Here is a 57671-nt window from a genome sequence, read left to right on the forward strand (position 1 = left end):
TTCGGTATTGGTGGGGCTCATCGTGTATCTCCGTAATGTGGGATGGGGCGATGGGGCAACCGCGGGCCAAGCCAACGGTATCGAACACAAGGTAATAGCATCGGGGGGGTGTAAGCGACGTTACGGCTCCCTGACCCGTTCAGCGCATCACCAGCTCGCCGCGCGCGTTGCCGCGCACGATGCGCAGCACCAGCTGGGGCGGGCGTTGCTGGAAGTTGGCGCGCCAGCTGGCGAGATCGGTGAATTCGCCGGCGCTGGTTTCCGTGACCACATCGCCCTGGACCAGGCGCGACGCCGCCGCGCGGCTGCCGGGCTTGACCTCGCTGACCAGCACGCCGCTGACGCCGGCCTGGCGCAGCGATTCGGGCAGGTCCACGAAGGTGGCGCCGCTGAGGCGCGGGTCCAGCGTGTCACCGGCCACCGCTCGCGGTTGTTCCTTCAAGGTCGCCTTGAGCTGCAGTGGCTTGCCATCGCGACGGATGTCCAGGTTCAGCGCACTGCCCACCGGCTGCAGCCCTTCCACGTTGTGCAGCGCCTGGGCGCTGTCCACGCGCTGGCCGTTGGCCGACACCACCACGTCACCGGGCTTGAGCCCGGCCGCTGCCGCACCGGAACCGGCCAGCACGCGCGTCACCAACGCGCCACGCGCTTCGCTCAGGCCCAGCCCCTGCGCGATCTGCTGGGTCAGGTTCTGGGCTTCGATGCCCAGCGTGCCGCGCACCACCACGCCGTGCTTGACCAGCTGGTCGACCACATCGCGCGCCAGATTGGACGGAATCGCCAGGCCCAGCCCGATGTTGCCGGCCATGCTGCCCTGCGGGTTGAAGCTGGCAGTGTTGATGCCCACCAGCTGGCCCTGCAGGTTGACCAGCGCACCGCCGGAGTTGCCCGGGTTGATCGAGGCATCGGTCTGGATGAAGTTCTGGTAGCCCAGCCCGCGGATGCCGCTGCGGCCCACCGCCGAGACGATGCCGGAGGTGACGGTCTGGCTGAAACCGAACGGATTGCCGATCGCCACCACGAAGTCACCCACGCGCAGCTGCTCGCTGTTGCCCAGCGGCAGCGCGGTGAGCTTGTCGGCGGGAATGCGGATCAGCGCGATGTCGGTATCGCGGTCCGAACCGAGGAACTCGGCCTTGACCGTGCGCCCATCGGCCAGCGTCACCTGCACATCGTCGGCGTTGTCGATGACGTGGTGGTTGGTCAGCACCAGGCCCTCGCCGGCATCGATGATCACGCCCGAGCCGAGCGATTCGTTGATCCGCTCCTGCGGCACTTCCGGGAACAGGCGACGGAAGAACGGGTCGTTGAAGAACGGGTTGCGCACCCGCACCACCTGCTTGGTGTTGACGCTGACCACCGCCGGCATCACCCGCTCCAGCATCGGCGCCAGCGAGGGCACCACCTGTCCGGCCACCGAGGCGGGCAGCGCGGCGGTCGCCGGAATGCTCAGCGCGGCCGGCGCGGCTTCGGCGCGATTGTCCAGGTGGGCATTGATCGCCGAGGCGACGAACCCACCGAAAGCGGCGGCAAGCGCGAGGGTGAGCAGGGTGGGGAGCGGTCGCATGGGTCCGGCGGTTCCGTAACGAAGACAGGCATACGGTAGTTCAAGCTGAATGAGTCTGTTGGCCCGCAGCTAAACCGAGGATGAAATCTGCACCGCCCCGGTGGCGATGGATGACGTTGACAGTGCCCGCGGTCGGGGTAAGCTGGCCGGGCGTCGGCCACAAGATGTTGCGTTGCCGATCGGGATTGCCCCAAGCGGTTGGGTTTTGGTCCGGGGCAACGCTTCCTCCGCACGGGCGCCGCGAGGTGCCTGATGGAGCCTGCCGCGACATGCCTGCGCTGCATCCGGAAGTGATCGGCAAACACCCCCTGGCTCCCTGGTCGGCGGGCATGCGCGCGCGCGGCGCGCAACGCGATACGGATGCGCAAGGCCGGTGCGCGATCCACATGGGCGACCGTGCCGGGTGTCGTTGTGTATCACCTCGGCCTGGGCACCGGCACGTCACTGCATTCGCATTTACACCACGCACCGCGCGCGGAAATTCCACCCCGGCTTCCCGCAACCGATGCCATCGCGCGCCCTCCGATTCCCGCCTGCCCGCTGCCGACAGCCGTGCTTCCCGGCAGCCGATCGGCAGCACACCGCGCACCGTTTCGTGCGCGAAGACGGCGCAGTTGTGCGGGGAATGGGCAACGAACAGATCGAGTACGACGGGCAATTGCACATTGCCGTTGCGCGCTGCGATGCGCTCACGGGTGGTGGCCCCTGCACGTTCTTATGCATGCACGGAAGCTGTTTTAAAGGGGTTTGGTGCGGCGGCCCGGTTTCTCGGGCGCGCGCATCGCCGGCCCGCCAAGCACAGATGCGGCTCATGGCGTGCGACAAGACCGTTCCACGATGGACCGCGCCGGTATAGCATCGCCAGCGATTTGACTAACCAGGCCCCTTAGGAGGCAATCATGAGCAACGGTAATGGTGTGACCGCGACCCTGTCGCAGGGCGTTGAAGAAGTGAAAGACGTCGCTGGCAAAGTGGGCGAGACCATCGCGCACACTGCCGAAGACGCGGTGGCCTCGGTGAAGAAGACCGTCAAGCGCGCGCGCAAGGCTGCCACCACCCAGGTGGCCAAGGTCAAGAAGGCCGTGCAGAAGGCCGAGAAGACCGTCGCCAAGAAGGCTGACAAGGCCGCCAAGTCGGTCGGCAAGACCCTGGCCAACGCCAAGAAGAAGCTGGAAACCGCCAAGAGCAACGCCAAGGCCGAGGCCGCCGCGCTGAAGAAGCAGGTCGCCAAGAAGAAGGCTGCCGCTGAAAAGGCCGTGACCAAGACCACCAAGGCTGCCGGCAAGAAGGCGGCAACCACCAAGAAGGCCGTGACCAAGAAGGTTGCTGCTGCCAAGAAGACCGTCGGCAAGAAGGTCGCCGTGGCCAAGAAGGCTGTGGCCAAGAAGACCGCGACTGCCAAGAAGGTCGTTGGCAAGAAGACCGCTGTCGCCAAGAAGACCGTCGGCAAGAAGGTCGCCGTGGCCAAGAAGGCTGTGGCCAAGAAGACCGCGACCGCCAAGAAGGTCGTTGGCAAGAAGGCGGCTGTCGCCAAGAAGACCGTCGGCAAGAAGGTCGCCGTCGCCAAGAAGGCCGTGGCCAAGAAGACCGCGACCGCCAAGAAGCTGGTTGGCAAGAAGACTGTTGCTGCGAAGAAGGTTGTCGGCAAGAAGACCGCCGCTGCCAAGAAGGTGGTCGGCAAGAAGACCGCCGTCGCCAAGAAGACTGTCGGCAAGAAGGTCGCCGTGGCCAAGAAGGCTGTCGCCAAGAAGACCGCGACCGCCAAGAAGGCCGTGACCAAGAAGACGGCTGCCCGCAAGGCCGCACCGGCCAAGCGCGTGAGCGCTGCCAAGACCGTGGCCCGCAAGGCCCCGGCCAAGCGCGCCCGCAAGTAAGTTGCACGCACGGCTCCCGCCCCTGGGCGGGAGCCGTGACGCTACGCCTCAAGCCGCGTAGCCACCGCGCCCGTTACGGCGCCGCCTTCCTGCGCTGGCCGCTCCAGGCCTTGCTGATGATCATCCATTCGCCGTTGATCCTGCTCAGCGAAAGATAGTCCTGCCCGATCCACATCGGGTAATCCAGGTTGAGCTTGACCAGTGCGCTTTCCGCGGTCACGTCCAGGATCTGGTAGCTGCGCCTGCGCTGGGCCTCGTCCGCCGCCGGCTTTCCGGTCAAGCCCTTCGCCCACTCTTCTCCGGGCACGGTGACCAGCATGCCCCGTGCTTCCCCGTAGCCGACCACGACCGCGTCCTTTCTGACGACCTCGAGCATCAGGTTGGGATCGCCTGCGGTGAAGGCCCGCATCACCTTCTGCATGGCACGGTTCACGGCATCGTGATCGGCGCTCTGCGCCTGTGCGGTGGTGGGGGAAATAAAGAGGACAGCGGCCAGAAAAACAGCGTGAAGTGCGATATGCATGGCGTTCCAGGATCCTGTTGAGGGGTGTGGGTAGGTGTCGGCCATCACGGCCGGGTTACGGCTGCCGGGTCTGTTTGCCCAGGATGTCGACGACGGCCTGCGCGACCTTGGTCGCGGACAGGTAGTTCTGGCCGGTGACCACGCGGCCGTCCACTTCGATGTGCGACTGGTCGTTGTCGCGGACGTGGAACGCGCCGCCGCGGGCCTCGATCGTCTTGCGGATCAGGAACGGGAACTGCTTGAAGTAGGCCGCGTCCTGCTGCTCGTATTCTTCGGGGTAGCCGGTGATGCGCTTGCCATCGACCAGGTGCCGGCCATCGGCGAGCGTGAGATTCACCAGCCCGGCGGTGCCGTGGCAGACGGCCGAGACCACCCCGCCGTTGCGCTCGTATACCTGCATGGCCAACTGCTGCAGGCGCGGATGCTCCGGCACGCCGTAGATCGCGTTGCTGCCACCCACGTAGTACACGGCGCGATACTGCGCCGGATCGATCTGCGCCGGTCGGGCGGTGTTGCGCAGCCCGTGCATGATGCGCTCGTCCTTCAGGCGTCCGGTCAGGTCCGCGGCGACATAGCTGTCCAGGATCGGCACGGCGCCGCCGTCGGGCGAGACGAAGTCCACCGCATACCCGGCGGCGTGGAATGTGTCCCAGGCATGCACGACTTCGCCGAAGCTGATGCTTGCCGGCAACGCCGAGCTGCCGTGCATCGCACTGCTGGCAAGGATGAACAACACCCGCCCCTGGTCGGGAACGGGGGCGAGTCCGTCAGCGGCTCCCCGGGCGGAGGCGCTGGAAACGCCGCCCAGCCCGAAGGCAAGCAGCAGCACAAGGCAACGGATGAAACGGGGTGTGGACATCGGCAGGTACCTGCTGGGGAAGTCCCCGCATACTGCCCAACCCGATTCAAATCAACGTGTTGCCATGCCTTTCAGGAGTGCTGGAATCGATTCTGGGAGTTGGCGTGCGCCGCGCGGAACGCCGCCGGCGTCACCCCTTCCACCTTCTTGAAGGCGCTGTGGAAGGTGGACATCGATTGGAAGCCCGCCGCCTCTGCCACCGCTTCCAGCGGCTTGGGCGGTGACTGCTGCAGCAGCAGTTTGGCCTCGCCCACGCGCAGCTGCGCCAGGTACTGCTTGAACGAGGTCTGGTTGTTGTCGTTCAACAGCTGCGACAGCCGCGCCTGCGGTACGCCTAGTCGGCGCGCCAGGCGCGGCAGGGTCAGCCCCGGGTCCAGGTGCAGGCGCTCGCGCGCCATCAGTTCGGCGAGCGCCTGCAGTTCGGAAACCGCCTCGGGCGCGGCAATCCGCCGATCCTGGTAGGGCTCGATCACGGCCTGGCCGGCGCGCAGGCGCGGGTAGATCACCACGCTGCAGGCCAGCACGACGGTGAACGACAGCGCGCCCACCACATAGGAGGTGTAGCCGGAGGTGTAGTACGCCAGCCAGATGATCCAGACCGCCCCCACCGCCCCCAGCAGCAACCGGCCCGACGGCGTACCCGCCAACCGGCGGCGCTGGCCGACCAACAGCGCGGTGGACAGCAGCAGGTAGCCCAGCCACGCCGCGGTGATCGCCGGGGTGACGGTGTGCCGCCACAGGTCCCCGTGATCGGGGTAGGGCAGCAGCACGCTCACCCCTGTGATGATGGCCAGCAGCACCGCCACGTGCCAACGGTCGATGCGCCAGGTACTCGACGCGGTGTCCTGGCTGGCGCGCAGCAGGAAGAACAGGCACGGACCGATCAGGAAACAGGCGGTCAGACCCACCTGCAGCACGCTTCGGGGAATGTCGGGCCAGAAGTAGAACGCCACCGACTTGCCGGTGCGCACCGACACCATGAACACCAGCAGTGCCAGCCAGCGCTGTGTGGCCAGGCCCCGCGCGCGCCACCACAGGAACGCGGCCAGCCCGAGCCCGTTGAAGGCACCGAGCATGGCGAAGAAGAACAGGAAGTATTGGGTCAGCATCATGGATGAGGCGTGGTCGCGCATGCCAACCGGTCCGGAAACTTAGGCCGTCCGGGTACGCTCGTCAATACAGTGGCCGGGAGGTGCCCATCACCGCCTTCCTGCTACGGTTGCGCCATCCAGCGAGGTAGTCCCATGCGCGGTCTAGATTTCAGTTCCTGGCAGGCCATGCTCTCCACCCTGGTGGGGTTGGCGGTGATTACCCTGATCGGCGTAGGCATCCGCCTGCTGGTGATGCAGACGATGCAGCAGCGCCGCGAACGCGAGAACCGGCAGATCAACGAGCGCCTGCGTACGCTGATCGCTGCCTACAAGACGCTGGGGGGATCGTTCACCGGGGCGTTGCACGTGGACCCGCGCCATCTGCGTGACCTGCACCACGCACCAGCAGACGGTGCAACAGATGACGCGCTGCAGTTGCCGTCCGATGTCGCGCCGGGCCGTGATCGTGCACGCCGCATCCGCGATGCGGTCGAGGCGGCGCTGTCGGACATCATCCTGCTCGGTACCGACGACCAGGTCCGCCTGGCCGCGCGTGCAGCCACCGAACTGGCGCAGGGCCGGGCGGTGCAGACCGCCGAACTGGTGGTGTCGCTGCGCACCTTCATTCGTGAGGCGCTCGACCTGGCGCCCATCCCGCCCAGCGTGGCCATTCCCCGGCAGGGGCCGGCGCGGCCCTCCACCGCGGCCAAGGGCAAGGCCGACGGCGCCGACAAGGGCGCCGGCAAGGGCGGTGGAATGGGCGGTGGCATGGGGGCGGGCCTTGGCCACGGTGACGACGACGCGCCGGCGCGCTGAGTGCCTGTCAGTCCGAGGTGGCGCCCAACTGATAGGGCGGTGGCGTGGCCCCCATCAGGTGTGTCACGAAGTAGTCCCACATGCGGCGCATGTAGTACCGATCGTTGCGGAACAATTCGTGGTCCTGGTTGGCCAGGTACACCAGGTCGTAATCTTTGTTGGCTTGGTTGAGCGCGCGCGCCAGCTGCAGGGTCAGCGCAGGCATCGCATTCTCGTCCAGGTCGCCATACACCAGCATCAAACGTCCGCGCAGGCGCTCGGCCAGCGCGGCATTGTCCAGCGGTTGGAACAGTGCGGGAACGGCATTGTCGTCGGGGCGCAGCGCGCCGCCGTCGGCATACACCGGTGAACCACCCACCCAGCGATCCATGCCGTGGATGGCTCCGCCGTACATGCCCTGGAAACTGTGGCTGCCTGCCGAGGCCACGCCGACTTTGTAGAAATCCGGATGCCGCAACAGCGCGCGGGCTGCACTGTAGCCACCGAAGGAATGCCCATAGATGCCTACACGGTTGATGTCCATGCCGGGATAGCGCACTGCCAGTTGGCCGATCGCGACCACGTGGTCATCCAGCTGCAGGTCGGCGGCGGACAGGTAGCTGCTGTCGTGGAAGGCCTTGGAGCGTCCAGGCGTTCCACGTGCATCGATGCTCACCACCACGAATCCGAGCTGGGCCAGGCTTGAGCGTGCAACCGGATTCAGTGTCGAGGTGGCCTCGACGAAGGCCACCGGTGCATTGCTGACATGCGGCCCCCCGTACATTGCGTCGATGACCGGATGGCGGCCGTTCCGGGTATAGCCGGGTGGCAGATAGACCGTGGCGTATACGGGCGTACGACCGTCCGCGGCAAGCAGCTGCTCGCGCTTGGGAGGCACCCAGCCCGCGCGGCGTATCGCGCTGTCGTCGGCGCGTTCCAGCGGTAGCAGCACGCGCCCATCGGCGGTACTGCGCAGCACGCTGATCGGCGCCTGGTCGAGCGTGGAGTAGGTATCGACCACGACCGTACCTGCCGGGGACAGCAGGCCAGGGTCGCGGCCACCCAAGAGCACGCTGGCACCGGCGTCGATGGCATGGTCGGCCGCCTCGGGGGTGAGCAGTACCGGCTCACCCCCGTCCAACGCCACCCGATACAGGCGCCGCAGGTAGGGATCACCCGATTCGCGCCCGCCGGCGCTGAAGTACAGCTGCTGCTCGTCTGGGTCGACCCCGATGACATCGCGCACCAGCCACTCGCCGCGGGTCAGTTGCCGGACCACCGCGCCGTTGCCGATATCCACCAGGTACAGATGGCCCCAGCCATCGCGCTGCGAGAACCATGCGACCTGCCCGCGCCGGCCCAGCACCCGTACTGCGGGACGGCTGAAGGGATAGCTGTTGAGCTGGACGCGGGTAGTGGAGGTTTCCTCCAGCAGCGTGCGCACCTGCGCGCGCTGCAGATCAATCTCGACCAGGCGGATGCGCGCCGGGTGTGCATGGCGCACGATCGCGGTGTACACCTTGCCGGCATCGGAGGACCAGCCCAGCACGCCTGCTTCGGTCAGCGCATGCCAGCCCTCCGGTACGGCGATGGCGCGCGTGGTGGTGCGGTCCACGTTGGTGACGAACCACGCATCACGCACCTGCTCGGGGTCGCCGAGCAGGCCCAGCCGGACCTGATGCACGACCGGTCGCACGCCTTCCACTGGCGCGGTGGCCAGGTACGGATACGGCCGCACCTGGCGCTCGTCGTAGCGCACCCCGAACAGGTGCCTGCCATCGGGTGACCAGGACACGGCGAAGGGCGGTGTGTGCATTGTTCCGGCGCGCCAGGGGATACCACGCAGGGCGAAGTCCGGGAGTACGCCATAGCCATGTGAGGTCACGCCGTCGCGGGTCAGAGGCTGGGGCCGATCCGATCCGGCCCGGCGCATCCAGAGGTTGTTGTCGCTCACCCACACGGACCGGCTGCCATCGGGCGAGATCAATTCCCGTGGATCCTTCGCGGGCAGCGGCACGCCACCACAGTGGTAAGTGGGCAAGGTGCAGCGCAGGCCGTGCGCATCGCCGCTGCGCAGCACCAGCTCCAGCCCCCCGGCGACCGTGTCCACGGTTTCAAGCTGTTGCAGGGTACGTGCGGGATCCGCATCGTCGGCACGCGCCAATGCCGTGGCCAGGCGCGCAGGGTCGAACAGGGGCTGCCGCGATGGCACCTTGGGATCAACCAATATGTAGTCGTTCTGCCCCGTGGGCGCCTGCCGCAGGTACCAGAACCGCCCATCATCCAGCCATCGCGGCCGAACCGAGGCATTGGCCACCTTGCCGCGCAGCTGCCCATCGAGCACGTGTTCGGCACGCGCGTAGGCCGCCTGGTCCGGGGCAGCCTGTGTGCCTGGTGTGCACAGCAGCAGGCCGATGCTGGCCATCATCAATGTCCGCCAGACGCTGCGCGGCAGTGCAGATCCTTCTGCCATGGTGGCTCCACCCATCAGTCGACGGTACGCCGGACCTGCATCAGCGCAGGTCCCGGCGCACACTGCCCGGGACCTGAGCATGCCGGGAGATCCCAGGGCCGGCAAGGTAGCCTGCGGACGCGCGCGCCCGTCCGCAGCGACAGGGCGGGATCAGCGCTTGAGCTCGACCACCGGCACGAAGCCGCCGTAGATCATCCGCTTGCCGTCGAACGGCATCGGGTTGTTCTCCGGGTTCATGCGCGGGTCTTCCATCATCTTCTGCATCCCCGCATCGCGGGTGGCCTTGTCGGGCCATTCGATCCAGGAAAACACCACCGTCTCATCCGCCTTGGCCTCCACCGCGCGGAAGAAGTCGGTCTGCTTGCCGTGGCTGACATCATCACCCCAGCACTCCACCACGCGCAGCGCACCGTGCTCCATGCAGATCGCATCGCCTTCCCTGGCGTGGGCGAGGAACTTGTCTTTGTGGGCGGTCGGAACCGCAAGTACGAAACCATCGATGTAGGACATGTACAGCCTCCGGGTCAGGCAGGGTGCGCCGGAATGGGCACCTGCAAGGGATACGACGCGTGGGGGCGGGGGAAATCGACAATGCCTGCCGGGACCTTGCGGCGGGGTGAGGAGGGGTCAGAAAAATCTGAATGAAGGTGAGGAACATCCTGATAGGACCGCTGACGCAATCAGCCCACTATGGGCGGGCCGGGCAGGACGCCCCCCAGCGACCTGCGCTTCGGCGCCCATTGGCGCCGGCCGGTACTGCAATGCGGAGGATGGACGCGTTAGCCGATTACTCCCCAAGAGCGGCTTCCCCAGCGCGTGACGCCCCGAAAGGGCATCGTCGTGACCAGATTCCTTTGTCGGCTTTGCCGCATCTGGCGTATCGCCACTTTCCCTGCCCTCACTGAACCACGCGCAACCACGCGCAGGGTCGTTTCCGCGCAAAAACCCCTGTATTTCCGCTATTGGGAGTGCACCCGCGCGTATGCCAGAGCGCAACTGAACCCCGGCCAAAAATTCACCAATATGAAACCGCCCGACTTCAGGGGGCGTTAGGGCGAATAACGGAGAATTTACATTCCCGATGCAGAGGCGCTTGCGCCGCTGCAGGAAACAAAACAAAAAAGGTGTACCCCCATGAAGACTTCCTTGATTGCTCTGGCGCTGGCCGCCGCCCTGCCGTTCGCCGCTTCGGCTGCCGAAGGCCTGTCCTACAACTACGCTGAAGCCGACTACGTCAAGACCGACGCTGACGGCGGCAAGGCCGATGGTTGGGGCGTGAAGGGTTCCTACGCCTTCCTGCCGAACTTCCATGCCTTCGGCGAGTACAACCAGCAGAAGACCGACATCGGCAACTTCAAGGTTGACCAGTGGCGCGTGGGCGTGGGCTACAACCAGGAAATCGGCAACAGCACCGACTTCGTGGGCCGCGTTGCCTACAACAAGTTCGACCCGAAGCACGGCCTGGACTTCAACGGCTACAGCGCTGAAGCCGGTATCCGTACCGCCTTCGGCCAGCACGCCGAAGTCTACGCAATGGCCGGTTACGAGGATTACAGCAAGAAGCACGGCGTCAATCCGGATGGCCAGTTCTACGGCCGCCTGGGTGGCCAGGTGAAGTTGAACCAGAACTGGGGCATCAACGGCGACATCAAGATGGATCGCCACGGTGACAAGGAATGGTCGGTCGGCCCGCGCTTCAGCTGGTAAGCGCTGTGTGATCGCACCGCTGCGCGCAGCGTTGGCGCAGCAGAGAAGGCCCGGCATTGCCGGGCCTTTTTCGTGGGCGTGATCCCGCGCCCAAGCTGGTTGATGGATAGGGGTAGTGCCGGCCGCTGGCCGGCAACCTCGCAGACAATGAGCGCCACCGAATCACGCCATTCGCTGACGCGATCCGAGCGTGCACGGATGCCCTAGGTCTGTGGCTTCACCGGCACGTGGGCCAGCTCAGTTTGCTGGTCGACATGACGCATGACGCCCACATTCCCGCCCAAGGTCCCCCGCAACCAGGCACTGTGATATGAAGTCATTGCCTTGCTGGAAGGCTCTTTCAGGGATTGGAAGGATGGCCGGGTTAAGGGGAATCGCTGGAGGCGTGTTTTCGGGCGCCGGGAAGCTCAAGAATGGAATTCGGATGCAAGGCCTGCTGGGAGCGTGGCTTTGCTGCATCGCGCTGATAGGTCTCTCATCGGTGTCGTCGGCGTGGGCGCAGGAAACGATCACCTACATTCATACCGATGCGCTTGGCTCGGTAGTGGCCGAGTCCGATGCAAACGGCAACGTGATCAAGCGCTATGACTACGAGCCCTATGGGGCGGTGGTCGGTGGGGAAGTTGAAGACGGCCCTGGGTACACGGGGCAAGTGAGTGACGCGGCTACTGGGCTGAGTTACATGCAGCAGCGGTACATGGATCCGCAGTTGGGGGTGTTCCTGTCTGTGGATCCGGTGACGGCTTATCAGCAGCCGGTGGGGCAGTTCAATCGCTATAGGTATGCGAACGGGAATCCGTACACTTATGTCGATCCTGATGGAGAAGCCGGCAAAGTTGCTTGGCTCGTCAGACTCACCGCAAACCAGGCTCATAAGGTTGCACGCCTGACTCAGGAACAAGCTGTTCGTGCGCGCCGGGCGCAGCAGAACGTGATTGCGGACAGAAGGCAAGTTGCAAGCCAGATTGAGACATCCGCGCACGGGGTTGAGGGACAGCTCAAACACGTTGGCCATGAGCTAGATGGTGGCGGCAAAGGGCTCCCGCATTACCAGACAGATGGCATAAGGGGGCACTCGTTCTGGGGTAAGGTCAGTGTTGGTGCACTCGCTGTGGCCGGTACGCTTGAGCAGGTTGCTGAAGTGGCGGAGTATATCCCTGATGCAGCTCCTAGGCCCGCTGACCAGTCCGACATCGCAAGATGGAATGGCGCGATGGGGGCGATCAGCGAAAAGACCGGTCTGCCTATGCCGGGAGTCAAAATGGGTCAAAATGGCGGATTTCAGGGATATTTTCGAGTTGACGGAAGGCTGGATTCGAAGAGGCTGGATCAAGAGCTGAAAAAGGGGCGGTAGCTTGATGAGATTCTATCAGTTGATGATTGAAGGGGTCTTTATTCGCGCTTCTGAATTGGAGGCCAATGTCGGCGGGTTTCAGGCGACGTTCTTCATCAGGTCTGCGAATGCTACGAGTGCGGTTGATCGAGTGCGGTGGATGCTTTCGGATCGTATGAAAGCACATGGCGTTGTGATGGTTGAACTGGGGTTCTTCAGGACTTATTGCTCTGTTCGTGACATTTGGGAGATTTCGGAGGAGAGGATGTTGAGCGCTGAAGGGCGCGACTTGGGATTTACGTTTTTCAGAGTAGACGGGGTTGAGTGTTGGTATCTCGCATTTAGGCGAGTGCTATTTAGAATGTTTCGACCGCAGATTCTTATTTTTCCCCACCGTAGCGCCTCGATGTAAAAGCTGCGATGCAATAGTCTTTAGTCCTTGGTGCCGGCAAGATTGCGTTTGCGTTTGCGTTTGCGTTTGCGTTCGGAAGGGGGGATTTACGTGACTACCTTCCAATTATTGTTGAGTATATAGGGCTCTCTTGACGCTGACTGCCCTTATCCAGCCACTGCCTCGCACCTTGTCCTAAGTTGGCCTTATCGCCACTGAAGGACAGGATGGCCAATGTCAACTGCACTTACGAAACATATTGTTTTTACAGCAGAACCCCAGGATCACCCCTGTGAGGTCAGGGACGCCTAGGTTCGTAGTCCGATTCTTCGGTTAAAGGAGAGGAGCCATTGCTGCCGCAGGTAACGCCTCAGACTCCGGAGGCATGGGCAGAGGTGCGGGAGAGTATTCGAGCGTATGGCGCACAACTGAAGAGCTTTCCTGAGGAGTCTTGGAATTTCTCTGTTTGCATTTTGTACGGGGAATTCTGGAAAGTTATGGTTGACCTTTATGCGGATGAAGAAGAATGGAGTAATCTCGTGCTTCAGTTGCACATCTATTGAATTGATATTAGATACCGATACGAAGTCGTCTTGGTATGCGTGTCGTAGTATCTGTATGCCTGGTTGTGGTTTGATGGATGAGTCGCTCAAGCCGCATTGCTTAAGACTATTTCAGGGGTTGGAAGAATAGCCGGGTTGAGAGGGATCGCTGCAGGCGTATTTTCAAGGGCTGGGAAGCGCAGGGAGGAATTCAGAAGCGGCGCCGTTTGGGAGCATGGCTTTGCTGCATCGCACTGATTCATCTCTCATCGGTGTCTTCGGCGTAGGCCCAGGAAACGATCACCTACATTCATACAGATGGTCTCGGTGGTGGCCGAGACTGATGCCAATGGCAATGTGATCAAGCGCTATGACTACGAGCCCTATGGGGCGGTGGTCGGCGGGGAAGTTGAAGACGGCCCGGGGTACACGGGGCATGTAAGTGACGCGGCCATTGGGCTGAACTACATACGAAGGTAAGTTCGAACGTGGAGACACAATCCACTGTTGTTCGTCGTGATGATCTGGGGCCAAGTAGATGACGCCGAAAGAGCAGGTAGAAGGGCTGATGCGAGAGTTGTTGGAGTTCGCAAAGAAGATGCTAGGTGCATATGGAGAATTTCATCCATTTGCTGGATACCTACAGTCGCCGACAAAAATGGTTCATGTTGGAGTTGAGCTAAGCGAAGGTGGAGGTCATGCTTGGAACAGAATTGAAGCCTTGTATGCGTCCCTTCAGAAGGAGAGTGCACATGCTCTGGCTTTTGGCGTCGTTTCGAACGTCCGGCTGCCGGATGATGAGGGATCCAGGGATGCAGTAAAGATATTTCTTGAACATAAAGAAGGTTACTGCGTGGATGTATTCTTCTGCTACGACCTGGCAGGAGAAAATGGCTTGCAGTTTACCGAGGCATTTGCTCAGGAGGGGCGTTCTGTATTTTTTGCTTCCAATCGCTCATAGAAGTAAGGCAATTTTCATTTCGTGTAGCGAGCGTCAGTGGGGGCGGTGGTCGGTGGGGAAGTTGAAGACGGCCCGGGGTACACGGGGCATGTGAGTGACGCGGCTACTGGGCTGAGCTACATGCAACAGCGGTACATGGATCCGCAGTTGGGGGTGTTCCTTTCTGTGGACCCGGTGACGGTCGACAGGAAGAGTGGCGCGAAGTTCAATAGGTACGCCTATGCGCTGAACAACCCGTACAAGTTCATCGACCCTGATGGTCGTGATGAAGAGTGGTTTTCAAACGTTGATCAAATGGGGAATCCAGGATTCGGGAACGAACTCGGTGACGATGCCTTTCACTACAATGGCAAGGCGCTGGTTGCTGTAGGGATCAGTGGTGCAACGCTGCCAGGAATTCTGCGATCGATTGCTGCACCCTTTGGAAGGGCTGCAGTATCAGAAATGCAGGGGCGCACCGTTGCCGGAGTGAGGGTTGGAGATGGGCCTGCTGATACCCGGGTGGCGTTGGAGGAGGCTGGGTACATGGGAGCGCGGATATCGAACGACGCCGGCACGGAGTCGGGGACGCTTCACAATGTCTCGTCTATGAAGATGGACGTTAGAGTCATGGATGGGGGCCCGAAGCATTCGCCGAGAATATCGGTGACACGAGAGGGCAATCCGCGCCAGCCCGTGAATCCGGAGAACCGGAAGAACTTTGGAAACATTCCCAGGGGTGAGCAGCGGACTGGAAGTCATATTTACTACCGGGAGAAACGATGATGTCGTGCGTCGAGAGGGTGGAGGTTGATGCCGGTGTGGCGCGATCGAAGTTGGATCTGATGTTGCTTGGTTCGTATCTTGATTCATTCAATGTAAGCAGCCTTCAGGTGTCGCTGAGGTTTATCAACTCGAGGGTGCATCCTGGTGAATCGCTATACGTGGAGCTGAGCTTCTCCTGTTCGGCCAGCATTCGAGAGAGTAGTGCATTGAATGACTCTCTTGCACAGGCAGATTTTTTTGTGGGAAGGGCGAGTTTTCTGGCCGGGGTATATGCAAGGATGGGTACTGAGATTTCGAGCATTGAGCTGGACTCCACCGGTCGCCTGCTTCTATTCATGGATGAATCAATCATTGAATTGATTGCTTCGGAAGAGGATATGGAGGCTGAGGGCTCCATCTGGCAGGTAGCGATAGAGATCTCGGCTGGCTCTGCTCTGTCTTCAGGAAATTCCATTTCCTGCATCTCAACGGGCAGTGACGTCATCTTCATGTCTGACGTTGAGCGGTAACCCTGAAAGGTAAAGGGGGCGTGCCCTGAGCTTGCTGCGGAGAACCAACGACGAGTACTCCTGGCTACCCCAACTCGCTCGAGAGGGATCATGTGGATCCTGAATCGAGGGGAGGGGGAATTTCCAAGGAACGAAAGAGATGCTTGTCGCACATGCAATCGCGATAAGGGTGCTAAAAATCTACGTGAATGGAGATAGTTGGCAATGGACGTTTCAATGAAAGTCAGCTTCGTCCTAGATGCGGGTGGTGTTGAAGTCTTGCATGTGAAAAGACATCCCGACGGATTGTTTGTGCTGGACAATTCTCCGTTCTACGCATTTGGCATCAGCAATGGAGATGTTTTTTTGGCAGACGACGACGGTGGGCGCTTGAGCTTTCGGGAGTTGGTCAAGCGAGGCGGGCATTCGACCTATCGAGTTCGGTTGCAAACAGGCGTTGGGCACGAGGTATTTCTTGCACGTTGGCGAGCGCTAGAGGGTCTTGGGTGTACCTACGAAGGTTCTGGGGCTGGCGAGAGACGGCTCTACTCTGTAGATATCCCTCCATCAGCTTCCGTCCAAGAGGTTTACACGCTGCTGGAGATTGGTGAGAGTGAGGGGGACTGGGAGTTTGAAGAAGGTCACTATTGCCTGCCTGCTGAGCGCCCCTGAAACGCAGTCGCGTTGCGTGGCACAAAGATCGACCCAGTACATCGCGGTGCAGCTGATCGCGATGGCCGCGGTCAATCCGGTATTGGAAACAGGGATGGCTCACGTCGGTTTAACCGTGGCGCGCGCGTAGTACCGGCTCTACCGGGCAGCCCGTTCCGCGGCTGCCGGTGCACACAGGCTGGAGATGGCAATGAGCACGACACCGACGATCGTACTGGTGCATGGTTTCTGGGGCGGCGCCGCGCATTGGGCCAAGGTGATCCTGGCCCTGCACCGCAAGGGGCACACTGCACTGCGCGCCGTGGAGATGCCGCTGACCTCGCTGGCCGATGATGCCGAGCGCACCCGCAAGATGGTGGCCCAGATCGACGGGCCGGTGCTGCTGGTGGGGCATTCCTATGGCGGTGCGGTGATCACCGAAGCCGGCGATCTGCCCAATGTGGTGGGCCTGGTCTTCATCGCCGCGTTCGCCCCGGATGCCGGTGAAAGCCCGGGCGGCATCACCCAGGAACATCCGCCGGTGGCCGCGCCCAACCTGGCCCCGGACAGTGACGGCTACCTGTGGATCAAACAGGACAAGTTCCACGAGAGTTTCTGCCAGGACCTGGATGCCGACCATGCGCTGGTGATGGCAATCACGCAGAAGGCACCGCTGGCCAGCACCTTCGGCGACACCATCACTGCCCCGGCGTGGAAGAAGAAACCCAGCTGGTACCAGATCTCCAGCCAGGACCGGATGATCGCGCCGGACAACCAGCAGCGCATGTCGGCCCGCTTGAACGCGCGCAAGGTGATCACCCTGGACGCCGGCCATGCCTCGCTGGCCTCGCACCCGGAGGAGGTTGCCGGGTTGATCGAGGAAGCCGCGCGCGGCTGATCAGACCACGGCTGCGAGCAGTGCGCCGGCACGTGTCAGCACGATGCGCGACGCCGGTGCGGTGCCCAGCAGGTGCAGGCAGGCATGCACCATGCCGGGCAGGCGTTCGCACTGTACGTCCACCCCGGCCTGCTGCAACCGCTGCGCGTACTGTTCCCCCTCATCGCGTAGCGGGTCGTACTCGCAGACCAGCACCGTGGCCGGCGGCAAACCGCGCAGGTCGCTGGCCAACGCCGGTACCGCCAGCGGATCGCTGCTGCCCGCCGCGCCCACATAGGCCGCCCAGCAGCGCTGCATCAAGGCGCTGGTCAGGTAATAGCCTTCGCCGAAGCGCTGGTGGCTGTCGGTGTCCGTGCGCGTATCCAGCGCCGGGTACAGCAGCAGCTGGTGATGGATGCGCGGACCACCGCGTTCGCGCGCCAGCAGTGCCACTGCGGCGGCCAGGTTGCCACCGGCACTGTCGCCGCCGACCATCAGCCGTGTCGGGCTGATGTCCAGTGCGGTCGCTTGGGTGCTGGCCCAGCACAGCGCCTGGTACACGTCTTCCAACGGAATCGGAAAGCGGTGCTCCGGGGCGAGCCGGTAGTCCACGGCAATGACCACGCAGCCGCTGGCATTGGCCAGCGCCCGGCACGGGTTGTCGTAGACCGCCAGCGAACACTGGAACCAGCCACCGCCATGCGCGAACACCAGGCCCGCGCGGGCCTGGCCAGGCTGATGCCCGGCCGGCCAGTACAAGCGCAGCGGCAAGCGGTGCCCGTCGGCGCAGTCGATCTGCACGTCGCGCACTTCGGCAACGTCTTCGCGCGGGCCCTGCAATGCCGGCAACGCGATCTCGCTGATCGCGCGCAGCTCCTGCAGCGACAGCGCTGCCACCGCCTCCGACGGTGGCAGCGTGGACAGGAAGCGGGCGATATCCGGGTCCAGGCTCATGCTGCGCATTCCGGCAGCAGGAACGGCAGCAGCTGGGCCAGGAAGGCCTCCGGTGCTTCTTCCATCACGAAGTGGCCGCAGTCGGCAATCATCGTGCCGCGCAGGTCCGGTGCATGCGCGCGCAGGGTATCGATCGGCATGTCGGCGGTGGCATGTTCGGCGCCGATGGCCAGCACCGGCATCGCCAACGGCGTCCGTGCGCGGTGCTGGTTCTGGCGGATCGTTTCCGGAATCGCGCGGTAGTAGCCGAAACCACCGCTGAGCCCGCCCGGTGCCGCGTAAGCGCGGATGTAGACCTCGCTGGCAACGGCTTCGCGGCGATGCGCCCAGCGGTCGAACATGAAGGTGAGGTAGGCGCGTTCGCGCCCGGCGATCAGTGCTTCGGGCAGGTCGCGCACCTGGTTGAACATGAAGTGCCAGAGGAAGATGTTGTCCTCCGGGGCCACGAACACCGGCGGCGCATCGGCCAGCCCGGGGATCACCGCTTCGGTGACCGCCAGGCGCTGCACGGCCTGGGGATGATCGCTGGCCAGCGCATAGGCCACCCACATGCCGACGTCGTGGCCCACCACCTGGTACTGCGCATGGCCCAGCTCGGCCATCACCGCGTGCAGGGTCGCCGCGATGCTGCCGGTGTCGTAGCCGTGTGCGGGGGTGTCCGAATCCCCGGTGCCGGGCGGGTCCACCGCGATGGCCTGGAAACCTTGCGCGGCGAGCGCCTGCAGGATGTGACGCCACGCATACCAGGTCTGCGGCCAGCCGGGAATCAGCAGGACCGGGCGGCCTTGCCCGAGCAGGGCGCAATGCACGCTGCGCCCGTCGATGCGGATGTGGCGGTGGGTGATGCCTTCAAGTGCCATATCCATCAGAGGATCCCCAGCATGCCGTGGATCTGCGCGCGGCTGACCGGCGCACCGGCGAAGTCGTCGAAGATGCGGTCGGTAACCTTGATGATGTGCGCGTTGATGAAGGCCACGCCCTCGCGCGCGCCGTCCTCATGGTTCTTCAGGCAGCACTCCCATTCCAGCGTGGCCCAACCGTCGTAGTCGTACTGCGCCAGCTTGGAGAAGATGCCCTTGAAGTCCACCTGGCCATCGCCCAGCGAGCGGAAGCGCCCGGCCCGTTCGGTCCAGCCACTGTAGCCGCCGTAGATGCCCTGGCGCCCGCTCGGATTGAACTCGGCATCCTTGATGTGGACCATGCCGATGAAGTCGCGGTAGATGTCCAGGAAGCTGAGGTAGTCCAGCTGCTGCAGCACGAAGTGGCTGGGATCGAACAGGATCCGGCAGCGCCGATGGCCGCCCACTGCCGCATGGAAGCGCTCGAAGCTGGTGCCGTCGTGCAGGTCTTCGCTGGGATGGATTTCATAGCAGAGGTCGATGCCGTGTGCATCGCACACGTCCAGGATCGGCAGCCAGCGCCGTGCCAGTTCCTCGAACGCAGCCTCGATCAGGCCGTCCGGGCGCTGCGGGAACGGGAACAGGTAGGGCCAGGCAAACGAACCGGAGAAGGTGCCCATGCGGTCCAGGCCGAGCCGCTGCGAGGCCTTGGCGGCCAGCTTGATGCGCTCGATCGCCCAGGCGCTGCGTGCGGCCGGGTCACCGTGCAGGGCGGCCGGGGCGAAGCTGTCGCACAGGCTGTCGTAGGCCGGGTGCACGGCCACCAGCTGGCCGAAGATGTGCGTGGTGAGCTCGCTGATCACCAGCCCGTGGCTGGCCAGCATTGCGATCAGGTCATCGCAGTACTGCTGGCTGTGCGCGGCCTGTTCCACGTCGAACAGGCGCTCGTCCCATGCCGGGATCTGCAGTGCCTTGAAGCCCTGGCCGGCCGCCCACGCGGCGATGGAAGGCAGGTCGTTGAAGGGCGCGTGTTCTGCACTGAACTGGGCCAGGTGCAGGCTGGGGCCTTGGATGGTACGCATCGGCGGTTGCCTTATTGTTTGTCGAGCGACAAAGAATAGAGGGTGAAAAGATCCCGGTCAACGCCGGGTATCGCTAGAATCCCTGCAACGCTCCTTTCCGCACTGAAGCCCCATGGCCGGACGCCCCCGCGAATTCGACAAAGACCACGCCCTCAAACAGGCCATGCTGCTGTTCTGGGAACGCGGCTATGAAGGCACCTCGATGTCGGCGCTGGTGGAAGCGCTGGGCATTGCCTCGGCGCGGATCTACGCCGCGTTCGGCAGCAAGGAACAGCTGTTCCGCGAGGCGGTAGCGCTGTACGAAGCCGGCGACGGTGGCTTTGCCGACCGCGCACTGCGCGAGCAGGCCGTGCGCCCGGCGATCGAACGCATGCTGCACGACGCCGTACTTACCTACACCCGGCGCGGCCGCGCGCAGGGCTGCCTGGTGGTGTCGGCAGCCACCAGCACCGGCCCGGAGAACGCGGCCGTGGCCGACTGGCTGGCCGAACACCGGCGCCAGCGCACCGCGCAGATCATCGCGCGCCTGCAGCAGGCCGCCGCCGCGGGGGAACTGGCCAAGGACACCGATGTGCAGGCCTTGGGCGACTACTACGCCACGGTGCTGCACGGCATCTCCACCCAGGCCCGCGACGGTGCCAGCCGTGCACGCCTGCTGGCCGCGGTGGCGGTGGCAATGCAGGTGCTGCCGGTGCAGGCCCATGGTTGATTCGGCGCCTTCCCGGCAGGCGCGCGTGGGCTGTGGCGCGGTCATCCAGCGTGCCGATGGCGCGGTGTTGCTGGTGCAGCGCGGGCGCCCGCCCGAGCAGGGCCATTGGGGCCTGCCCGGCGGCAAGGTGGACTGGATGGAAACGGTGGAACACGCGGTGATCCGCGAAGTGCACGAGGAAACCGGCCTGCGCGTGGCGATCGAACGGCTGCTGTGCGTGGTGGATCACTTCGAACCGGGGCTGGCCCAGCACTGGGTGGCACCGGTGTATCTGGTACGCACGCTGGATGCGGCCCCTGCCGTGCTGCAGGAGCCGGACGTGCTGCTGGCGCTGGGCTGGTTCCAGCCCGACGCCTTGCCCGCGCCGCTTACGCTGTCCGCGCGGCGCGGCCTGGCCGTGCTCTCAACGGCACACTAAGCACGCCGCATCAGCGCCGCGCCGCGGCGCCGTCGCCACGCGCCACCGCTTCCACCTCGTCCAGGCTGGCGCAGGCGTTGTCGCCCGGGGTGGACATCGCCAGTGCGCCGTGCGCGGCGCCCAGGTCCACCGCGGCCTGTTCGCCCTTGCCGCTGAGCAGCGCATGCACCACCCCGGCCACGAACGCATCGCCGCCACCCACGCGGTCGAGCAGGTCCACCTCGCGCGGGTCGGACACAAACAACCGCTCACGCGTGCGCAGTGCACCGGCCCAGCCGTTGCGCGCGGCGTTGCTGGCATCGCGCAGGGTGAACGCCACCGCCTGCAGATTCGGGAAGCGCTGCAGGGCGCGCTGCGCGGCGGCGTCGGCCGGGCCCACATCCATCGGCGTGGCCCGCCTGCCGAGGTCGGCCAGGTCCATGCCCAGGCACGCGGCGAAGGAATACTCATCGCCCACCAACAGGTCGCATTCGGCGGCGATGGCGCAGTTGGCGTGGCGCGCCGCGTCCGGGTCCGGGTGGCTGTTCCACAGGCTGGCGCGGTAGTTGAGGTCGTAGGACACCGCCACGCCGTGGCGGCGCGCGGCGCGCACCGCGGTGATGGCGGTCTGCGCGCTGTGTTCGGACAAGGCGGCAAAGATGCCGCCGGTATGCAGCCAGCGCGCCCGTTGCTGACCAAACAGTACATCCCAGTCGTAGGCGTGTGGCTGCAGTTGCGAGGCGGCCGAGGTAGCCCGGTCGGAAATGCCCAGCGGCGCACGCACGCCGAAGCCACGCTCGGTAAAGTTCAGGCCCATGCGCGTGTTGCGGCCGATGCCGTCGTAGTCGCGCCAGACGATCTGGCCGGTATCCACGCCGCCGGCCTGGATCAGCTGCTGCGCAAGCGCACCCAGTTCATTGCGTGGCAGCGCAGTGAGCACGCCGGTGCGGTGGCCGAAGGTGCTGCACAGGCCGCGCACCACGTTGTACTCGCCGCCACCTTCCCACACCTGGAACTGGCGCGCGTTGCGGATGCGCCCTTCGCCCGGGTCGAAGCGCAGCATCACCTCACCCAGGGCCAGTGCATCCCAGCGCTGCCCTTGTGCGGGTACTACGCAGAATTGCTGTGTACTCATCGTGCGCGGCAGCCGAGCACGGTCAGGTCGATGCCCTCGGCCATGCGCCGGTAGCCCTCGTCGTTGGGATGCAGGTGGTCGCGGGTGATCTCCTCGGGCAGGTTCACCGGATTGGCCGGGTCGCGCAGGATCTGGTCGAAATCGATCAGCGCATCGAAACCGCTGCGGCTACCCCGCATCCAGGTATTGAGCGAACTACGGGTCGCTTCGGCCACCGGCTCGAAGCGGTCCGAACCGCCGAACGGGGTGAGGGTTGCGGCGATCGCACGGATGCCGTTGCTGTGCAGGCGCTCGGCAATCTGCCGGTAACCCAGCACCATGTCCTCGGCGTTGCGCCCGGCTTTGGGCGGGGTGCCGCCGTCATGGCGGATATCGTTGATGCCCTCGAACACGATCACCCGGTCCACGTTGGGCTGGGCGATCACATCGCGGTCCAGCCGTGCCAGCGCACTGTGGCTGCGGCCGTGGTCGACCACCTTGTTGCCACTGATGCCGGCATTGACCAGCACCACCTGGTCCGGGCAGGCCTGCTGCAGGCGCGCGGACAGCAGCGCCGGCCAATCGCCGTTGCTGCCGCGCGTGGCGGTGGCGCCTTCGGTGATCGAATCGCCCAGTGCGACCACCACCACCGGCTTGCTGCTGCGCTCGGCCAGCACCGCCGAGACGATGTTCTGCCGGTACGCCAGTTTGACCTTGTCGCCCACCTCGGCCAGGCGGCCGTCGGCGATGCGCAGTGCGGTGCGGCGCACCGCAGGGCGTGCAGGTTCGGGGAAATACACGGTCAGCGATACATCGGCCAGCGCCGGTGCGGTGATCGCGACCGGGTCGCTGAGCAGCGCCGCGCCCACCGGCACCACGATCTCGCTGCGACCATTGAAGGTGACCAGCCTGGCCGGGGTGGCCGTGCCGGTGAGGTGGGCCGTGGCACCGCCGATCTTCAGCGGTACGTCGCCCAGTTCATTGCTGATGCGGAAGCGCAGCGCCTTGGCCGAACTGGCCAGGCGCATGTCCTGGCGCACGGTCTGGTTGGCGAACTGCACCGGTGCTTCCGGGGTTCCATCCAGGCGGTCCGGTGCCGGCGAGGCGGTCCACGCCGGCACCCAGACCTGGGCCTGGGCGGGCAGCGCCGCGGCGCTGGTGGCAAGTGCAATCGAAAATGCAGTGATCCAGCGCAGCATGGCAGCCCTCCCAGGCGGTCAGCAGAACAATTCAATCAGGAGAAATAGGTGCCGCCGTTGACGTCCAGGTTGGCACCGGTGATGAACGCGGCCGCGTCCGAGGCCAGGTACACCGCCGTGTCGGCGGCTTCTTCCGGGCGGCCCTGGCGACGCAGCGGGGTGTTGCCGGCCACCGCAGTGCGCACTTCCGGCTTGGTGAACTCATCATGGAAACGCGTGGCGATCATGCCGCAGCACAGCGCGTTGACCCGGATCCCGCGCGGGCCCAGTTCCTTGGCCATGGCGCGGGTGAAGGTCATCACCGCCGCCTTGGCGGTGGCATAGATGGACGCGCCCGGGCCACCGCCATCGCGGCCGGCCTGCGAGGCAAAGTTCACGATCGCACCGCCCTGGGGCATGTGCGGCACCACGGCGTGCGTGGTCAGGTAGACCGAGCTCATGTTGAGGTCCATCACCTGGTGGAAGAACGCCTCGTCGATCTCGGCCAGCGGGCGGCGCTGCACCATGCCACCGGCAACATTCACCAGCACGTCGATGCGCTCGCCGAACGCGGCCTGGGTGGCGGCCACCAGTCCGGCTACCGCCGCGGCGTCGGTGACGTCGGCGCGGTGCACGATGGCGGTGCCACCGGCGGCCTGCACCTGCTGCAGGGTATCGCGCGCGCTGGCTTCATCATTGGCGTAGTTGATGCACACCTTGGCCCCGGCTGCGGCCAGCTTGAGCGAGATCTCGCGGCCGATGTCGCGGCCGCCGCCGGTGACGATCGCCACCTTGTCCTTGAAATGGGTCATGCGTTACTCCAGTGATACGTGGGGGAAAGTCGTAGGGGAGGGGTCAGCGCGGCGTGGCCGGGCCGTCGAGCTTCTCGACGCGGCCGGTCACCAGCCACAGCGCAAGCAGCGAGGCCGGCACCAGCGCCGCCACCAGGATGAAAATGGGTGCATAGGAGTCGCGGGTCATCACCGGCACCAGCCAGGTGGTGATCAGCGTGCCGGCCACCGCGGCCATGCCGCCCAGCCCGGCCAGCGAGCCCACCGATTTACCGTTGAAGATGTCGCCCGGCAGGGTCTGGATGTTGCCGATGGCGATCTGGAAGCCGAGCAGCACGAAGGCGATGGTCACCACCGCCCACACCGGGTCGGTGGCCAGCACCGCGCCAAGCAGGGCCGGAGCCATGATCGCCCCGCCCAGGGTGATCACCCATTTGCGCGCGCGGTCCACGCTCCAGCCCGCACCGATCAGGCGCCCGGACAGCCAGCCGCCGCCAAGGCTGCCCAGCATCGCGCCGACGTAGGGCACCCAGGCGAAGATGCCGATCTGCTTGATGTCGAAACCGAAGGTGTCGGCCAGGTAAATCGGCAGCCAGGACACGAACAGCCACCAGATCGGGTCCAGGAAGAAGCGCGAGACCAGGATGCCCCAGGTCTGCCGATGGCCCAGCAGCTGGCGTACGTTCGGCACGTACTCCGGCGTGGGCGTCTCGCTGGTCTGCGTCGGCGTATCCAGGATCAAGGCGCGCTCGGCCGCACTCACCCACGGGTGCTTGTCCGGGCCGGCACGGTAGATGATCAGCCACGGCAGCAGCCAGATGAAGCCGATCGCGCCGATCAGGATGAAGGTGCCGCGCCAGCCCAACCACAGGAACAGAACGGCGATCAACGGCGCCGACACGATCGCGCCGATCGAGGCACCGGCATTGAACACGCCCTGTGCCAGCGCCCGCTCGCGTGCCGGGAACCACTCCGCATTGGCCTTCACCGCGCCCGGCCATGCGCCGGCCTCGCTGATGCCGAGCATCGCCCGCACCAGGCTGAAGGACAGGATCGAATGGGTAACCGAATGCAGCGCGATCGAGATCGACCAGACCGCAATCGACAGCGCGAAGCCCAGCCGTGTACCGATGATGTCGAACAGCCGCCCGAACACAAACTGGCCGGCGGCGTAGAACAGCATGAACACCGTCACCAGCAGCGCGTAGTCCTCCTTGGTGGCGCCGACGTCCTTGGAGATCTCCGGCCACATCACCGCCAGTGCATTGCGGTCGATGTAGTTGATCACCGTGGCCACTGCGATCAGCCCGACGATCAGCCAGCGCACGTAGGTACGCGCCTTGGTGGTCACCTTCATTTGCCGTCCTTGCCGGCGGCGCCATCAAAGCGCTTCCAGCCACCGTCCCAGCGCCAGCTCTGGCCACCACCGCTCACCGTGTGCGCGCCCGGCTTGGACGGGTCATCGGAGATGCCCAGCGCCAGGCGCTTGCCACCAGCCAACTCCAGCACCAGCACATCGGCATCGCTGCCACGGTAGTGCGCGATCGCATCGATACGGCTGTTGGCGCCGCGCACCGTTTCAGCGGTGCCGTCGTACTGGCCATGCGGTTCCAGCACGCCGTAGAAGGTGGTGGCGGCCTGGCCATCCACGCGCTGCAGCAGCATCGGTTCGCGACGCAGGTTGAACGAGGGATCATTGGCGCCGCTTTCGCCGATCAAGGCGCGCGACGGCGCCGTGCTGGCGAAGCGGTAAGTGTAGAAACGCCCATCCAGCAGCCAGGTCAGGCGACGCGTATCGGCGGTGGGCTCGCTGGCCGCATCAATCCACACATGCTGGTAGCCGTTGGCCTTGCCCAGCACCGGGCGGTTGGCTACCGCGGACTGGGTCTTGAAGCCCACGTCCATGATGTGGCCGTTGAAGTGCAGTGGCAGGTCATAGCGCGCGGCCTTGTTGCCGGTCACGCGCAGCAGGTCCAGCACCACCGGCTGGCCCAGCGCGGGATGCGACAGCAGCGCCTGGGTGCGGGTGAAGCTGACCCCGTCGTAGGCGCCGTCCATGCGCGCCGAGACGATCTGGGTGTCATCGCCCACCGCGAACAGCAGCGGCGTGGGCGCCAGCGGTTGGCCCTTCTTCCAGTCACCGCCGAAGTGGCTCTGCTCGTTCACCACCAGCGTGTTGTGGGCGATGGTCTGGCGCGCCCAACTGTTGTTTTCGGGCAGGTAGATGCCACCGGCCTTGGCTTCGATGTTGAGGAAGCGCGCCGCGCCGTAGTCGGTGACCACGCGCTGGCCGTTGTCGTAGAACAGCCAGTTGAGCTTGTCGAAGTGGCCATGGCCCATGCCCTGCTTGGTGTTCTTCATCACCAGCGCCTGGCCATTGGCACCGCCCATGCGCAGGATCGCCAGCGCACCTTCGCGGCCGTCCGGGCCATCGCGCAGCAACGTCGGCACGAAGGCGAACGGCTTGGCCTTGTCCTCGGCCAGCGCCTGCGCCACCTGCAGGCCTTCGGGGGAAAGCAGCACGCGCTTCTGCTGTTTGGCCACCGACAGCAGGCGTGCGTCGCCGGTACGCGCGTAGGCGATGTCGATCCCGGCCACCAGTTCCTCGGTGTCCAGGCCCTTGTCCAGGATGGCATCGTTGATCGGAATGAAATAGCCGCCGTAGCTGCTCTGCACCAGTGCATCCACCGCCTTGAGCAGCACGCCGTCACGGCGCTTGAAGATGCCGCGCTGCGGCTCGTTGCGCTCCACCGCGTTGGCGAACAGGATGAACGGGGCCAGCGCATAACGCTGGTAGTACGGGCCTTCCTCGTAATAGCCATCCGGCGAGAACAGCTGGTCCACCTGCTTGAGGAAGCCGGCGCTGCCATCGCGCCTGCTGCCCATCAGCGCCTTGTCCACGTAGGCCGGGTCGCGCAGCACGTAGCCGGTCATGCCTACCGCCGCCACTGCCCAGGTGGCGTGGTTGTGGATCTTGTCGAAGTTCTCCGGCGTGCCGGAAAGGAAATCGGCCATCGGCCGGAACACGTTGTCATCGATGGTCTGGCGGTCTTTGGCGTCCAGGCTGTCGCGGATCGCGTCGTAGCCCTGCACCGCGCTTACCAGCCATACCGAATCATTGAGGGTCTGCCAGAACAGGCGGCCGGGAATCTGGCCGCGGCCCTGCGGGTGTGCGCCCAGGCCCGGGTACAACTTGGCGTAGGCCAGCAGGACATCGCGCGCGTAGTGGGCATACACCTGATCACCGGTCAGCCGGTACAGCGCACCGGCGGCCTGGATGCCCTGGTAATTGCGCTTGTGCTGCTCATGGGTGTAACCGCCGCCTTTGTCCTTGGGCACCGGCACGTCGATACCGGCCTTGATCATCGCCCGCACCAGGCGCTCGGCGCGCTGCTGTTCCTTGTTGAACACCGGGTAGCGCGTGCCATCACTGCGCATCTGCTGCCACTGCGCGGCACTGACCAGCACCGGTGCCGCGTCGCTGGCGCGCGGCTGCTGGCTGCTGCTTGGCGCGGCCTGCGCGGTAGGCAGCGCGGCGCCGCCGAGGGTGGCCGCCAGCAGCAGCATCAAGGGCGTGGAACGCGTCATGGCAGGGTCTCGGCTGGAGTATCGGACTGAAGGGCCGCCGTGGCGGTCAGCACGTTGTCGTGCAGGCGCAGGCGCGGCTCGCCCACGCGGTGACTGAAGCGGATACGGCCGCTGTGCGCGAACCGGTTGTTGGCCACGGTGGCCTGCTGCACGCCGTGCAGGCGCAGGCTGGTGTCGTCGGCCACACCCACCGCGTCCAACTGGTTGCCCTGCACGCGCAGTGACGGGCCGAACGTACTTTCATCGGTGCCACCGCGGTACAGGTCCAGCAGCGGGCCGCCGATGCGGGCGAAGCGCGAATCCACGATGTCCACCTGCTCGGCGTTGTAGGTGCCCAGGTCGTCGGTCTCGGCGGCGGCGGCAATCACGCGGCCGCTGACATCGCGGACGTCCACGCGGGCCAGGCCGATCTGCGCGGCCAGGCTGCCCTTGCCGGCATGGATCACATCGAACGCCTTGTTCGCGGTCAGGCCGTGGATGCGGCTGTCCTGGATCAACAGCGTGTAGTTGAAGGCCTGGCTGCCCGGCGGAATGCGCACCACCGCATTGCCGGCCGCGTCCGGCGCCAGCGCGCCGTCGATGTCCAGCCGCGACAGCTTCAACGAACCGCCGGCGCGGATCTCGAACAGGGTAGGGCGCGAGAACTGCAGGCGCGCGCGGCCGCGCGTGGGGCCAACCACGCTGAGCGGATGCACCACGTTGAGCACCTGGTCCACGCTGTAGGTGCCGCGTTGCAGCTGCAGGCGCTCGCCCGGTGCACTGGCCGCCACCGCGCGGGCCAGGCTGCCTTGGCCGGGCTGCACGCGGCGCACCGCACCGCTGTCCAGTGCAATGCCGCTGCTGGCCTTGGGATACCAGCTCACGCCCACCTGGTCGCGTGCGATCGGCGCCAGGTCGCGTGGCGCACCGGCGTTGAAGGTTTCGACCGGATACTGCAGGCCGTTGGCGGCGCGCTGCAGGGTGACCGGCCGCGCCTCCACGCCGCCGGGGAAACCGGCCGACAGCGTCGGGCTCTGCACGTTGCCGCTGAAGGTGATGCCGGACAGGTCGCCCTGGCTGCGCAGCAGCTCACGGCTGCCCTCACCGATGAACAGGTTGCTGCCGATGCGGCTGTTGACCGGCATCGCGTTGCGCTCGTCATCCAGCCCGGCACCGAGGAACAGCTGGCGCACGCCGATGAAGCTGTTGCGCTCGATCCGCGCATCGTCCACCTGCTCGTAGCGGTTCAGCGGCGCATCGCGGGTGCCTGCCATCACCGCCAGCGCCGCGGCGAAGCCATCGCCGGCCACGCCTTCGAAGTAATTGTCGCGCACGATCTGGTGGCGGTTGATCACCCGTACCCCACCGGTGTGCGCCTTGCCGTTGCCCAGGAACACGTTGCGTTCCACCACGTTGCCGTGGCCGTGGCGCAGCACCATCGACCCGCGCGATTCGAAGAACACGTTGCCGCGGTACAGATTGCCACCGGACTTGTTGGAGACGATCTCCACCTCGCCGTCGCAGTGCTCGAACCAGTTGTTCTCCACCACCGTGTTCGAATCGGATTGCGAGTCGTGGCTGGTGCCCACCCGGATCGTCTCGCCGCCGTTGGCGCCGAGGTTGGGGCGCGGGCCGAACCAGTTGTGGTCGATGCGATGGTGGTTGTCCAGGCCGCTGCTGGTATTGCGCACCACCACCAGGGTGGTGCCCGCATTGGCCTTGCCGAGCAGCTGGTTGTGGTCGAAGCGGTTGTACTGGCCGTACATCCCCACCCAGTTGTCCGACTGCTGGCGGTCCGGCTTGCTGTAGCCATCTATGACGATCCCGCTGACCCGGCTGTGGGTGGCCCACTGCTTGGAGGAACTGCGGAAGGACACCACCTCGCCACCGGGCGCCCAGCCATCGCGGAACACCAGGTTGGACACCTCCAGGTACGTACCGGCCAGACGCAGCTGCGATTGGCCACTGAGGATGACCTTGCCGGGGGTCTGTGCCGTCAGTGTAATTGGTTGACCAATTTTGCCGGTGCCCTGCAGCAGCAGGTCGATATCACGCCAGGTGCCATCGGCCAGGATCACGTTATCGCCCGGTTTCAGGGCGCGGGTTGCCGCGGCGTACTCGGCGGCATCGCGCACCAGGTAATCGGCGGCCGTCGCGGAAAACGCTGGCAGTACCAGCCCTGACAGCAGGGCCAGTATCAGCGGGTGTCGCGCCAGTGGCGCGGACAGGTGGTGCGTAGTCACAGGCTTACCCTCCCAGATCAACCGTGGCATCCAACTCGAGTCCGGATCGTAACAGGTCGCGGACGGCGTTCGTCAACCACAATCGCATACCACTTTTGGCGAATGTGGTTCGCGGTTTGCGCAGTTTTCTGCTGCATGCGCACATTAAATTGCCGAAAAATGGTCTAGGCGGATCTCCGGGGTAGACTTTAGTACCAATTCATTGACATTGGTTCTTCAACCGTGAATCGTCGGCTCGAATCCGTGTAGTCGGACGATCCATCCTGGGAGGGAGATCACGATGTTGCATGACCGCCGTATGGCCTCGCCACGAGGCCTTCGCCCCACCGCGCTGCACAACGCGCTGCTGTACGCCCTGTTTGCCACTGCGGCCATGCCGCTGGCCCACGCGCAGGACGCCGACGCCCCGGCCACGCCGCCGGCGCAGGCCACCACCCTGGACCAGGTCCAGGTGACCGGCATCCGCGGCACCATCCAGACCTCGATCGACAAGAAACGCGAGGAAACCGTGGTGTCCGACGTGCTCGCCGCCGAAGACATCGGCGACCTGCCGGCGCTGTCGATCGGCGAGGCCATCGAAACCATCACCGGCGCCTCCACCCACCGTGAGAAGGGCGGCGCATCGGAGATCTCGATCCGTGGCCTCGGCCCGTTCCTGGGCTCGTCCACCTTCAATGGCCGCGAGGCCACCAACGGCAGCGGCGACCGCTCGGTGAACTTCAACCAGTTCCCGTCCGAGCTGATCAACTCCGTGGCCATCTACAAGACCCAGCGCGCCGACTTCGTCGAAGGTGGCGTGGCCGGCACCGTCAACATGGAAACGGTCAAGCCGTTGCAGTACGGCAAGCGCACCATCCAGCTCGATGGCCGTGGCACCTGGCAGGAGTACGACGACCGGCTGAAGGACAAGGATGGCGTCGGCTGGCGGGGTACTGCCAGCTACATCGACCAGTTCGACATGGGCGGCGCCGGCAAGCTGGGTGTGTCGGTCGGCGTGCAGGCGCTGGAAGGCAGCAACCCCGAAGAGATGTTCTCCAGCAGTTCCACCTGGGTGGCCTGCGACGGCCGCGAAGTGGTCGGTGCCACCCGCAACTGCACCACGGTGGACGGCAAGCAGGTCGCCAATGGCGTGCCCTACTACCTGGTCCCCAGCAGCCGCATCTACCGCCAGTTCATCGAACACGACAAGCGCGATTCGCAGTTCGCCGCGCTGCAGTGGCGACCCAACGACGCGGTTGAAGTGAACCTGGATTACCAGCATTCCAAACGCGACTACAGCGAAGACCGCTCGGACCTATCGCTGTCCTCGATGATGCGCAACCTCAACAACCGCGTGGTCAGCGATGACGGCGCGCTGCTGCACCACACCGGCAGCACCACGGTGGATTCCACCGGCAACTTCCTGGAGCGCAAGGAGGAATACACCGGCGGCGGCTTCAACGTGATCTTCCGGCCCACGCCGGCCTGGACGTTGTCCACCGACCTGTCCTATTCCAATACCGCGCGTTCGCAGATCGAACGTTCCACCCGCCTGCGCGCCGGGCGCACCGACGTCAACGGCAAGCCGGTGGGCGGCATCAAGAACACCCGCTACGTCGACTACACCTACGACTACAGCGGCGATGTGCCGAGCATCTACCTGGATCCGGCCTTCGATGTGAACAACCCGGACAACTACACCGACTCGGCCCTGATCCGCCGCCGCCAGCAGAACCGCGAGCACACCATCCGCGCGCAGCGTTTCGATGCGGCCTTCACGCCGGAAAGCGGGTTCTTCACCGCGTTCAAGGGTGGCCTGCGCCACTCCGAGGCCACTTACACCGACTTCACCGACACCCGCGACATCACCACCACCAACGTCGCGGCCATCCGCGCCGCCAACCAGGCCTGCCGCCAGGCGTTCCCGCAGGACGACTTCCTCGCCAATGCCAGCGGCAACACCATCGACCGCTGGGCCAGCTTCGACAGCCGCTGCCTGTTCAAGGCCTTCACCGGCGTGGACGACACCGGCCTGAGCGCGGACCTGCGCGACCCGGCCAACAACGATGTCACCGAGAAAACCAACGCCGTCTACCTGATGGGCGACTACAGCAGCGAATGGTTCGGGCTGCCGGTCACCGGCAACATCGGCCTGCGCTGGGTGCGTACCGAGGTCAGTTCGGTGGGCCTGCGCAGTGGGCTGGACGTGGTCAACAATCCCGACGGCACGGTCACCCTGCGCCCGACCGGCGAGTTCACCTCGCAGACGCTTACATCCAGCAACGACCAATGGCTGCCCAGCTTCAACGCCGCCTTTGAACTGCGCCCGGACCTGCTGCTGCGCGTGGGCGCCTACCGTGCGATGTCGCGTCCGGACCTGGCGGCTGAAGGCTACGGCCGCAGCTTCAACCTGGATGAAGTGGATACCGAGTTCGGCAGCGTCGCCGATGCCCTGGGCAGCATCACCGCCACCGGCAACCCGCGCGCCAAACCGCTGATGTCCTGGAATGCCGATGTCTCGCTGGAGTGGTACGCCAACGCCGATTCGATGCTGGCCACGGCGATCTACTACAAGCAGTTCAACGGCGGCTCGGTGCCGGTGGTGGTAGGCGAAACCTTCGATATCGACGGCCAGAGCGTCACCGTGCCGGTGGAGCAGCTGGCCACCAGCGACCAGAAGAGCGATCTGTTCGGCTTCGAGCTGACCGGCTCGCACAGCTTCTCCTACCTGCCGGGCATCTTCGCCGGGCTGGGCGTGAAGGCCAGCTACAACTACGCCCATTCCAACTTCAAGACCGAAGACCTGCGCCTGGGTGAGTCCACCGACCCGGTCACCGGCATCCTCACCCCGGGCATCGTCGAGCCGGCCAACATCTTCGGCCTGTCCAAGCACGTGGCCTCCGCACAGGTGTACTGGGGCCTGGGCAAGCTGGACCTGCAGGCGATCTACAAGTACCGCTCCGACTATTACCAGCAGTTTGTCGGTGATCCCTCGCAGAACCGTTATGTGCGCGACAATGGCTCGCTCGACTTCCGCGCCACCTACAAGGTGAACAAGCATCTGTCGCTGTCGCTGTCGGCCAGCAACCTCACCGACGAGCCGCGGGTGTCGGATATGCCCATCCTGGGCAGCTTCCGTGAGTACACCACCTACGGGCGGCGCTATTATCTGGGGGTGCGCTACCGCTTCTGAGGCAAGCGGCGCGGCCTTCCGGTCGCGCCGCGCTCTTCAGGCGCGGGTCGCGTGTCGGTTCCCAGCCACCGTACAGCCAGGCCTTTGATGATGTCCGAACCCCGTCTCTACCAGTCCATTGCCGCTGAAATCGTCGCGCTGATCGAGAAGGGCGAATTCCCGCCGGGCTCGCGGCTGCCCGGCGAACGCGACCTGGCCGAGCGCCTCGGGGTCAGCCGGGTGACCGTGCGCGAGGCCGAGATCGCGCTGGAGGCGCAGGGCCTGATCACCATCAAGACCGGCTCGGGCGTGTACGTGAAGGCACGGCCCTCGCAGGTCCCGGGCGCCTTGCCGGACGTATCGGCCTTCGACCTCACCGCCGCCCGCGCGGTGATCGAAGCCGAAGCCGCGGCGATGGCGGCCAGCCGCATCACCGATGCCGAAGTGGAAACCCTGGAAGGCCTGATCGCGGCCATGACCGACCCGACCGCCGGTGAAGCGGCGGCCAGCGAGGCCGACCGCCAGTTCCACCTGGCCATCGCCCGCATCGCCGGCAACCCGGTGGTGGAGCATTGCGTGCAGCTGATCTGGCGCATGCGCAACGAGCTGCCGCGGGTGAAGCAGGTGTACGCCAATGTCTGCCATGGCGACAACGACACCCGCAACGATGAGCACACCGCCATCCTCAACGCCCTGCGCCTGCGCGATCCGGCCGCCGCACGGCTGGCCATGCGCAACCACTTCCAGCGCCTGTTCGAATCGATGCTGGAAGCCACCGAGAACGAAGCACTGGCCGAAATCCGCCGGCGCACCCAGCAGGATCGCGAACGCTTCATGGCCGCCACCGGGCACTGAGCCCGGCGCGCGCCGGGCGGTTTATTCGCCCTGGTACTGCTTTTCTTCCACCAGCTGCGAGCCGGCGATACGGTTGATCTCGTTCTTTACCTTCACCCGCTCGCCATTGGTGCCGTAGACACCGCGCGCCAGCTGGATGAAGGCATCGTCGAACACCTGCGCCGCTTCCTTGTCGCGCAGCTGGTCCTGGATCTCCCACATGCGCTCGTTGATGGCCTTGAGCTGGGTCTTCAGCGCTTCCAGCCCGGGCTGCGCGCCTACCTGCTGCTGCCATAGCGGCCACAGCCCTTCGAGTTCCTTGCGGACGTTGGCGTTCTTGCCGGCATCGGCGATGCGTTCGGCCTTGATTTCCAGGATGGTGATCTTGTCGATCAGCTCGCCAATCGATACCGGGGTCAGGATCGCGTCCACGCCATTACTCGCAACAGGTCAGAGCGACCATGATAGCGCGCGCCCCGCAACGCAGCTTTTACAGCGAATTTGCGCCGATCCGCCCGCCGCGCCATGGCGGCTTTACGCCCGCTCCGGGAACACTGCCCCCCTCGACGGCGCCGCCGTCTGATGGAGTAGTGAACGTGGTGGTAGCACAAGCAACACGGCGCATCGTGCGCCGCGGCGCCGGCCTGCTGGTCGGCCTGGCTCTCAGTGGCGCGGCCTCGGCCGCAGTGGAAGGCAACGCAACACTGACCAGCGACTATGTCTGGCGCGGCAGCTCGCAGAGCGACGGCGACCCGGCCGCGCAGGCCGGTCTCAAACTCAGCACCGACAGCGGCTGGTACGCCTCGGCGTGGGGGTCGGGCGTGTCCTTCCAGCCCGACAATGGCGCACGCAGCGAATTCGACGTGGTCGCCGGCTGGAGCGGCACGCTGGCCCCGGACTGGGCGCTGGACGTCAACCTCACCCGCTACATCTACCCCTCCAGCAATGTCGACCTGGACTGGACCGAGCTCAACAGCACCCTGACCTGGCAGCAGCGCTACTGGCTGCAGGTAGGCACCTCCAACGATGCACTGGCCGGCGGCCACGCCGGCACCTACGCCCAACTCGGCGCGCGCCTGCCGCTGGGCGAACAGTGGCGCCTGGAAGCGGCCGTTGGCCACTACTGGCTGTCCAGCCGCCAGGCCGAAGACTACCTGCACGGCCAGCTCAGCGCGATCTGGCGCGTCCACGGCCCGTGGGAACTGCGCCTCACCGCGCACGACACCGACAACGCGGCCAAGCGCCTGTTCCCCGGCAACGCCGGCTCGCGCGTGGAATTCGCCATACAGACGAGTTTCTGAGTCGGGTTGCTGCTGCTTGCGAGCAACGTCAACGTCAAGAGCGGCGCTGGCGGTCTGCTGCGGAGAGGGTGGGCGTGGGTGGGTCCCGGCTACCCACCCCCACCCACCCTCCGACAAAGGGTCGGTGCCCAAAGAAAAAGCACAGCAGCCTCCCGTGTAGGGGAGGGAGGGGGGTAGTGCCGAGCCATGCTCGGCACCTCTCAACCCAACAACCAAGAGCCACTGCTCCGCTCTCAACGCGGCAAGCACAATCTTTGGACGGTGCGGGGTGGGTGAGGGGTCGGGACTGTCCACGACATGGATGTCGTGGACAAGCCTCCAGGGATGGATTTACGGCGTGTCCCGCCCCCTCACCCACCCCGCACCGTCTCCCGCGATCGCCACGCCGAGGCGCTTTTGCTTTTGCTCTAGCTTTTGCTTCTAGCTCTTCGCCTTCAAACCCAACCCCAAGCCCTGCGAAACCGCCCACACCGCCATCGCCACCGCCGCTACACCCGCACCGGTCACACACACCCCCGTCCAACCGAAGTGCCCGTACACCTGCGCCGACACCAGCGACCCCAGCGAACCGCCAATGAAGTACCCGGTCATATACCCCGCATTGAGCCGATTGCGCGCCTCCGGCCGCAGCGCGAACACCACGTTCTGATTGCTCACGTGCAGCAGCTGCGCCGCCAGGTCCAGCACCAGCACCCCCACCACCAACGCCACCAGCGACTGCACCGAAAAGCCCAGCGGCAACCATGACGCCGCCAGCAGCACCAACGCCACCGTCGTCGCCAGCGCCGCCTTGCCCCGGTCCGCCATCCGCCCCGCAATCCCCGCCGCCAGCGTCCCCGCCGCCCCCACCAGCCCGAACAGACCAATCGTCGCATCGCTGTAGAAGTACGGCGCGCCCGCCAGCAGGAACGCCAACGGCGTCCAGAACATCGCGAACATCGCAAAGCTCAATGCCCCCAGCAGCGTGCGCAACCGGAACACCGGCTCCTCCACGAACAGCGTCCCGATCGACCGCAGCAACGCCCCGTAGCCCAGCCCCGCATGCTGGTAGAAGCGCGGCAGCGTGCGATACAGCACCCACGTCGTCAGCACCAGCGTGCCCGCCGCCATCCAGTACACCCAGCGCCAGTCGCCCAGCGACGACAGCGCACCGGCCACCGTGCGCGCCAGCAGGATGCCCAGCAGCAGCCCACTCATCACCGTGCCCACCACCCGGCCACGCTCTTCCGGCCGTGCCAGCGTCGCCGCGAACGGCACCAGCACCTGCGCCACCACCGAGAACAACCCCGTGATCGCCGTGCCCACCAGCAGCCACACGAATTCATGGCTCAACGCACTGATCACCAGCCCCGACGCCGACAACAGCGACATCACCACGATCAGCCGCCGCCGCTCGAACATGTCGCCCAGCGGCACCAGCAGCACCACGCCCACGCCATAGCTCAGCTGCGCGGCCGTCACCAGCATGCCCGCGCGCCCGAAGGACACCCCGAACTCGCCGGCGATCGTGTGCAGCAGCGGCTGCGCGTAGTAATTGCTGGCCACCGCAATGCCCGTGGCGAAGGCCATCAACAGCACCTGCCAGCGGCTCAGCGGGGGGAAAGCATCGGCCGTCATGACGGAATCCAGTAACGAGGGGGCGCCAGTGTCTGCCTGATCCTGTGATGATGGAAATGAATAGTTATCATCCGATGCATCTGAAAAATAGATGCATGACCGGAGCCGCCTGCATGAACCTCAAACAGCTCGAATTTGCCGTAGCCCTGGCCGAAGAGCGCAACTTCACCCGCGCCGCCCAGCGCTGCCACGTGGTGCAGTCCGCACTGAGCCACCAGATCGCCCACCTGGAAGAGGAACTGCAGGCCACCCTGTTCGAACGCCTGCCGCGCCAGGTGCGGGTCACCCCGGCCGGTGAAACACTGCTGGTGCACGCGCGCCAGGTACTCGATTCGTTGCGCCACCTGCGCGAAGACGTGGCAGCCGAGGCCGGCCAGGTACGCGGCACGCTCACCATCGGCCAGATCACCTCGTTGACCGCCGTGGACCTGGTGGCCTGCCTGGCCAGCTTCCACCGCCGCTACCCGCAGGTGGAATTCCGCCTGCGCATGGACAAGAGCGAAGTGCTGATGGAAGACGTGCGCGAGCGCCGCGTCGACGTGGCCCTGGTAGGGCTGTCGCCGGGCACCGCCATCGACGGTGCCTGCCATCGCCTGCTGGCTGAAGAATCGATGGTGGCCGTGCTGCCACCATCGCACCCGTTGGCCACGCGGAAGCGGCTCTCGCTGGCCACGCTGGCCGAACTGCCGCTGGTGGATTTCCAGTACGGTTCCGGCGCCCGCCGGCAGACCGACGAGGCCTTCGCCGCCGCTGGGTTGCCGCACCGCGTACCGTTCGAGATCAACCACATGTCGCTGATCGAGCGCTTCGTCCAGCAGGGTCTGGCGGTGGGCATCGTGCCCGAAGCCATCGCTGTCGGTTTCACCGGCGTGGCCTGCGTGCGCATCCAGGACGCCCCGGTGCGGCGCGTGCATGCGGTGTGGTCCAGGCTGCCCACGCCAGCGGCGCGGGCCTTCATGCAGGAACTGCTGCAGCACGTGGCCCCGTCCTCGGAGCCACGCACTACGGGGCCGCTCAGGCGGCGCGCACGCGCAGGGTCAGGCCCTTGAGGAAATTGCGCAGCATCTGGTCGCCGCAGGCGCGGTAGTTCTTGTGGTCCGGCTGGCGGAACAGCGCCGACAGCTCCGGCTTGGACACCGGGAAACCGGCGCTCTCGAAGATCTCGTGCATGTCCACGTCCTTCAACTGGAAGGCCACGCGCAGCTTCTTCAGCACCAGGTTGTTGGTGATGCGCTTTTCCACCGGTCGCAGCGGCTGGCTCTCGTCGCGGCCACGGTAGTGCACGATCAGGCCATCCAGGAAATGCCCCAGCGTGCGGTCATCGCAGGCCTCGAAGCCTTCCTCGTCTTCCTTGCGCAGCCAGCCTGGCACCTGCGCCTTGTCGATCACGAAGGCCGGGTCGGCCAGGGCACAGGTATCGACGATCATGCCGTCGCTGAGGTCGAGCATGTAGCGGATGCTGCGCAGTACATCGTTGTTGATCATGGGACGTCCAATACCGCCGACGCGGCTGCGTGGCTGGCCGCCATTTTACCCCCTGCCGGGCCCGCCGCCCGTGGCGGCCGCCAAGCGCTGTCATCTGGCTGCCATGAAAGTGAAGCACAGTGCCGCCTTCGGGCATCGACAGGCAGTGGAGCAGGCAATGCGCAGGTGGCAGGCAATCGGGTGTGTGGTGGGCATGGTGCTGGCCGCATCGGCAGCGGCGCAGGCGCCCTATGTGGCGCTGGAACAGCGCCTGGATCCGCAGCAGCTGGCCGACGTGGGGCTCAGCCCGGCCCAGCTGCAGACCCTGAACCGGCTGCTGCGCGAGGCCGAAGCGCGCCAACCGGCCGCCCCGGTGGCGGTCGCCGCCCCCGTCGCTGCCGGCACCCCGGCGCCGGCGCCGATGTTCCCCGGCCTGGACGATGGCCCCATCCATGCCGCCGTGCAGGGGCAGGTGGCCGGCTGGCAGCCCGGCACTGTGTTCACCCTGGACAACGGCCAGCAATGGCAGGTGCTCAAGGGCGAAATGAAGCTGCGCGCCGCACGCGACAACCCGCCCATCGTGGTGGTGCCGGGCATCGCCGGGCGCTGGTTCCTGCAGGTGGATGAAGACCTGCCCAAGGCGCGGGTGTTCCGCATCCGTTGATCGGCGGGCAGAGGGTGCGAAAATACGGGGGATTCCCACGGAGTACCCCGATGACCCGTACCGCTCTCATTACCGGCGCCACCTCCGGCTTTGGCGCTGCCGCCGTCCATCGTTTCGCCCAGGCAGGCTGGCGCGTGATCGCCACCGGGCGCCGGGCTGAACGGCTGCAGCCGCTGGTGGACGCCTATGGTGCCGAGCGCGTGCACGCGGCCGTGTTCGACGTGCGCGACAGCGCCGCCATGGAAGCGGCCTTGGCCGCGCTGCCGGCCGATTTCGCCGACATCGACCTGCTGGTCAACAACGCCGGCCTGGCCCAGGGCACCGCCCCGGCGCAGAGCGCCTCGCTGGACGACTGGCGCACCATGATCGACACCAACGTCACCGCGCTGGTCACGCTCACCCACCGCCTGCTGCCACAGCTGGTCGCGCGCAAGGGCGCCATCATCAACATCAGCTCGGTAGCCGGCGTCTACCCGTACCCGGGCGGCAATGCCTACGGAGGCACCAAGGCCTTCGTCAGCCAGTTCTCACTCGGCCTGCGCGCGGACCTGCACGGCACCGGCGTGCGCGTGACCACCATCGAACCGGGCATGGCGGCAACCGAGTTCACCCTCGTGCGCACCCATGGCAACCAGGCCGCCTCGGACAGCCTCTACACCGGCGCCAACCCGATGACCGCCGAGGACATCGCCGAGCAGATCTTCTGGGTCGCCAACCTCCCGGTGCACCTCAACATCAACCGCCTGGAACTGATGCCGGTCAGCCAGTCCTTCGCCGGCTTCCAGGTCGCCCGCGACTGATTCCAGCCCGCTGGATGAAAACAAGTGCGGTGGGTGTAAACAAAACGGTGGGTGTAAACAAATGCGGTGGGTGCCGACCGTTGGTCGGCACTGTCCTTCAACCGCAATCCCTCAAACCACCGCCGTCCACACCGCCAACTCATACCCATCCGGGTCGCGGAAATGGAACCGCCGCCCGCCCGGGAAATCGAACGCGGCCCGGCAGATCTCCGCCCCGGCCGCTTCCACCCGCTGCTGGGTTTCCACCAGGTCATCGGCATACAGAATCACCAGCGGCCCGCCCGGGCGCACCGGCTCGCCGGTGGTGAAACCGCCAGTCAGGCGGCCATCGCTGAATTCGGTATAGGCCGGGCCGTACTCGGTGAAGGTCCAGCCGAACACCGCCCCATAGAACGCCTTGCTGCGTGCGATGTCGGTGACGTTGAACTCGATGTTGTCGATACGACGGTCATTGCCGTGGGTGCTGCTCATGCTGGGCTCCTGCCGGGAAAGTGAGCACCAGCATGAACGCCGGCGCGACATCCGTCTTGAACAAAACGGCCACTCAGGCCCGCCATTGTGCACACAGCGTAGCGGCGCCCATACCGGTCAACGCGCGCGCCTCGCGGCTCAGGTGCGCCTGGTCGGCATACCCGCATTCGGCGGCCAGCGCCGCCAGCCCTGCGAGGGGCTGCGCGCGGGCACAAGCCAGCAGCCGCTGCAGCCGCAGAATCCGTTCCAGCATCTTCGGCCCATAGCCGAACTGGTCGTGGCACAACCGGCGCAGGCTGCGCGTGCTCAGCCGCAGCGTATCGGCCAGCGTGGACAGATCGCGGCCGCCCTGGCGCACCTGCGCGAACAATGCGGCGGCCACCGGCTGCGCCGCAACCGTATCGCCGGTGGCCTTGCTCAACTGCTGCGCAAACACCATCTGGCGCGCATCGGCATCATCGGTATCGCGCAGCCGCGCGGCCATTCCGCGCGCCCACGGCAATGCCAACGCGTCCAGCTCCACCGCCGTGCCGACAATCTCCGACAGCGGCAGCCCCAGCCACGCCCGCGCCGCGCCCGGCTGGAAGCGCGCGCCCAGCACCTGCGCACCGGGCGACAGCTGCGGGTGCGCGGCCACGACATCGGGCCCCACCACGAACAGGCGGTCATCGCGCCAGAGGATGTCCACGCAGCCATCGGGCAGCACCGCGACATCGCCGCTATGCCCCACCGGCAGATCGCTGCGCCACAGCTGCCCGAAGCAGCCACGCAAAGGCGCAGGCGGGGTCCATTCGCGGTAGCGGCCGGTGGCACCGGCAACGCCGGGGAGTTCAGCAGGATCGGGCAGGGCAGGCATGCGCGGACCATAGCGCATCACGGTTGGATGGAGGTCGCCCGAGAGTCTTTTTGTGAGTTCAAGGCCAGCCCGTTACCCACGCGCGCTCGAGGTTAGGGCACGAATTGCGCTAGTCGAAATGGACAATTTTGATCACCCCCTTTGTTGATGCCCCATCTCCAAATAGAGAGGATGCGCCAACATGCAGTGCATCAGTTGCGCCATCGTGATTGATAAACGAAATTGTGCACGTCACTGTACTGCCAGGTTCAATAATGCCAACGTCCTGATCGTTCAGAACGAATCCGTACCACATGGGCTGAGGGCCGATAGCAAACGCCATTGGTCGAGCGGTTGACGCCTTCATTGGGAGCACGGTGCGCCCCTGTGAATCGACGGAGTCAAGGCTAAGTTCGACGCGGACCGGCCTGAGATTCGGATAGGGAGTGACCATTTCAGCAGCTCGTCTGTTTAATGTGGGACCCAGTGCAGGTGACTTTGTGAACCTGCGAACTTGGTATTCCAATACTCTGCATCGACCTTCCCGTGTCATTGAACGGTGTTCTTTCTGCCGAGTTCATCAGGCTTGCGGGTGCTTGGCCCTCGACAACCGTGTGTTTGCTACCAAATCCCTTGGTGAAAGCGCGCGCAAGTTCTTCCGCATCGGCTTTGCTGCCAAGGAAACGCTTAACACTGTCCCCGTTTGGAGCCTGACCCGTCCCGCCATAGGTTGCTGCGTCCTGCGTCCTTTCAGCGCCATCTGCAGCGACTGGGCAACCTGCTCGGTCTGCAGCGGGTCATGCACGCTCCAGCCAATCTTGCGTGTTCCTGGGGGAAACGGTGTCAGCGCAATTCAGGACGGGTCACGCCTAAAAGAAAAGCCCCGCATCGCGGGGCTTTTCAGGGTGTCTCATCTAGGTGAGAGAAAAGACGTAAAGGCCTCGTGTAAACATTACTGGGCCTTGATCGCCATTCCCTGAAGGCCAGTGCCGTCCAGCTTCTGCTTGGCCTCGGCCAGTTCCCCGGCGCTGCCATACGGCCCCATGCGCACGCGGTACACGGTCTTGCCGTTGATCTGCGCTGACTCCACGCGTGCAGCCAGCCCGATCATTGCCAGCTTGGCCTTGGTCGCCTCGGCATCGCCGGACGCGCCGAAGGCACCGGCCTGCAGGATGTAGCGCACGTTGCTGGGTGCCGGAGTAGCGGCCGCTGCGGTGCTTGCAGCCGGGGTTTCCGGCTTCGGCGTCGCCACTGCCGCGGTGGTGGCAGCAGGCGTCGTCGCGGCCGGTCGTTCACTCACCGGGGCCGGCAGCGGTGCCGTGGTCACCGTGGCCGGTGCGGTAGTCGCCGCCGGGGTGGCTACTGCGGCAGTGGCGGTTGCCGGTACCGGGCGGCCCTCCAACACGGCCTGCGCGCGCTGCGCTTCAGCCTTGACCCGGCGCTGGTCTTCGGCGCGGGCACTGGCGGCCAGCTCCGCATCGGACATTTCCACTTCCTTGCCGGGCAGCAGGGTGTAGAAGTCGTACTGCGTGGCGGCCGGCTTGGCCGGTTCAGCAGGCTTGGTGGTGCCGGGCTTGGGCAGCTCGGCGCCCACATCGGTCTCGGCATCGCTCACCGGGGCCGGCTGCGCATCCGGGTTCGGCTGCGGGCCCACGCGCAGGAAACCGTCCCCGTCGTTCTTGAACAGGTTCGGTGCCGCCAAAAACACCACGGCCGCAATCGCCACACCGGCCACCAGCCACACCCATCCCGGCGTGCCCTGGTTGCTGTTGCGTCGTGCCTGGCTCTTGCCGCGTCGTGCTGCCATTTACTGCTTCTCCACTGCTTACATTTTTTCCGGGGCGGAAACGCCCAGGACGTTCAGACCATTGGCCAGCACCTGGCGCGCCGCGCAGGCCAGCGTCAGCTTGGCATTGCGCTCGGCATCGTCAGCCACCAGCACCTGCGTGCCGTGATACCACGTGTGGAAAGCATGCGCCAATTCACGCAGATACTGCGCGATCAAGTGCGGTTCCAGTGCGATCCCGGCCGCTTCCACCACTTCCGGGAAGCGCGACATTTCAATCATCAGCCACAGCGAGGCCTCATCGTTCAGCGACGCCAGCCCGGTCAGGCCCTCGGCCGGGGTGAAGCTCAGGCCCTTCTCCTGGCCCTGGCGCAGCAGGCTGCACACCCGGGCGTGCGCATACTGCACGTAGAACACCGGGTTGTCGTTGCTCTGCTGGCGGGCCAGGTCGATATCGAAGGTCAGCTGCGAATCCGGCTTGCGCGCGATCAGGAACCAGCGGGTCGCATCGCGGCCGGCTTCTTCGATCAGGTCGCGCAGGGTCAGGTAGCTGCCGGCACGCTTGGACAGCTTCACTTCCTCGCCGCCGCGCATCACCGTCACCATCTGGTGCAGCACGTACTCCGGCCAGCCCTTGGGGATGCCCACGTCCAGCGCCTGCAGGCCGGCGCGCACGCGCGCGAGCGAGCCGTGGTGGTCCGCACCCAGCTCGGTGATGGCGCGCTCATAGCCGCGCTGCCACTTGCTCAGGTGGTAGGCCACGTCCGGCAGGAAGTAGGTGTAGGTGCCGTCGGACTTGCGCATCACGCGGTCCTTGTCGTCACCGAAGTCGGTGGAGCGCAGCCACAGCGCGCCGCCTTCCTCATAGGTGTGGCCGGCCGCCTTCAGCTGGGCGACGGTCTCTTCCACCTTGCCGTCCTTGTACAGCGAGCTTTCCAGGAAGTAGATGTCGAAATCCACCCCGAACGCGGCCAGGTCCTGGTTCTGCTCGTTGCGCAGGTAGGCCACCGCGAAGCGGCGGATGCCGTCGAGGTTGTCCGGGTCGCGCTCGCCCACCACCGAATGGCCTTCCAGCTCCACCGTGGCGCCGGCCAGGTAGGCGTTGGCCACGTCCTGGATGTAGTCGCCGCGGTAGCCGCCTTCCGGCCAGCCGGCGTCATCGGGCTTGAGCCCCTTGGCGCGGGCCTGGGTGGACAGCGCCAGGTTCTCGATCTGCACGCCGGCGTCGTTGTAATAGAACTCGCGCTTGGCATTCCAGCCGTTCACATCCAGCAGGCGCGCCACGCAGTCGCCGATGGCAGCAGCACGGCCATGGCCCACATGCAGCGGGCCGGTCGGGTTGGCCGACACATACTCCACGCCCACGGTGCGGCCGTTGCCGCTCAGGTTGTGGCCGTAATCGGCGCCTTCCTTGAGCACGCTGGCCGCTTCGCGCTGGTAAGCGCTGGGGGCGAGGTGGAAATTGATGAAGCCCGGGCCGGCAATCTCAACGCGCAGCACATCGCTGCTCTTGGGCAGCGCATCCAGCAGCGCCTGGGCCAGGGCGCGCGGGTTGCTGCGCGCCGGCTTGGCCAGCAGCATCGCGGCATTGGTGGCGAAATCGCCGTGCTCACGGGTCTTCGGGCGTTCAACCACGAATTCCGGGGTCAGGGTGTCGGCCGGCAAAGTGCCGTTGGCGCGCAAGGCTTCGATGCCTTGGCTGATCAGGGCGCGGAGGAGATTTTTCACAAGGCCTGCTTTGAGACTGGAGCGGCGGAATCGGCAATTTTAGCCTAGATGGGGGGCCGATCCATTGAACGGGATTGGGGCAGGGGGGCTTGAGGGGCCTTGGGGCCGCTTTCGGGGCTCCGGACAGGGGTATTAGGGCTGACTGAGGCGTTCAGCCCCGAAAGGAGAGGGTGGGTTCGAGCCAGCCTCGTTCAGCCATGGAGACGGGGGTGCCTTCGCCTACTACTACGTGGTCCAGGAGGCGGATGCCGACTAGATCCAAAGCCTTCTGGAGATGCTGGGTGATCTCGCGATCTGCGCGAGAGGGCTCGGCGCTGCCGGAGGGATGGTTGTGGCTGACGATCACGCCTGCTGCGTTGTGAAGTAGCGCACGGCGGACCACCTCACGCGGGTACACCGCTGCCGCATCGATGGTGCCGGTGAATAGTTCCTCGTAGGCGAGCGCACGATTCCGAGTATCCAGAAAAAGGGCTGCAAACACCTCTTGAGGTCGGGAGCGCAGTCGCTGTTTGAAGTAGCGCGCTGCAGACTCAGGATCGCGCATGCTGTCACCTTTATCCAGCTGTGCGCGTAGATGGCGATTGGCGAGCTCCAACGCCGCTACCAGTTTGCACGCTCGTGCAGGCCCCAGTGCTGGCAGCTGAAGGAGCCTTGCCGCATCCAAATCCAGTAACTTTCGCAGGGGGCCGTGAATATCCAACAGCTGACGAGCGCTCTCCAATACATGCTGGCCCTTGCGGCCAGTTCCCATGAACAGAATGAGAAGTTCAACGTCAGATAGGGCTGCAGGACCGCTCGCAAGCAGCTTCTCACGAGGACGTTCGTTCTTGGGCCAGTCTGCGATCGTCATGCTGACTAGTGTCGGCGAGCATGCTCTGCGCCACCATCAGTGAAACCCGCTTAGCTCAGTCGGGAATACGATGGCTACCTCTACTGCATCACTACATGGTCTGTCCATGAATGGGGGGGCGAGCTCGCGCATACCTCCGAATACTAGATTCCCGCCGAAGCTCACAGGCATTGGGTGGCGCTCCGAACTGTATCGAAACAGTGAGAACGGACCTCCCGGTTGAACTCCTACGGAGGAGTTCAACCGGGCTGCTGTCCTTTTGCGTGGTGAGACCTGTGATCAGTACGCTCAATTCAGCTCAAAACCCTCTTGGGCGCCTACTTCTTCAGGCCACGCCAGATGATCACGTAAGCCAAAATCATCCGTAGATCCGTACTTGACGATCCTCGGTGGAAGCTGACTTGATATGTAAGTGTGTACGCGACGCACCAGTGTTTTATCAAATGTCAATATTCCAAGTGGAACCGGGAAACCCCGTCCTGGCGTGACGGGAGCATGAACTGTAACCGCTGCAATTCGTTCTGGGACAAGAAGAATCTCAAGAGAGCTCGGTATGGAGCCATTGCTTGGCTTTATAAATGTGCTTGGCAGAACTCTCGTCAAGTATCTTGCGGGCTTCTCATCGCCGACTACCAGAGCACTCCTCATCTTTGGATCACCATCCTCGCCTTTGGCTGTGCCTTCTTTAGTCAGCGCTTCAACCAAACTGGGAAAAGACCTGGCAGCTCCCCAAGCCGATTGGCTCGGCGGGATCCATATGAAAGCACTATCGTCACCGATAAGACGATTGTTCGTGTAGCCGATTGCAGTTCTTATTCTCTCAATGTTCTCCGGTTGATACATTGCGCCCACAATTCCGACCGTCGGCCTGTCCGTTCGCAGTTCACCGGCGCGCCCTGCCATCTCCTTGAAGTATCGAAGTGCAGCGAAACCGGTCCTGCTTGAGTATTCCTTCAAATAACTTGGCGCAATCTCAACTAGAACATCGAACGCGTTGTCGTCTTCCGTAGTTTTAGTCCTTCGTAGGCTCTCCATGAACTCGGCGATGCCGTGGACGACCTGATCACGATCGCTCAATTCGTGGCCAATCCTCCATGCGTCAAGAAGAGGTTCTGGCTCGCTTGGTCGCCGAGTGTTTGCCATCGCAACGAAGGGAACGGTCGAGCAGAATCGGTCACCTGCGACAACGTCATCAACAGAGTAGAGGGACCTCTTTAGGGCGTCCGCAGCCTCTTTCTCTTTTCTGCTGGATATCTCTCCATAGAATCTTCTGAAGGACTCCGGAACATGAGCGGATGCGCTTGAAGCTAGCTCAGAATCGCGGATTCCAAGCTCGGGCAGGGCTCTTTCGAAATCGGATTGATAGTCTCGATCGCACGGTGCAAGCGATAGTAGGTCGAATCCGATTCTCTCAACCTTCTTTACGACGTCGAAGATTTGGGGCTTGTCGCCGTCCTTGAATAGTGCGTGGCCAGCGTCCGTCAGCCATATGCGTCCCTCCGATCTGGAGATGTATGCTCGGGTCTCTGCATCCCTGATGACGTACGCCATCTCGATGGCATTGAAGCCAAAGAAGATCGCGACATCGTCCTCTTTAATGCCGTCCGCTGAGTTGAGTAGCCGTAGCAAGAACTCCGTAGTCAGGGACACGTCGCCAACTTCAGCTACCTTGTGGTGAACTAGGAAATGCCTCGCAGGCAACTGGACGTCGTATATGCCTACAGGAACTCGAATGTCAATGGATTCTGTCGTGCCACCTAGTACGGCTTTTGTGAGTGACAAAATGCCACGAGAGGGCTTCATGCTCGCACCCCGCGTCGAACATCCGCATCGGCATCCATAGCTCTTCTGCCTTTGCTCGCCTTGGGGGCCGACACCAAGTCAGAGGCGTCCAGTACTAGCGCTTCGCCGGCCTTCACCTCTTCATCAAATCCGCTGGACACCAAGCCGAGTGGAGAGTCATCCTTCCACGCCGATTTTGCGCCGACGATCAGTAGTCGATCCATGGCGCGGCTTAGGGCGACATTGATTCGATTCTTCTTCGCCATAAATCCGGGGCTGATTGTGGCGGACCCGCGACATTTTATGCCATCGGAGTTATTTCTCACAAGAGACAGTATGACGATAAGATTCTCCTTTCCCTGGTAGCTATCAATGGTGTCCACCTTGATGGTTCGTCTAAATGCCTCTGGCAAGTTCTCTGACTGGAGTTTATGTCTAACTAGGTCTAGTTGTGCCGCATAAGCGCATATGACACCCACTGCCTGAGATTCTCTAGAAAGATTTTCAATCCAAGTCATGAATGGCTCGTGTTCGGACCAGCGCTTAAGCAGGGAGACAATTACGTCGGCTTCGGTAGAGTTCTGCAAGCTGCCGCGCCGTATATCACTCTTCCTCTGGTAAGCCTCCGCGCCCATGGAGTCTGTACATGCCCAGGTCAGTGGTAACCTGATCTCTTCCGGAAGAATGTTAAGTGGAATATTCGATTCCGTCCGTCCATGCTGGAGGGCGCGATCATAGAACGAATTGGAGACCAGCCGTCCGATAGGTGGAAGCATTCGGTACTGTTTTCTTAGAGTGTGACCCGCTTGCTTCCCGTACGAGGAAGCGAATACCCGTTCGAAGTCACTCTTAACGACATCGCCAATTGATAGCCTTAGTTCATCGGTGAGGGCTTCTACTACGTCGGAAGAGTGTAGTGGCTCTAGTTGCGCGTGATCTCCGACTAGCACAACCCACTTGCCTGCCTGTATTGGAACGGCGAGTTCGCTTGGTGTACAGCGCGCAGCTTCGTCGACAATTACTAAATCAAACGAAGTCTTAGTCAGGCCTAAGGATGACCGACCGAGGCCGACGCATGTACCTGCAACTACCTGACGTGTGCCGGCCAAGAAGGTTTCGTAGCTTCTCTGCCACGTGGAAACTGTGCCCACGATGTCTCGGCCGAGTTCCACAATATGTCGGAATCGCTCAACGCGATGCGCTTGGCTACTCGGTAGCTTGGAGAAGTACAAGGATGAGACATGCGGTTCTACATCAATTGCCTCAAGGCCCATCAGATCACACTCGACGCCTCTATCAAGCAGGCATTGTTCGAGTGTCGCCTTCAGTGCGTTGACTCTTGAGGTGCCATCCTCTGTCTCCGCATGCTCAGAGAGGCGCGAGATCAACGGGGTGATTGTGTCCTCGTAAAAGAGGACATGATCACATTCGGACCTATCAAGTCCGAGGTGTCGCGCTAGCGTCGCCATGCGTAGGTGGCGGGTGGCGAAGAACTTATCCTTGTAAGATTTCTCTACGGTTGCCACGTGGTAAGGCCGCAATGACTCAGAGACTTGTCCTTCGGCCCCTACGCGAATCATGCTCAGTGAGTCTCGATCCTCACCAAACAAATTGAGAACTGCCTCTGCTGCATTGTTGACGGCCTCGTGTGATTGACTGGCTACTAGGACGTTGCGTGCGAGTCCATTCGTCAGTGCGTAGTGGACAAGTGCACCAATAAAGTGCGTCTTGCCTGTTCCAGGAGGTCCCTGCAGGAGTCCGAGTGGTCGATGCTCCATTATTCCTTTGAGCGCATCGATCTGCGTCGGGTTCAGCTTGTAGCGCTCCCTTACAAATCCCTCGTCAACTTTCAGGTCGACTGTGTCAGGGACCATCCCTGTGGCGGGGCTGAAAGCATCAAGGAGTCCATGGGCTACTGAGTTTCCCTTCAAAATTCTGGCTGTTGCTTCTTCGCGTCTCTGCCAACTGGTGTTCTCCAGCCGGCTTTGGAAGCGCAATCGATCGCCATCTCGAACAATCGCCCCACGCGCACCTTCAGCGTAACCTTGGATTGCAAGCGTATCGGCTGATGACTTCTGTACATCTAGGGTGCCGATCTTTCTCCAGCCCCCTTTGCTGTCTAATCTCTCAACTGCAACAAGATCTTTTCGATCAAAGTCCATGTCACCCATTGCCAACTGGATGGGCAGGATGTGCAAGCGCGCCTGTGCGCGGTAAGCGCTGTCACCCAACGCGAGAACTTCTGTCTTCAGTTCACCTTCGATTTTAATTGAGCGTTCCCAAAGTAGCGGAACATCCACGATAGTGTTCCCGACTGGCGACTCAGCTTGTTCCCGTTCGGCCAAGTCGTCTTCTTTAGCCTCGATGCTTGCAACTTGTGAGGTTTCCGCTTCATCTTCACTCTGTGGATCATAGGGGCGACGTTCAAGGGCTGTGGCAACCTCCGGCAAACTTAGGATAGAGGAGATTGCGTCAAGCTGAGCGGGGCCGTCCTCAATAATTATGCTTGCGCGGAATGAGCACAGCCTCTGACGACTCCACCGCTGGATCTGAGCGTGATCTAGTTGGTTCCGCCAAGCTTTTGAAGGAGTGCCATCACTGCTCAACTCAACGGAGAGCTCTTCCAGTGCGCCGATGATCTTTAACCTTCTATCGGACTTAACAACGTAGTATCTTCCCTCGTCGGGAAGGATGAGGCCTGCCTCCGCCCGGGGGATAGAGATGGAGAAAGTATCCGATTGCCCGTCAACGGAACCGTTGCTGACGCAAGCAATGGCTTCACGAAGAGGAAGCAAGGTTCCATTGGCGGGAGTTCCTAGGCGACACTCCTCAATGGACCGAGCTATCCGAACGGAGTCATTTTCGCTGAGATGAATTTTATCGAGGAGTTCTTCGGCGATCTTCGTCACCGCGAAACGATCACGCTCATACCTTCCGCCTAGCGCTGGAGAATATGCGCGAGATTTTCGTGAGCCATCTTGGCCGCACGAGTAATCCACTAGATCTATGAGGGACGGCAGTGGATCTTCTCCGTCGGTTAGACACACGACTAGGTTGTCTGGTTTTATATCTCCATGCGCTACTGAGCGTCCGTGGAGGTTGTCCACAATGTCAATTAGCCTCGCGATGAAGTTTAGCCCTTTGGCTGGACTATCAAATGGGCTTGAGCCTTCGTACTCGGCGAGAGTTTTGCCTTCGATGTACTCCTGCACAAGTACGATTGAGTCGCCCGTCCAGTGCACTTTGAGTAGTTTGGTGGCGCCTTGCAGTGGTGCTTCGACCAGCTGTTGAGCGTGATCGAGGAATGCGAGAATTCTAGCGCGCTCTTTAGCGACATTCCCCAAAGCAGACGGTTGCCACATCTTGACCAATTGGCTGCGTCCATCTGCATCTGATCTCCAGATTATCGTCCGCTCATCCTGCTTTATAAGCTCATTCTCCGGATAAGCTTTGAAGATGTCTCGCTGCGTCTTGAGGGTGCGGTAGCGATCCAACCCTTCAATCGTGGCGTTTTCGTTTGGCACGGAAGACAGTGCTTCATTGAACGCAGACAGCATATCCCCCGCATTCCCGAATCTATTTGCTTGCTCTAAGTCAAGACATGTCTCGAACCACGGATAGAGACTGGCAAAGTTCTCTTGGGAATCGATGGATTGATTCCATTCAGGTGGGTTGCCGTCTGGGAGCTGGTCAAATAGAAGAACATGAACTACGCAGCCAAGTAGAAAGACATCCTTACGCAACAAATCAACTGGCCCGCCTAGAATGTCCTCAGGCACGCTGGCGGTTGAAAGGAATTGGAAACGCGACTCTCCCAAAGTCTGGACCTCCGGCAACGAGGCGGCCATCATGTGAGATATTCTGATCGTCGTGGGAAGCTCTACCCAGATACTGTGAACCCCTACGTCGAGATGCGCTGCATTAAGTCCGTGAATCGGGGTGATCGCGGATAGAACCTGTCGAGCAAGTTCTATTCGTTCTCCGGTGGTTAGTTCAACTAGACCGGTCTTGGCAAAGTCGCTAAGGCGTTTCATTCTTCGACGCCGCTCGAACACCTCCCAGTAGGCGACGCCTCGTTCGGGATCTTCCGCCTTTGGCTTGAAAATGATCTCGCCACATTTCGGGTTGCGATCATCCAGCCACGCAATCACTTTGCGTTCACGCCCCGCGATTTCTGCCCGGCCCTCCTCAGTCTGGAAGCGAGTTTCAGCTTTCGTGAAGTTCCAGCGCCTTAGTAGGCCGAAAGAATTGTTTATTCCGGACTCGTCTACCTCGTACTCGCTATATACATCGGTGCTATGGGCGAAAGTAGGGCTCTCGGTGCGTGCGACGAACCCTCCATATCTCCGTGCGCCCGGTTGAAAGACGCCTCCGCTGACGTTGAAAAACCTCTTGAGGCGCTGCATCCATTTTTCATTTGTAAAGTCCTCGCGCCAAGCGGGGCCGAAGGCCTTCAAGCGATCGGGGGTATTTCTTAGTATCCGGATGAAATCATCAATGTAGAAAACAAAAGAAGATTCACTTTCTGCGATGCCTGAGCGGTCCTTGGATTTTGTTAGGACTACTGCTGACTGAATCAATGGAGTGCCCAGCGGGATTGCGAGTCCCTCTCGTTTCGATTGATCTGCAAGAGATTTTCTCAGCAAGGGGAAGACCTCGCGCGCGATTTCTGCAATCTTTGCGACTGGCGATCTGCCATTGTCATGATCCCCATTGAACCAATTGCCATCTCGGCTGGTAACTGGTCCCTTCCAATCTTTCAAATCCACCATCAAGATTCGATCTTCCAGCACTAGAACCACATCAATCTCTCGCATCCCCTTCCCAGGTATGGAGAGATCAAGGTTTGTGAAGGCTTGCCAATTTTCTGGCAGTGCTTTGAGTTTTTCTATTCCAGGTATCTCGCGAACATGGATGCCGCGGCCGTTGTTGATAATCCTCATGTAGTTCCCCCTTCACTTGCATTGATCAGGCTCCGCATCTGAAGGTCGGGTCGCGATTACGATCGTACCCTTCTGATGCGTGGTCGAACCCAGACTTTACAGTCGTTGGAGTGGCAGCGGAACAGGTTTGTGAGGCTCTTGCTACTAGTGAAATGCTGATTTTGCGAGTGCGGGATTGAAGGGGCGCTGGCTTACATCGATTGGAATCCATGGCTCCTGATCGGGGGCGTGAGGTGAGGGCTTCTTGCGTTCCTGACAGTCGGTACTGAGCTAAGCAGCAGGTGATGATGGTCAATGGGCTGTTCTTGAGTATTTCTGGCACTTCATAAGCATGTGGGTTCAGATGCCCCCGTCGGCTAAGCGCTGGAATGGAGTGGTGGATGGTCGAACTCGGGCCGTTTCCGTTGCTTACCCGAAGCCACGAATGCATGTGCTTGCGTTCAACCTTCTCTTGGTTGGCCGTCAAAGTCTTGGCGCTGCGTTCGTATTTGATCAATACGCACGCTCGATCGCCTCACCGCTGGTCAACGCAAGAGGATTCTCCTTCAGCATTCAAGTGCTTCAATTGGGTGCCCAAGTTGGTCCAGGAGTCTGTCATTTTTGTTTCCAGTTCGCTGATGGGAGGGAGGCAGTTTTGACTCCGACGCATGTTTAGTCCATGTATTTCTGGTAGGGCTTGAGAAAGCTATGGGCTTCGCAGCTGCTCCCCCACCCCGGCCCCCTCATAACCAAAAACACCCCACTCATGCCCCTGAGGCATCAGCCCCCCACACCCCATCAGGTAAGCTAATCGCCTCAGTACGACAGGAAATACGCAGGTGGCTGACTCCCCCCAGGCTTCTCCGGCGTCCGCACGCCCGCTGCACGGCCAGAAGCTGTTGCTTTGCGTAGGTGGCGGCATCGCCGCCTACAAGTCACTCGAACTGGTGCGCCGCCTGCGCGACGCCGGGGCCCTGGTGCAGGTCGCCATGACCGACGGGGCCCAGAAGTTCGTCACCCCCTTGAGCTTCCAGGCCCTGTCCGGCCAGCCCACCCGCACCACCCTGTGGGACAGCGCGGCCGAGCAGGCCATGGGCCATATCGAGCTGGCGCGCTGGGCCGACCGCATCGTGGTGGCCCCGGCCACCGCCGATCTGCTGGCCCGGCTGGCCCACGGCAACGCCGATGACCTGGTGACCACGCTGTGCCTGGCCACCACCGCGCCGCTCACCGTGTGCCCGGCGATGAACCACCGCATGTGGCAGCACCCGGCCACGCAGGCCAACATCGGCCTGCTGCGCGCGCGCGGCGCACAGGTGATCGGGCCCGAAGACGGCCCGCTGGCCGAGGGCGAATCCGGCCCGGGCCGGTTGAGCGAGCCGAACGCGATCGTGGCCGCGCTGGCGGCGCTGCAGGCTCCGGCCGCCGATGCCGCCGTGGCCCAGCAGCTGAAGGGCCTGCGCGTGCTCATCAGCGCCGGCCCCACCTATGAAGACCTGGACCCGGTGCGCTACGTGGGCAACCGCAGCAGCGGCAAGATGGGCTATGCGCTGGCCGCCGCCGCCGCCCGCCAGGGCGCGCAGGTGGTGCTGGTGAGTGGACCGGTGCACCTGGCCACGCCGGCCGGGGTGCAGCGGGTGGACGTGCGCTCGGCCGCGCAGATGCGTGAAGCGGTACTCGGCGCGCTGCCGGCCGACATCTATATAGGGGCGGCAGCGGTGTCCGATTACACCCCGCGCCAGGTGGCCCCGCAGAAATTGAAGAAGACCGCCGGCACCCAGACCCTCACGCTGGAACTGGTGCGCACCCCGGACATCCTGGCCGAGGTGGCCACCCAGACCAACGCGCTGAAGCTGGTGGTCGGCTTTGCCGCCGAAACCCACGATGTGGAGAAGTACGCGCGCAGCAAGCTGATCGACAAGCGCCTGGACCTGGTGATCGCCAACCAGGTGGGCATTGCCAACGGCGGTTTCGAAAGCGATGAAAACGCCGCCACCGCCTACTGGCAGGGGGGCGAGCAGGTGTTCCCCGGTACCAGCAAGGCGCTGTTGGCCGAACAACTGTTGTCCCTGATTGCCCAGAGGTTGCACGCATGACCCACGATTCCGCCCTCCAGCCGCTGCAGGTGAAACTGCTCGACCCGCGCTTCGGCGATACCTGGCCGCTGCCGGCCTATGCCACCGAGCACAGCGCGGGCATGGACCTGCGCGCCGCGCTGGAAACCGAACTGACCCTGCAGCCGGGCGACACCGCGTTGATTCCCAGCGGCATCGCCATCCACATCGCCGACCCGAACCTGGCCGCCGTGGTGCTGCCGCGCTCGGGGCTGGGCCATCGCCACGGCATCGTGCTGGGCAACGGCACCGGGCTGATCGACGCCGATTACCAGGGCCCGCTGCTGATCAGCGCGTGGAACCGGGGCCGTGAGCCGTTCACGCTGCAACCCGGCGACCGCATCGCGCAGCTGGTGGTGCTGCCGATTGCGCGCGTGGGCCTGCAGGTAGTGGATACTTTCACTGACAGCGCCAGGGGAACGGGTGGATTCGGCCATACCGGGGTGCGCTGACAGGGGGAACATCCATGAGCAAGGCGAAGTCGGAAGGACAATCGCGATTGGCAGGGGGGCGAACCGGCCCGCTGCTGGTGGCGGTACTGGTACTGCTGGCGCTGTGGTTCGGTTGGAGCGGGGTGCGCCAGTGGCGCCAGGCCGCCACCGGCACCGCGCTGGAACAGTCGCGTGACCAGATTGTCACCGGCGTGCAGGCTGCGCTGAGCGGCCAGGTCGCGCAGCTGGGCAAGCTGGTCAAGAGCGAGCGTGTGAGTGCCGCGCTGGCCAGCGGCAATGCCGAAGCCACCGCCGTGGCCATCCGCGAAGGCTGGCCGGGCACCGAGGATGTGCAGGTGCTGGGTGCCGGGCTGGATGAGGCCTATGCCGATCCGAAGGCCTTTGGATACTCGCGCCTTGCCCTGCTGGAAGCAGCCAATGCCGAACAGCGCGTCATGGCCCGCGTGGTCCGCGATGCCGGTGGGCAGCGCCTGGGCCTGGCCGTGCCGGTGCTGCTGGGCCCGCAGGGGCCGGCGCTGGTGTACGTGCGCCAGCCGCTGCTGCGCCTGACCGCCACCTTCGACCAGGTGCGCGTGCCCGAGGCTGGCTATCTGGCCCTGCGCCAGGGCCAGCACAACATCATTGAACAAGGCAGTGCCACGCTGTCCGACGGTGCCGAGGCGCTGGCCCGGCCGCTGGGCAAGAGTGGCCTGCGCCTGGCTGCGGCCGTGCCGGATATCGAACCGGGCCCGCTCGGCCTGGGCGCGCTGCCGAGCCTGATCGTGGCGGTGCTGCTGCTGGCGATCGCCGCGATGCTGCAGTTCGGCAAGGGCCGGGTGAAGCTGCCGCGCCGGCGTGCGGCCGCGCAGGGCGATGCCGAGCAGGGCCCCACCCTGCGTGAAAGCCTGGCCCTGGAGCCGGTCGTGGCCGAGGCCAGCACCGATGCCAATGCGGGCGCAGCGCCGCCGGTTCCCACGGAGGCCGGCCAGGATGTGCCGGCCGGCATTTTCCGTGCCTACGACATCCGTGGCGTGGTGGGCCGCGAACTGACCCCGAAGGTGGCCGCGCTGATCGGTCAGGCCATCGGCTCGGTGCTGCAGGTGCAGGGCCTGCGCGAAATCGTGGTCGGCCGCGATGGCCGCCTGTCCGGCCCGGAACTCAGCGCCGGTTTGATCGAAGGCCTGCGCCGTGCCGGCTGCGACGTCATCGACATCGGCCTGGCGCCCACCCCGGTGGTGTACTTCGCCAGCTACCACCTGCGTGCGGGCAGCTGCGTGGCGGTGACCGGCAGCCACAACCCGCCGGACTACAACGGCTTCAAGATCGTGGTGGGCGGCGAGACGCTGTCCGGCGATGCCATCACCGAGCTCTACCAGCGCATCCGCGATGGCCAGCTGCACGTGGCCGCCGAGCCGGGCAGCCTGCAGCAGCGCGAGGTCAACGCCGATTACATCCAGCGCATCGCCGATGACGTGCAGCTGGACCGCCCGCTCAAAGTGGTGGCCGATGCCGGCAACGGCGTGGCCGGCGAGCTGGCGCAGCCGCTGCTGGAGGCGATCGGCGCGGAGGTCATTCCGCTGTACTGCGATGTGGACGGCACCTTCCCCAACCACCATCCCGACCCCAGCGACCCGCACAACCTGGAAGACCTGATCCAGACCGTGAAGCGTTTCGACGCCGACATCGGCCTGGCGTTCGACGGCGACGGCGACCGCCTCGGCGTGGTCACCAAGGAAGGCCGCATCATCTACGCCGACCGCCTGCTGATGCTGTTCGCCGCCGACGTGCTGATGCGCAACCCCGGCGCGCTGGTGATCTACGACGTGAAGTGCAGCGGCAAGCTGTCCGACTACGTGCTGCGCAATGGCGGCAGCCCGATGATGTGGAAGACCGGGCATTCGCTGATGAAGGCGAAGATGCGCGAAACCGATGCCGAGCTGGCCGGTGAAATGAGCGGGCACTTCTTCTTCAAGGAGCGCTGGTTCGGTTTCGACGACGGCCTGTACGCCGCCGCGCGCCTGCTGGAAATCCTGGCCCAGCGCGAGGAGACCCCCTCGGAAGTGCTGGACGAATTGCCCGACAGTGTTTCCACCCCGGAGCTGAAGGTGCCGGTGGAATCGGGCACGCCGCACGCGCTGGTGTCGCTGTTCGTGTCGGCCGCGCAGGTGGAAGAGTCGCCGTTCGCGGGCGCACGCCTGTCCACTATCGATGGCCTGCGCGCCGACTTTGCCGATGGCTGGGGCCTGGTACGCGCCTCCAACACCACCCCGGTGCTGGTGCTGCGTTTCGAAGCCGATGACGAGGCGGCGCTGGAGCGGATCAAGAGTCTGTTCCGCGCGCAGCTGCAGCCATTGTTGCCGGGTGTGGAACTGGGGTTTTAAAGGCGTACCGACCAACGGTCGGTACCCACCGCGATGGATTCACACCGCCATGGATTCACCGGTAGAGCCGAGCCATGCTCGGCTGCTCCCGCATCACCCCTTGAACCGCAACCCCACGCCGGGTTCGGTGAACAGATACCGCGAATCCAGCGCCGAATCGCCCAGCTTGTGGCGCAGCTTGCCCACCAGAATCCGCAGGTAATGGGTGTCGTGCTGGTGGGTGGGCCCCCAGATTTCCTGCAGGATCTGCGGCTGGGTCACCACCCGCCCGGCATTGCGCAGCAGCAGCGACAGCAACGCGTATTCCTTGCGGGTAAGTGCCACGGCCTCACCCTCCAGGTGCACTTCGCGGCGCACCAGGTCGATATGCAGGTGGCCGTCATCGAAATGCGGCAGCACGCCATCGGCCGACACCGTGCGCGTGCGCAGCAGCGCCCGCACCCGCGCCATCAACTCCTGGGTACCGAACGGCTTGGTCACGTAGTCGTTGGCGCCGTTGTCCAGCGCCAGCACCTTTTCGGTTTCACTGGCGCGCACGGTCAGCATAATCACCGGCACCTGGCTCCACTGGCGCAGCTCGGCCAGCACCTGGTGGCCTTCCATGTCGGGCAGGCCCAGGTCCAGGATCACCAGGTCGGCGCCTTCGGTGGCCAGCAGCTCCAGCCCGGCCTGGCCGTTGGCGGCCTGGTGCACGCTGTAGCCCTGCGCACGCAGGCTGATATCGAGGAAGCGGCGGATCTGCGCCTCGTCATCGATCACCAGCACGCGC

At 64.0% G+C, this 57671-nt stretch carries 48 protein-coding genes (2 of these 48 cut by a window edge); 21 read left to right on the forward strand and 27 right to left on the reverse strand.

Annotation, left to right across the window (positions count from 1 at the left end):
• Both AC3IPM_RS01500 and AC3IPM_RS01505 read right to left on the reverse strand, forming a co-directional pair.
• On the reverse strand, positions 1-21 hold the start of the coding sequence (locus tag AC3IPM_RS01500) for a hypothetical protein (RefSeq protein ID WP_256777031.1). The gene continues 345 nt to the left of window position 1, outside the view; the window shows 21 of its 366 coding nt (coding positions 1-21); its start codon is at positions 19-21; the stop codon falls past the left edge of the window.
• A 118-nt stretch (positions 22-139) separates the two neighbouring features.
• Positions 140-1567 carry a Do family serine endopeptidase gene (locus tag AC3IPM_RS01505; RefSeq protein ID WP_489302162.1) on the reverse strand — a complete coding sequence of 476 codons (1428 nt, stop codon included), beginning with the start codon at positions 1565-1567 and terminating at the stop codon, positions 140-142.
• An 899-nt stretch (positions 1568-2466) separates the two neighbouring features.
• On the opposite strand from AC3IPM_RS01505, the gene AC3IPM_RS01510 reads away from it, so the two are divergent.
• Positions 2467-3441: a histone gene (locus AC3IPM_RS01510; protein ID WP_489302163.1), complete on the forward strand. Its 975-nt coding sequence runs from the start codon at positions 2467-2469 to the stop codon at positions 3439-3441.
• A gap of 73 nt (positions 3442-3514) precedes the next feature.
• Here AC3IPM_RS01510 and AC3IPM_RS01515 read toward each other — a convergent pair whose 3' ends face one another.
• The 3 genes from AC3IPM_RS01515 to AC3IPM_RS01525 form a co-directional block, all read right to left on the reverse strand.
• Positions 3515-3964, reverse strand: a complete 450-nt coding sequence (locus tag AC3IPM_RS01515) for a nuclear transport factor 2 family protein (protein WP_489302164.1) — start codon at positions 3962-3964, stop codon at positions 3515-3517.
• Between the two features lie 55 nt (positions 3965-4019).
• A complete protein-coding gene (locus tag AC3IPM_RS01520; protein WP_489302165.1) occupies positions 4020-4823 on the reverse strand; it encodes a type 1 glutamine amidotransferase domain-containing protein in 804 nt (267 codons plus the stop codon).
• A gap of 71 nt (positions 4824-4894) precedes the next feature.
• Positions 4895-5935 carry an AraC family transcriptional regulator gene (locus AC3IPM_RS01525; RefSeq protein WP_489302166.1) on the reverse strand — a complete coding sequence of 347 codons (1041 nt, stop codon included), beginning with the start codon at positions 5933-5935 and terminating at the stop codon, positions 4895-4897.
• Positions 5936-6067: 132 nt separating this feature from the next.
• On the opposite strand from AC3IPM_RS01525, the gene AC3IPM_RS01530 reads away from it, so the two are divergent.
• Positions 6068-6730 (forward strand): hypothetical protein, encoded by a 663-nt coding sequence (locus AC3IPM_RS01530; RefSeq protein WP_489302167.1) that lies wholly within the window; start codon positions 6068-6070, stop codon positions 6728-6730.
• Between the two features lie 7 nt (positions 6731-6737).
• On the opposite strand, the gene AC3IPM_RS01535 is transcribed toward AC3IPM_RS01530, so the two are convergent.
• Together AC3IPM_RS01535 and AC3IPM_RS01540 are read right to left on the reverse strand one after the other, a co-directional pair.
• Positions 6738-9182, reverse strand: a complete 2445-nt coding sequence (locus tag AC3IPM_RS01535) for a S9 family peptidase (protein ID WP_489302168.1) — start codon at positions 9180-9182, stop codon at positions 6738-6740.
• Between the two features lie 150 nt (positions 9183-9332).
• A complete protein-coding gene (locus tag AC3IPM_RS01540) occupies positions 9333-9692 on the reverse strand; it encodes a DUF1428 domain-containing protein (protein ID WP_489302169.1) in 360 nt (119 codons plus the stop codon).
• Positions 9693-10316: 624 nt separating this feature from the next.
• Here AC3IPM_RS01540 and AC3IPM_RS01545 point away from each other — a divergent pair.
• The 8 genes from AC3IPM_RS01545 (at position 10317) to AC3IPM_RS01580 (ending at position 16918) form a co-directional block, all read left to right on the forward strand.
• Positions 10317-10889 (forward strand): OmpO family porin, encoded by a 573-nt coding sequence (locus AC3IPM_RS01545; protein ID WP_489302170.1) that lies wholly within the window; start codon positions 10317-10319, stop codon positions 10887-10889.
• 424 nt (positions 10890-11313) lie between these two features.
• A complete protein-coding gene (locus AC3IPM_RS01550) occupies positions 11314-12243 on the forward strand; it encodes an RHS repeat-associated core domain-containing protein (RefSeq protein WP_489302171.1) in 930 nt (309 codons plus the stop codon).
• Positions 12244-12963: 720 nt separating this feature from the next.
• The gene (locus AC3IPM_RS01555; protein WP_489302172.1) at positions 12964-13176 is read left to right on the forward strand and encodes a DUF7668 domain-containing protein; all 213 of its coding nucleotides are present in this window, start codon (positions 12964-12966) and stop codon (positions 13174-13176) included.
• Positions 13177-13693: 517 nt separating this feature from the next.
• On the forward strand, positions 13694-14116 hold the full coding sequence (locus AC3IPM_RS01560; protein WP_489302173.1) for a hypothetical protein: 423 nt from the start codon (positions 13694-13696) through the stop codon (positions 14114-14116).
• A gap of 45 nt (positions 14117-14161) precedes the next feature.
• Entirely contained in the window at positions 14162-14881 is a 720-nt protein-coding gene (locus AC3IPM_RS01565) for an RHS repeat-associated core domain-containing protein (protein ID WP_489303994.1), read from the forward strand.
• Positions 14881-15390 carry a hypothetical protein gene (locus tag AC3IPM_RS01570; protein WP_489302174.1) on the forward strand — a complete coding sequence of 170 codons (510 nt, stop codon included), beginning with the start codon at positions 14881-14883 and terminating at the stop codon, positions 15388-15390. The genes AC3IPM_RS01565 and AC3IPM_RS01570 overlap by 1 nt, the downstream gene beginning before the upstream one ends.
• A gap of 216 nt (positions 15391-15606) precedes the next feature.
• Positions 15607-16041 carry a DUF4265 domain-containing protein gene (locus AC3IPM_RS01575; protein ID WP_489302175.1) on the forward strand — a complete coding sequence of 145 codons (435 nt, stop codon included), beginning with the start codon at positions 15607-15609 and terminating at the stop codon, positions 16039-16041.
• A 190-nt stretch (positions 16042-16231) separates the two neighbouring features.
• The gene (locus AC3IPM_RS01580) at positions 16232-16918 is read left to right on the forward strand and encodes an alpha/beta hydrolase (RefSeq protein WP_489302176.1); all 687 of its coding nucleotides are present in this window, start codon (positions 16232-16234) and stop codon (positions 16916-16918) included.
• Here AC3IPM_RS01580 and AC3IPM_RS01585 read toward each other — a convergent pair whose 3' ends face one another.
• From AC3IPM_RS01585 to AC3IPM_RS01595, 3 genes are read right to left on the reverse strand one after another with little or no spacing between them, the layout of a single operon-like run.
• The gene (locus AC3IPM_RS01585; RefSeq protein ID WP_489302177.1) at positions 16919-17851 is read right to left on the reverse strand and encodes an alpha/beta hydrolase; all 933 of its coding nucleotides are present in this window, start codon (positions 17849-17851) and stop codon (positions 16919-16921) included.
• Positions 17848-18717, reverse strand: a complete 870-nt coding sequence (locus AC3IPM_RS01590; protein WP_489302178.1) for an alpha/beta fold hydrolase — start codon at positions 18715-18717, stop codon at positions 17848-17850. The genes AC3IPM_RS01585 and AC3IPM_RS01590 overlap by 4 nt, the downstream gene beginning before the upstream one ends.
• Positions 18717-19772, reverse strand: coding sequence for a sugar phosphate isomerase/epimerase family protein (locus tag AC3IPM_RS01595; protein ID WP_489302179.1), 1056 nt, complete (start codon positions 19770-19772; stop codon positions 18717-18719). Before AC3IPM_RS01595 ends, AC3IPM_RS01590 begins: the two co-directional genes overlap by 1 nt.
• A gap of 112 nt (positions 19773-19884) precedes the next feature.
• Between AC3IPM_RS01595 and AC3IPM_RS01600 the strand changes: the two genes are divergently transcribed.
• The gene (locus AC3IPM_RS01600) at positions 19885-20481 is read left to right on the forward strand and encodes a TetR/AcrR family transcriptional regulator (protein WP_489302180.1); all 597 of its coding nucleotides are present in this window, start codon (positions 19885-19887) and stop codon (positions 20479-20481) included.
• Positions 20474-20899 carry an NUDIX domain-containing protein gene (locus tag AC3IPM_RS01605; RefSeq protein ID WP_489302181.1) on the forward strand — a complete coding sequence of 142 codons (426 nt, stop codon included), beginning with the start codon at positions 20474-20476 and terminating at the stop codon, positions 20897-20899. The genes AC3IPM_RS01600 and AC3IPM_RS01605 overlap by 8 nt, the downstream gene beginning before the upstream one ends.
• Before the next feature lie 10 nt (positions 20900-20909).
• Here the strand turns inward: AC3IPM_RS01605 and AC3IPM_RS01610 are convergent, their stop codons facing one another.
• Genes AC3IPM_RS01610 through AC3IPM_RS01635 form a run of 6 tightly spaced genes read right to left on the reverse strand, consistent with a single transcriptional unit; the run spans position 20910 to position 29771 of the window.
• Entirely contained in the window at positions 20910-22013 is a 1104-nt protein-coding gene (locus AC3IPM_RS01610) for a sugar kinase (protein WP_489302182.1), read from the reverse strand.
• Positions 22010-23191 (reverse strand): GDSL-type esterase/lipase family protein, encoded by a 1182-nt coding sequence (locus AC3IPM_RS01615; RefSeq protein ID WP_489302183.1) that lies wholly within the window; start codon positions 23189-23191, stop codon positions 22010-22012. The genes AC3IPM_RS01610 and AC3IPM_RS01615 overlap by 4 nt, the downstream gene beginning before the upstream one ends.
• 35 nt (positions 23192-23226) lie before the next feature.
• Positions 23227-23982 carry an SDR family NAD(P)-dependent oxidoreductase gene (locus tag AC3IPM_RS01620; protein WP_489302184.1) on the reverse strand — a complete coding sequence of 252 codons (756 nt, stop codon included), beginning with the start codon at positions 23980-23982 and terminating at the stop codon, positions 23227-23229.
• Between the two features lie 43 nt (positions 23983-24025).
• On the reverse strand, positions 24026-25318 hold the full coding sequence (locus AC3IPM_RS01625) for an MFS transporter (RefSeq protein WP_489302185.1): 1293 nt from the start codon (positions 25316-25318) through the stop codon (positions 24026-24028).
• On the reverse strand, positions 25315-27549 hold the full coding sequence (locus AC3IPM_RS01630) for an oligoalginate lyase (protein WP_489302186.1): 2235 nt from the start codon (positions 27547-27549) through the stop codon (positions 25315-25317). Before AC3IPM_RS01630 ends, AC3IPM_RS01625 begins: the two co-directional genes overlap by 4 nt.
• Positions 27546-29771, reverse strand: coding sequence for a polysaccharide lyase 6 family protein (locus AC3IPM_RS01635; RefSeq protein WP_489302187.1), 2226 nt, complete (start codon positions 29769-29771; stop codon positions 27546-27548). The genes AC3IPM_RS01630 and AC3IPM_RS01635 overlap by 4 nt, the downstream gene beginning before the upstream one ends.
• A gap of 280 nt (positions 29772-30051) precedes the next feature.
• Here AC3IPM_RS01635 and AC3IPM_RS01640 point away from each other — a divergent pair, with 280 nt between their 5' ends.
• Positions 30052-32943: a TonB-dependent receptor gene (locus AC3IPM_RS01640; protein WP_489302188.1), complete on the forward strand. Its 2892-nt coding sequence runs from the start codon at positions 30052-30054 to the stop codon at positions 32941-32943.
• Positions 32944-33033: 90 nt separating this feature from the next.
• Positions 33034-33777 carry a FadR/GntR family transcriptional regulator gene (locus tag AC3IPM_RS01645; RefSeq protein ID WP_489302189.1) on the forward strand — a complete coding sequence of 248 codons (744 nt, stop codon included), beginning with the start codon at positions 33034-33036 and terminating at the stop codon, positions 33775-33777.
• Positions 33778-33798: 21 nt separating this feature from the next.
• Here AC3IPM_RS01645 and AC3IPM_RS01650 read toward each other — a convergent pair whose 3' ends face one another.
• Complete coding sequence (locus tag AC3IPM_RS01650; protein WP_489302190.1) at positions 33799-34188, reverse strand: DUF6165 family protein; 390 nt, start codon at positions 34186-34188, stop codon at positions 33799-33801.
• A gap of 164 nt (positions 34189-34352) precedes the next feature.
• Here AC3IPM_RS01650 and AC3IPM_RS01655 point away from each other — a divergent pair, with 164 nt between their 5' ends.
• Positions 34353-35057, forward strand: a complete 705-nt coding sequence (locus tag AC3IPM_RS01655; protein ID WP_489302191.1) for a TorF family putative porin — start codon at positions 34353-34355, stop codon at positions 35055-35057.
• A gap of 420 nt (positions 35058-35477) precedes the next feature.
• Here AC3IPM_RS01655 and AC3IPM_RS01660 read toward each other — a convergent pair whose 3' ends face one another.
• Complete coding sequence (locus tag AC3IPM_RS01660) at positions 35478-36674, reverse strand: MFS transporter (protein ID WP_489302192.1); 1197 nt, start codon at positions 36672-36674, stop codon at positions 35478-35480.
• A 113-nt stretch (positions 36675-36787) separates the two neighbouring features.
• On the opposite strand from AC3IPM_RS01660, the gene AC3IPM_RS01665 reads away from it, so the two are divergent.
• On the forward strand, positions 36788-37723 hold the full coding sequence (locus tag AC3IPM_RS01665; RefSeq protein ID WP_489302193.1) for a LysR substrate-binding domain-containing protein: 936 nt from the start codon (positions 36788-36790) through the stop codon (positions 37721-37723).
• Here the strand turns inward: AC3IPM_RS01665 and AC3IPM_RS01670 are convergent.
• Complete coding sequence (locus AC3IPM_RS01670) at positions 37689-38159, reverse strand: YehS family protein (RefSeq protein ID WP_489302194.1); 471 nt, start codon at positions 38157-38159, stop codon at positions 37689-37691. The genes AC3IPM_RS01665 and AC3IPM_RS01670 overlap by 35 nt on opposite strands.
• 157 nt (positions 38160-38316) lie before the next feature.
• On the opposite strand from AC3IPM_RS01670, the gene AC3IPM_RS01675 reads away from it, so the two are divergent.
• Complete coding sequence (locus AC3IPM_RS01675) at positions 38317-38802, forward strand: hypothetical protein (protein ID WP_489302195.1); 486 nt, start codon at positions 38317-38319, stop codon at positions 38800-38802.
• A 50-nt stretch (positions 38803-38852) separates the two neighbouring features.
• On the forward strand, positions 38853-39602 hold the full coding sequence (locus tag AC3IPM_RS01680; RefSeq protein ID WP_489302196.1) for an SDR family NAD(P)-dependent oxidoreductase: 750 nt from the start codon (positions 38853-38855) through the stop codon (positions 39600-39602).
• A gap of 111 nt (positions 39603-39713) precedes the next feature.
• Here the strand turns inward: AC3IPM_RS01680 and AC3IPM_RS01685 are convergent, their stop codons facing one another.
• The 7 genes from AC3IPM_RS01685 to AC3IPM_RS01715 form a co-directional block, all read right to left on the reverse strand.
• Entirely contained in the window at positions 39714-40073 is a 360-nt protein-coding gene (locus AC3IPM_RS01685) for a VOC family protein (RefSeq protein ID WP_489302197.1), read from the reverse strand.
• A gap of 73 nt (positions 40074-40146) precedes the next feature.
• Positions 40147-40929, reverse strand: coding sequence for a DUF6597 domain-containing transcriptional factor (locus tag AC3IPM_RS01690; protein WP_489302198.1), 783 nt, complete (start codon positions 40927-40929; stop codon positions 40147-40149).
• A gap of 931 nt (positions 40930-41860) precedes the next feature.
• Complete coding sequence (locus AC3IPM_RS01695; RefSeq protein WP_489302199.1) at positions 41861-42715, reverse strand: SPOR domain-containing protein; 855 nt, start codon at positions 42713-42715, stop codon at positions 41861-41863.
• A gap of 18 nt (positions 42716-42733) precedes the next feature.
• Positions 42734-44422, reverse strand: coding sequence for an arginine--tRNA ligase (gene argS / locus AC3IPM_RS01700; RefSeq protein WP_489302200.1), 1689 nt, complete (start codon positions 44420-44422; stop codon positions 42734-42736).
• A 151-nt stretch (positions 44423-44573) separates the two neighbouring features.
• Positions 44574-45272: a RadC family protein gene (radC, locus tag AC3IPM_RS01705; RefSeq protein WP_489302201.1), complete on the reverse strand. Its 699-nt coding sequence runs from the start codon at positions 45270-45272 to the stop codon at positions 44574-44576.
• 288 nt (positions 45273-45560) lie between these two features.
• Positions 45561-47075 (reverse strand): hypothetical protein, encoded by a 1515-nt coding sequence (locus tag AC3IPM_RS01710; RefSeq protein WP_489302202.1) that lies wholly within the window; start codon positions 47073-47075, stop codon positions 45561-45563.
• A complete protein-coding gene (locus AC3IPM_RS01715; protein WP_489302203.1) occupies positions 47072-51997 on the reverse strand; it encodes an AAA domain-containing protein in 4926 nt (1641 codons plus the stop codon). Before AC3IPM_RS01715 ends, AC3IPM_RS01710 begins: the two co-directional genes overlap by 4 nt.
• Positions 51998-52815: 818 nt before the next feature.
• Between AC3IPM_RS01715 and coaBC the strand changes: the two genes are divergently transcribed.
• Genes coaBC through AC3IPM_RS01730 form a run of 3 tightly spaced genes read left to right on the forward strand, consistent with a single transcriptional unit; the run spans position 52816 to position 56902 of the window.
• Complete coding sequence (gene coaBC / locus AC3IPM_RS01720) at positions 52816-54072, forward strand: bifunctional phosphopantothenoylcysteine decarboxylase/phosphopantothenate--cysteine ligase CoaBC (protein WP_489302204.1); 1257 nt, start codon at positions 52816-52818, stop codon at positions 54070-54072.
• Entirely contained in the window at positions 54069-54542 is a 474-nt protein-coding gene (dut, locus tag AC3IPM_RS01725) for a dUTP diphosphatase (RefSeq protein ID WP_489302205.1), read from the forward strand. Before coaBC ends, dut begins: the two co-directional genes overlap by 4 nt.
• A gap of 14 nt (positions 54543-54556) precedes the next feature.
• Positions 54557-56902, forward strand: coding sequence for a phosphomannomutase/phosphoglucomutase (locus AC3IPM_RS01730; RefSeq protein ID WP_489302206.1), 2346 nt, complete (start codon positions 54557-54559; stop codon positions 56900-56902).
• Between the two features lie 93 nt (positions 56903-56995).
• Here AC3IPM_RS01730 and AC3IPM_RS01735 read toward each other — a convergent pair whose 3' ends face one another.
• Positions 56996-57671, reverse strand: the 3' portion of a protein-coding gene (locus tag AC3IPM_RS01735) for a response regulator transcription factor (RefSeq protein WP_489302207.1). Its footprint extends 44 nt past the window's final position; only the last 676 of its 720 coding nucleotides appear in the window; its start codon lies beyond the right edge, outside the window; its stop codon occupies positions 56996-56998.

The organism is Stenotrophomonas sp. GL_111 (assembly GCF_057835245.1).

Bases quoted from the DNA above. Each gene is read 5' to 3' on its own strand.
- AC3IPM_RS01505 (WP_489302162.1), bottom strand. From the start codon at position 1,567: ATGCGACCGCTCCCCACCCTGCTCACCCTCGCGCTTGCCGCCGCTTTC.
- AC3IPM_RS01510 (WP_489302163.1), top strand. From the start codon at position 2,467: ATGAGCAACGGTAATGGTGTGACCGCGACCCTGTCGCAGGGCGTTGAA.
- AC3IPM_RS01515 (WP_489302164.1), bottom strand. From the start codon at position 3,964: ATGCATATCGCACTTCACGCTGTTTTTCTGGCCGCTGTCCTCTTTATT.
- AC3IPM_RS01520 (WP_489302165.1), bottom strand. From the start codon at position 4,823: ATGTCCACACCCCGTTTCATCCGTTGCCTTGTGCTGCTGCTTGCCTTC.
- AC3IPM_RS01525 (WP_489302166.1), bottom strand. From the start codon at position 5,935: ATGATGCTGACCCAATACTTCCTGTTCTTCTTCGCCATGCTCGGTGCC.
- AC3IPM_RS01530 (WP_489302167.1), top strand. From the start codon at position 6,068: ATGCGCGGTCTAGATTTCAGTTCCTGGCAGGCCATGCTCTCCACCCTG.
- AC3IPM_RS01535 (WP_489302168.1), bottom strand. From the start codon at position 9,182: ATGGCAGAAGGATCTGCACTGCCGCGCAGCGTCTGGCGGACATTGATG.
- AC3IPM_RS01540 (WP_489302169.1), bottom strand. From the start codon at position 9,692: ATGTCCTACATCGATGGTTTCGTACTTGCGGTTCCGACCGCCCACAAA.
- AC3IPM_RS01545 (WP_489302170.1), top strand. From the start codon at position 10,317: ATGAAGACTTCCTTGATTGCTCTGGCGCTGGCCGCCGCCCTGCCGTTC.
- AC3IPM_RS01550 (WP_489302171.1), top strand. From the start codon at position 11,314: ATGCAAGGCCTGCTGGGAGCGTGGCTTTGCTGCATCGCGCTGATAGGT.
- AC3IPM_RS01560 (WP_489302173.1), top strand. From the start codon at position 13,694: ATGACGCCGAAAGAGCAGGTAGAAGGGCTGATGCGAGAGTTGTTGGAG.
- AC3IPM_RS01570 (WP_489302174.1), top strand. From the start codon at position 14,881: ATGTCGTGCGTCGAGAGGGTGGAGGTTGATGCCGGTGTGGCGCGATCG.
- AC3IPM_RS01575 (WP_489302175.1), top strand. From the start codon at position 15,607: ATGAAAGTCAGCTTCGTCCTAGATGCGGGTGGTGTTGAAGTCTTGCAT.
- AC3IPM_RS01580 (WP_489302176.1), top strand. From the start codon at position 16,232: ATGAGCACGACACCGACGATCGTACTGGTGCATGGTTTCTGGGGCGGC.
- AC3IPM_RS01585 (WP_489302177.1), bottom strand. From the start codon at position 17,851: ATGAGCCTGGACCCGGATATCGCCCGCTTCCTGTCCACGCTGCCACCG.
- AC3IPM_RS01590 (WP_489302178.1), bottom strand. From the start codon at position 18,717: ATGGATATGGCACTTGAAGGCATCACCCACCGCCACATCCGCATCGAC.
- AC3IPM_RS01595 (WP_489302179.1), bottom strand. From the start codon at position 19,772: ATGCGTACCATCCAAGGCCCCAGCCTGCACCTGGCCCAGTTCAGTGCA.
- AC3IPM_RS01600 (WP_489302180.1), top strand. From the start codon at position 19,885: ATGGCCGGACGCCCCCGCGAATTCGACAAAGACCACGCCCTCAAACAG.
- AC3IPM_RS01605 (WP_489302181.1), top strand. From the start codon at position 20,474: ATGGTTGATTCGGCGCCTTCCCGGCAGGCGCGCGTGGGCTGTGGCGCG.
- AC3IPM_RS01610 (WP_489302182.1), bottom strand. From the start codon at position 22,013: ATGAGTACACAGCAATTCTGCGTAGTACCCGCACAAGGGCAGCGCTGG.
- AC3IPM_RS01615 (WP_489302183.1), bottom strand. From the start codon at position 23,191: ATGCTGCGCTGGATCACTGCATTTTCGATTGCACTTGCCACCAGCGCC.
- AC3IPM_RS01620 (WP_489302184.1), bottom strand. From the start codon at position 23,982: ATGACCCATTTCAAGGACAAGGTGGCGATCGTCACCGGCGGCGGCCGC.
- AC3IPM_RS01625 (WP_489302185.1), bottom strand. From the start codon at position 25,318: ATGAAGGTGACCACCAAGGCGCGTACCTACGTGCGCTGGCTGATCGTC.
- AC3IPM_RS01630 (WP_489302186.1), bottom strand. From the start codon at position 27,549: ATGACGCGTTCCACGCCCTTGATGCTGCTGCTGGCGGCCACCCTCGGC.
- AC3IPM_RS01640 (WP_489302188.1), top strand. From the start codon at position 30,052: ATGTTGCATGACCGCCGTATGGCCTCGCCACGAGGCCTTCGCCCCACC.
- AC3IPM_RS01645 (WP_489302189.1), top strand. From the start codon at position 33,034: ATGTCCGAACCCCGTCTCTACCAGTCCATTGCCGCTGAAATCGTCGCG.
- AC3IPM_RS01660 (WP_489302192.1), bottom strand. From the start codon at position 36,674: ATGACGGCCGATGCTTTCCCCCCGCTGAGCCGCTGGCAGGTGCTGTTG.
- AC3IPM_RS01665 (WP_489302193.1), top strand. From the start codon at position 36,788: ATGAACCTCAAACAGCTCGAATTTGCCGTAGCCCTGGCCGAAGAGCGC.
- AC3IPM_RS01670 (WP_489302194.1), bottom strand. From the start codon at position 38,159: ATGATCAACAACGATGTACTGCGCAGCATCCGCTACATGCTCGACCTC.
- AC3IPM_RS01675 (WP_489302195.1), top strand. From the start codon at position 38,317: ATGCGCAGGTGGCAGGCAATCGGGTGTGTGGTGGGCATGGTGCTGGCC.
- AC3IPM_RS01680 (WP_489302196.1), top strand. From the start codon at position 38,853: ATGACCCGTACCGCTCTCATTACCGGCGCCACCTCCGGCTTTGGCGCT.
- AC3IPM_RS01685 (WP_489302197.1), bottom strand. From the start codon at position 40,073: ATGAGCAGCACCCACGGCAATGACCGTCGTATCGACAACATCGAGTTC.
- AC3IPM_RS01690 (WP_489302198.1), bottom strand. From the start codon at position 40,929: ATGCCTGCCCTGCCCGATCCTGCTGAACTCCCCGGCGTTGCCGGTGCC.
- AC3IPM_RS01695 (WP_489302199.1), bottom strand. From the start codon at position 42,715: ATGGCAGCACGACGCGGCAAGAGCCAGGCACGACGCAACAGCAACCAG.
- radC (WP_489302201.1), bottom strand. From the start codon at position 45,272: ATGACGATCGCAGACTGGCCCAAGAACGAACGTCCTCGTGAGAAGCTG.
- AC3IPM_RS01710 (WP_489302202.1), bottom strand. From the start codon at position 47,075: ATGAAGCCCTCTCGTGGCATTTTGTCACTCACAAAAGCCGTACTAGGT.
- AC3IPM_RS01715 (WP_489302203.1), bottom strand. From the start codon at position 51,997: ATGAGGATTATCAACAACGGCCGCGGCATCCATGTTCGCGAGATACCT.
- dut (WP_489302205.1), top strand. From the start codon at position 54,069: ATGACCCACGATTCCGCCCTCCAGCCGCTGCAGGTGAAACTGCTCGAC.
- AC3IPM_RS01730 (WP_489302206.1), top strand. From the start codon at position 54,557: ATGAGCAAGGCGAAGTCGGAAGGACAATCGCGATTGGCAGGGGGGCGA.